Annotated in this window: 54 protein-coding genes (1 of these 54 running past the window's edge); 31 read left to right on the forward strand and 23 right to left on the reverse strand. The window is 54.8% G+C overall.

What is annotated here, in order from left to right; genetic code table 11:
• The first annotated feature begins 21 nt into the window (after positions 1-21).
• The 3 genes from QBD29_RS07060 (at position 22) to QBD29_RS07070 (ending at position 4,537) form a co-directional block, all read left to right on the forward strand.
• The gene (locus tag QBD29_RS07060; RefSeq protein ID WP_280100593.1) at positions 22-1,773 is read left to right on the forward strand and encodes a LytTR family DNA-binding domain-containing protein; all 1,752 of its coding nucleotides are present in this window, start codon (positions 22-24) and stop codon (positions 1,771-1,773) included.
• Positions 1,774-2,080: 307 nt separating this feature from the next.
• A complete protein-coding gene (locus tag QBD29_RS07065) occupies positions 2,081-2,902 on the forward strand; it encodes a calcium-binding protein (RefSeq protein WP_280100594.1) in 822 nt (273 codons plus the stop codon).
• A gap of 213 nt (positions 2,903-3,115) precedes the next feature.
• Entirely contained in the window at positions 3,116-4,537 is a 1,422-nt protein-coding gene (locus tag QBD29_RS07070) for a hypothetical protein (protein ID WP_280100595.1), read from the forward strand.
• 75 nt (positions 4,538-4,612) lie between these two features.
• Here QBD29_RS07070 and QBD29_RS07075 read toward each other — a convergent pair whose 3' ends face one another.
• The 6 genes from QBD29_RS07075 to QBD29_RS07100 form a co-directional block, all read right to left on the reverse strand.
• Complete coding sequence (locus QBD29_RS07075) at positions 4,613-5,653, reverse strand: betaine/proline/choline family ABC transporter ATP-binding protein (protein WP_280100596.1); 1,041 nt, start codon at positions 5,651-5,653, stop codon at positions 4,613-4,615.
• A 10-nt stretch (positions 5,654-5,663) separates the two neighbouring features.
• Complete coding sequence (locus QBD29_RS07080) at positions 5,664-6,692, reverse strand: ABC transporter permease subunit (protein WP_280100597.1); 1,029 nt, start codon at positions 6,690-6,692, stop codon at positions 5,664-5,666.
• Between the two features lie 63 nt (positions 6,693-6,755).
• The gene (locus QBD29_RS07085; RefSeq protein WP_280100598.1) at positions 6,756-7,727 is read right to left on the reverse strand and encodes an ABC transporter substrate-binding protein; all 972 of its coding nucleotides are present in this window, start codon (positions 7,725-7,727) and stop codon (positions 6,756-6,758) included.
• A gap of 391 nt (positions 7,728-8,118) precedes the next feature.
• A complete protein-coding gene (locus QBD29_RS07090) occupies positions 8,119-8,601 on the reverse strand; it encodes a hypothetical protein (protein WP_280100599.1) in 483 nt (160 codons plus the stop codon).
• A gap of 58 nt (positions 8,602-8,659) precedes the next feature.
• A complete protein-coding gene (locus QBD29_RS07095; protein WP_280100600.1) occupies positions 8,660-8,782 on the reverse strand; it encodes an entericidin A/B family lipoprotein in 123 nt (40 codons plus the stop codon).
• 62 nt (positions 8,783-8,844) lie between these two features.
• Entirely contained in the window at positions 8,845-9,975 is a 1,131-nt protein-coding gene (locus tag QBD29_RS07100; RefSeq protein WP_280100601.1) for a CaiB/BaiF CoA-transferase family protein, read from the reverse strand.
• A 64-nt stretch (positions 9,976-10,039) separates the two neighbouring features.
• Here QBD29_RS07100 and QBD29_RS07105 point away from each other — a divergent pair, with 64 nt between their 5' ends.
• Together QBD29_RS07105 and QBD29_RS07110 are read left to right on the forward strand one after the other, a co-directional pair.
• On the forward strand, positions 10,040-11,437 hold the full coding sequence (locus tag QBD29_RS07105) for an amidase family protein (RefSeq protein ID WP_280100602.1): 1,398 nt from the start codon (positions 10,040-10,042) through the stop codon (positions 11,435-11,437).
• 85 nt (positions 11,438-11,522) lie between these two features.
• The gene (locus tag QBD29_RS07110; RefSeq protein ID WP_280100603.1) at positions 11,523-12,551 is read left to right on the forward strand and encodes an NADP-dependent oxidoreductase; all 1,029 of its coding nucleotides are present in this window, start codon (positions 11,523-11,525) and stop codon (positions 12,549-12,551) included.
• A gap of 135 nt (positions 12,552-12,686) precedes the next feature.
• Here the strand turns inward: QBD29_RS07110 and QBD29_RS07115 are convergent, their stop codons facing one another.
• From QBD29_RS07115 to QBD29_RS07125, 3 genes are read right to left on the reverse strand one after another with little or no spacing between them, the layout of a single operon-like run.
• Positions 12,687-13,691 carry an NADP-dependent oxidoreductase gene (locus tag QBD29_RS07115; RefSeq protein WP_280100604.1) on the reverse strand — a complete coding sequence of 335 codons (1,005 nt, stop codon included), beginning with the start codon at positions 13,689-13,691 and terminating at the stop codon, positions 12,687-12,689.
• A gap of 3 nt (positions 13,692-13,694) precedes the next feature.
• A complete protein-coding gene (locus tag QBD29_RS07120) occupies positions 13,695-14,516 on the reverse strand; it encodes an enoyl-CoA hydratase-related protein (RefSeq protein ID WP_280100605.1) in 822 nt (273 codons plus the stop codon).
• Positions 14,517-15,413, reverse strand: coding sequence for a haloalkane dehalogenase (locus QBD29_RS07125; RefSeq protein ID WP_280100606.1), 897 nt, complete (start codon positions 15,411-15,413; stop codon positions 14,517-14,519). It lies immediately after the preceding gene.
• Between the two features lie 108 nt (positions 15,414-15,521).
• On the opposite strand from QBD29_RS07125, the gene QBD29_RS07130 reads away from it, so the two are divergent.
• Positions 15,522-16,175 carry a histidine phosphatase family protein gene (locus tag QBD29_RS07130; protein ID WP_280100607.1) on the forward strand — a complete coding sequence of 218 codons (654 nt, stop codon included), beginning with the start codon at positions 15,522-15,524 and terminating at the stop codon, positions 16,173-16,175.
• 116 nt (positions 16,176-16,291) lie between these two features.
• On the opposite strand, the gene QBD29_RS07135 is transcribed toward QBD29_RS07130, so the two are convergent.
• A complete protein-coding gene (locus QBD29_RS07135; RefSeq protein ID WP_280100608.1) occupies positions 16,292-17,287 on the reverse strand; it encodes an NADPH:quinone oxidoreductase family protein in 996 nt (331 codons plus the stop codon).
• A 130-nt stretch (positions 17,288-17,417) separates the two neighbouring features.
• Between QBD29_RS07135 and QBD29_RS07140 the strand changes: the two genes are divergently transcribed.
• The 9 genes from QBD29_RS07140 (at position 17,418) to QBD29_RS07180 (ending at position 25,944) form a co-directional block, all read left to right on the forward strand.
• The gene (locus QBD29_RS07140; RefSeq protein ID WP_280100609.1) at positions 17,418-18,590 is read left to right on the forward strand and encodes an acyl-CoA dehydrogenase family protein; all 1,173 of its coding nucleotides are present in this window, start codon (positions 17,418-17,420) and stop codon (positions 18,588-18,590) included.
• A gap of 12 nt (positions 18,591-18,602) precedes the next feature.
• Positions 18,603-19,727: an acyl-CoA dehydrogenase family protein gene (locus tag QBD29_RS07145; RefSeq protein ID WP_280100610.1), complete on the forward strand. Its 1,125-nt coding sequence runs from the start codon at positions 18,603-18,605 to the stop codon at positions 19,725-19,727.
• Positions 19,728-19,831: 104 nt separating this feature from the next.
• Entirely contained in the window at positions 19,832-20,755 is a 924-nt protein-coding gene (locus QBD29_RS07150; protein ID WP_280100611.1) for an SDR family NAD(P)-dependent oxidoreductase, read from the forward strand.
• 11 nt (positions 20,756-20,766) lie between these two features.
• Positions 20,767-21,963: an acetyl-CoA C-acyltransferase gene (locus tag QBD29_RS07155; RefSeq protein ID WP_280100612.1), complete on the forward strand. Its 1,197-nt coding sequence runs from the start codon at positions 20,767-20,769 to the stop codon at positions 21,961-21,963.
• An 87-nt stretch (positions 21,964-22,050) separates the two neighbouring features.
• Positions 22,051-23,052, forward strand: coding sequence for a nitronate monooxygenase family protein (locus tag QBD29_RS07160; protein WP_280100613.1), 1,002 nt, complete (start codon positions 22,051-22,053; stop codon positions 23,050-23,052).
• Entirely contained in the window at positions 23,053-23,706 is a 654-nt protein-coding gene (locus tag QBD29_RS07165; protein ID WP_280100614.1) for a histidine phosphatase family protein, read from the forward strand.
• A gap of 9 nt (positions 23,707-23,715) precedes the next feature.
• On the forward strand, positions 23,716-24,747 hold the full coding sequence (locus QBD29_RS07170) for a phosphotransferase family protein (protein WP_280100615.1): 1,032 nt from the start codon (positions 23,716-23,718) through the stop codon (positions 24,745-24,747).
• Between the two features lie 4 nt (positions 24,748-24,751).
• A complete protein-coding gene (locus QBD29_RS07175; protein WP_280100616.1) occupies positions 24,752-25,546 on the forward strand; it encodes an IclR family transcriptional regulator in 795 nt (264 codons plus the stop codon).
• Positions 25,543-25,944 carry a PaaI family thioesterase gene (locus QBD29_RS07180; RefSeq protein ID WP_280100617.1) on the forward strand — a complete coding sequence of 134 codons (402 nt, stop codon included), beginning with the start codon at positions 25,543-25,545 and terminating at the stop codon, positions 25,942-25,944. The genes QBD29_RS07175 and QBD29_RS07180 overlap by 4 nt, the downstream gene beginning before the upstream one ends.
• Before the next feature lie 51 nt (positions 25,945-25,995).
• Here the strand turns inward: QBD29_RS07180 and QBD29_RS07185 are convergent, their stop codons facing one another.
• A complete protein-coding gene (locus QBD29_RS07185) occupies positions 25,996-27,486 on the reverse strand; it encodes a class I adenylate-forming enzyme family protein (RefSeq protein WP_280100618.1) in 1,491 nt (496 codons plus the stop codon).
• Between the two features lie 229 nt (positions 27,487-27,715).
• On the opposite strand from QBD29_RS07185, the gene QBD29_RS07190 reads away from it, so the two are divergent.
• From QBD29_RS07190 to QBD29_RS07210, 5 genes are all read left to right on the forward strand, one after another.
• On the forward strand, positions 27,716-28,960 hold the full coding sequence (locus QBD29_RS07190; RefSeq protein ID WP_280100619.1) for a branched-chain amino acid ABC transporter substrate-binding protein: 1,245 nt from the start codon (positions 27,716-27,718) through the stop codon (positions 28,958-28,960).
• Positions 28,961-29,048: 88 nt separating this feature from the next.
• A complete protein-coding gene (locus QBD29_RS07195) occupies positions 29,049-30,011 on the forward strand; it encodes a branched-chain amino acid ABC transporter permease (protein ID WP_280100620.1) in 963 nt (320 codons plus the stop codon).
• Positions 30,008-31,285, forward strand: coding sequence for a branched-chain amino acid ABC transporter permease (locus tag QBD29_RS07200; protein ID WP_280100621.1), 1,278 nt, complete (start codon positions 30,008-30,010; stop codon positions 31,283-31,285). Before QBD29_RS07195 ends, QBD29_RS07200 begins: the two co-directional genes overlap by 4 nt.
• Positions 31,282-32,043: an ABC transporter ATP-binding protein gene (locus QBD29_RS07205; RefSeq protein WP_280100622.1), complete on the forward strand. Its 762-nt coding sequence runs from the start codon at positions 31,282-31,284 to the stop codon at positions 32,041-32,043. Before QBD29_RS07200 ends, QBD29_RS07205 begins: the two co-directional genes overlap by 4 nt.
• Positions 32,043-32,744: an ABC transporter ATP-binding protein gene (locus tag QBD29_RS07210; protein WP_280100623.1), complete on the forward strand. Its 702-nt coding sequence runs from the start codon at positions 32,043-32,045 to the stop codon at positions 32,742-32,744. Before QBD29_RS07205 ends, QBD29_RS07210 begins: the two co-directional genes overlap by 1 nt.
• Positions 32,745-32,885: 141 nt before the next feature.
• Here the strand turns inward: QBD29_RS07210 and QBD29_RS07215 are convergent, their stop codons facing one another.
• Positions 32,886-33,488, reverse strand: a complete 603-nt coding sequence (locus tag QBD29_RS07215) for a 2-hydroxychromene-2-carboxylate isomerase (RefSeq protein WP_280100624.1) — start codon at positions 33,486-33,488, stop codon at positions 32,886-32,888.
• A gap of 161 nt (positions 33,489-33,649) precedes the next feature.
• Between QBD29_RS07215 and QBD29_RS07220 the strand changes: the two genes are divergently transcribed.
• The 6 genes from QBD29_RS07220 to QBD29_RS07245 are packed head-to-tail and all read left to right on the forward strand — an operon-like array spanning position 33,650 to position 41,113.
• Positions 33,650-35,278, forward strand: a complete 1,629-nt coding sequence (locus tag QBD29_RS07220; protein ID WP_280100625.1) for a long-chain-fatty-acid--CoA ligase — start codon at positions 33,650-33,652, stop codon at positions 35,276-35,278.
• A complete protein-coding gene (locus QBD29_RS07225) occupies positions 35,275-36,033 on the forward strand; it encodes an enoyl-CoA hydratase/isomerase family protein (RefSeq protein ID WP_280100626.1) in 759 nt (252 codons plus the stop codon). The genes QBD29_RS07220 and QBD29_RS07225 overlap by 4 nt, the downstream gene beginning before the upstream one ends.
• 16 nt (positions 36,034-36,049) lie before the next feature.
• Positions 36,050-37,279 (forward strand): serine hydrolase domain-containing protein, encoded by a 1,230-nt coding sequence (locus tag QBD29_RS07230; protein WP_280100627.1) that lies wholly within the window; start codon positions 36,050-36,052, stop codon positions 37,277-37,279.
• Entirely contained in the window at positions 37,279-39,222 is a 1,944-nt protein-coding gene (locus tag QBD29_RS07235; RefSeq protein WP_280100628.1) for an acetoacetate--CoA ligase, read from the forward strand. Before QBD29_RS07230 ends, QBD29_RS07235 begins: the two co-directional genes overlap by 1 nt.
• A complete protein-coding gene (locus tag QBD29_RS07240; protein WP_280100629.1) occupies positions 39,222-40,097 on the forward strand; it encodes an acyl-CoA thioesterase II in 876 nt (291 codons plus the stop codon). Before QBD29_RS07235 ends, QBD29_RS07240 begins: the two co-directional genes overlap by 1 nt.
• Positions 40,094-41,113: an amidohydrolase family protein gene (locus tag QBD29_RS07245; RefSeq protein ID WP_280100630.1), complete on the forward strand. Its 1,020-nt coding sequence runs from the start codon at positions 40,094-40,096 to the stop codon at positions 41,111-41,113. Before QBD29_RS07240 ends, QBD29_RS07245 begins: the two co-directional genes overlap by 4 nt.
• Positions 41,114-41,116: 3 nt before the next feature.
• Here the strand turns inward: QBD29_RS07245 and QBD29_RS07250 are convergent, their stop codons facing one another.
• Genes QBD29_RS07250 through QBD29_RS07275 form a run of 6 tightly spaced genes read right to left on the reverse strand, consistent with a single transcriptional unit; the run spans position 41,117 to position 47,746 of the window.
• Positions 41,117-41,887, reverse strand: a complete 771-nt coding sequence (locus QBD29_RS07250; RefSeq protein WP_280100631.1) for an SDR family oxidoreductase — start codon at positions 41,885-41,887, stop codon at positions 41,117-41,119.
• Position 41,888: 1 nt separating this feature from the next.
• A complete protein-coding gene (locus QBD29_RS07255; RefSeq protein WP_280100632.1) occupies positions 41,889-42,665 on the reverse strand; it encodes an SDR family oxidoreductase in 777 nt (258 codons plus the stop codon).
• 2 nt (positions 42,666-42,667) lie between these two features.
• The gene (locus tag QBD29_RS07260) at positions 42,668-43,969 is read right to left on the reverse strand and encodes an acyl-CoA dehydrogenase family protein (protein WP_280100633.1); all 1,302 of its coding nucleotides are present in this window, start codon (positions 43,967-43,969) and stop codon (positions 42,668-42,670) included.
• A gap of 17 nt (positions 43,970-43,986) precedes the next feature.
• Positions 43,987-44,763, reverse strand: coding sequence for an enoyl-CoA hydratase-related protein (locus tag QBD29_RS07265; protein ID WP_280100634.1), 777 nt, complete (start codon positions 44,761-44,763; stop codon positions 43,987-43,989).
• A complete protein-coding gene (locus QBD29_RS07270) occupies positions 44,763-46,052 on the reverse strand; it encodes a 3-hydroxyacyl-CoA dehydrogenase (RefSeq protein WP_280100635.1) in 1,290 nt (429 codons plus the stop codon). The genes QBD29_RS07265 and QBD29_RS07270 overlap by 1 nt, the downstream gene beginning before the upstream one ends.
• Complete coding sequence (locus QBD29_RS07275) at positions 46,049-47,746, reverse strand: class I adenylate-forming enzyme family protein (RefSeq protein ID WP_280100636.1); 1,698 nt, start codon at positions 47,744-47,746, stop codon at positions 46,049-46,051. The genes QBD29_RS07270 and QBD29_RS07275 overlap by 4 nt, the downstream gene beginning before the upstream one ends.
• Before the next feature lie 326 nt (positions 47,747-48,072).
• Here QBD29_RS07275 and QBD29_RS07280 point away from each other — a divergent pair, with 326 nt between their 5' ends.
• Genes QBD29_RS07280 through QBD29_RS07295 form a run of 4 tightly spaced genes read left to right on the forward strand, consistent with a single transcriptional unit; the run spans position 48,073 to position 51,899 of the window.
• On the forward strand, positions 48,073-48,933 hold the full coding sequence (locus tag QBD29_RS07280; protein WP_280100637.1) for a xanthine dehydrogenase family protein subunit M: 861 nt from the start codon (positions 48,073-48,075) through the stop codon (positions 48,931-48,933).
• Positions 48,930-49,403 carry a 2Fe-2S iron-sulfur cluster-binding protein gene (locus QBD29_RS07285; protein WP_280100638.1) on the forward strand — a complete coding sequence of 158 codons (474 nt, stop codon included), beginning with the start codon at positions 48,930-48,932 and terminating at the stop codon, positions 49,401-49,403. Before QBD29_RS07280 ends, QBD29_RS07285 begins: the two co-directional genes overlap by 4 nt.
• Before the next feature lies 1 nt (position 49,404).
• Entirely contained in the window at positions 49,405-51,651 is a 2,247-nt protein-coding gene (locus tag QBD29_RS07290) for a xanthine dehydrogenase family protein molybdopterin-binding subunit (protein ID WP_280100639.1), read from the forward strand.
• Positions 51,652-51,653: 2 nt separating this feature from the next.
• Entirely contained in the window at positions 51,654-51,899 is a 246-nt protein-coding gene (locus QBD29_RS07295) for a MoaD/ThiS family protein (RefSeq protein ID WP_280100640.1), read from the forward strand.
• On the opposite strand, the gene QBD29_RS07300 is transcribed toward QBD29_RS07295, so the two are convergent.
• The 5 genes from QBD29_RS07300 to xylF form a co-directional block, all read right to left on the reverse strand.
• Positions 51,886-52,776: an alpha/beta hydrolase gene (locus QBD29_RS07300; RefSeq protein ID WP_280100641.1), complete on the reverse strand. Its 891-nt coding sequence runs from the start codon at positions 52,774-52,776 to the stop codon at positions 51,886-51,888. The two genes, QBD29_RS07295 and QBD29_RS07300, sit on opposite strands and share 14 nt — an antisense overlap.
• 24 nt (positions 52,777-52,800) lie before the next feature.
• Complete coding sequence (locus QBD29_RS07305; protein WP_280100642.1) at positions 52,801-53,742, reverse strand: ROK family protein; 942 nt, start codon at positions 53,740-53,742, stop codon at positions 52,801-52,803.
• On the reverse strand, positions 53,726-54,481 hold the full coding sequence (locus QBD29_RS07310) for an ATP-binding cassette domain-containing protein (RefSeq protein ID WP_280100643.1): 756 nt from the start codon (positions 54,479-54,481) through the stop codon (positions 53,726-53,728). The genes QBD29_RS07305 and QBD29_RS07310 overlap by 17 nt, the downstream gene beginning before the upstream one ends.
• The gene (locus tag QBD29_RS07315; RefSeq protein ID WP_280100644.1) at positions 54,481-55,776 is read right to left on the reverse strand and encodes a sugar ABC transporter permease; all 1,296 of its coding nucleotides are present in this window, start codon (positions 55,774-55,776) and stop codon (positions 54,481-54,483) included. Before QBD29_RS07315 ends, QBD29_RS07310 begins: the two co-directional genes overlap by 1 nt.
• 115 nt (positions 55,777-55,891) lie before the next feature.
• Positions 55,892-56,866, reverse strand: a complete 975-nt coding sequence (xylF, locus tag QBD29_RS07320) for a D-xylose ABC transporter substrate-binding protein (RefSeq protein WP_280100937.1) — start codon at positions 56,864-56,866, stop codon at positions 55,892-55,894.
• A gap of 229 nt (positions 56,867-57,095) precedes the next feature.
• On the opposite strand from xylF, the gene QBD29_RS07325 reads away from it, so the two are divergent.
• Positions 57,096-57,415, forward strand: partial view of an ROK family transcriptional regulator gene (locus QBD29_RS07325; RefSeq protein WP_280100645.1) — the 5' portion only. It continues 880 nt past the right edge of the window; the window shows 320 of its 1,200 coding nt (coding positions 1-320); the start codon lies at positions 57,096-57,098; its stop codon lies off the right edge, out of view.

Raw genomic sequence — 57,415 nt, forward strand, 5'->3', positions numbered from 1 at the left:
AAATTGGGGAGCAAAGACATCGTGTTCGGCGAATCAATTGCACAACAATTCGCAATTCAATTTCGACGGTTGTACCTTGAAACGATCAGCTCGGGTGACATTGACGCAAAGACCGCGTGGCGGCTGGCCAACTATGTGAACTTTGCCCTTTGGACATCCCGCGAGGCTGTGACAACAAGCATAATGGTGCTTGGCGTATTCTTTGTTGCTATGCCACTCGGAAGCGAGGTTTTGCCCCTTGCGACACGCCTCATGTACTTTGCCTTCACCGCTGTAACGATGTTCGCTGGCCTGTTTGTTGTGCTGATCCCGTTGCACTTTCTGCGCATTAAAAAGCTCATCAGCAGCAAGGTGTCCCTTGGGTTGGCCGCACTCTTTGGCGTGTTGTTTTCCTCGGCTTGCTTCGTTTTCTGGCGGGATCTGCTGAACTTGAACCTTGGATTTACCTTTACTGAGATCGCATTGCGAATTTCGCCGCTCATCCTTGTGACCTTTGGTGTTGGCTTTGCGATTTCCCCGTACACAAGCAACCGTCTTATGCGGCGTCATAACCTGACCAGCCTAACCAGCCTCATCAATGAAAAGAAACGCGGGCAGTTGATCTCTATTTCCGCACAAGATCACTATGTTGCCATCACAACCTCAACCGGCACAGACCTCACTCGGATGACATTGGCCGCCGCAATTGCCCTTGTGGAACCTGGGATCGGTTTGCAAATACATCGTTCTCATTGGATTGCGATTTCAGCCATCAAAACAGTGAATGAACAAAACCGAACCGTAGAGCTGATCAACGGCGAAATCCTTCCCATTTCGGCACAGCATTTGCCAAACCTCACGCTAGAAATCAGCCGCAAGGATTCCTATTCGCAACAGGAACTGTTGTTCGCACGTGACATCGCCGAAGTGGACATCCTGACGAAAATGCTCAAATCCAACCAGGATGCACGGGCCGATCTCGACAAAATGTTCCTCGAAGTCTTTCAGGGCAAGCCGTTGAACGAAATGCAACGTCTGCGCCAAGCCTTTCAAATCTATCGGGTCAGCATGACCGCGCCCGTTTTCATCTTGATGCAGTTGGCGTTGTTTTGTGGTCTGGCATTCATGGGCACCTACGGTCTTTATGATCTTGCGTGGTATCAACCGCCAATATTCTGGACGTTAGGATACCTGTTATGCTGGATTGTAACGATCCCAACCCATGTCTTGGTATGGTACACGGATCTAAAATACGGCTCCAATGGATGGCTTGGTATTTTTCTGCACACAGTGACCGAAGGCACATTGGCCAGCGCAGTCCTTTATGGTCTGGCTTATGTATTATTCGGTCCCGTGATGGTGCCTTATCTGGTGTTTTTGCTCAGCACCTATGTGTTGCACACCTTCCACGCCCCTGTGCTGCATATCTGCGTGCGCGAACATCAATCCTTTTCCTCTTGGAAAAAGGCACTCAATATCCCGCCCATTCTTCTTCACATGCCCTACGAAACCCGTGGCGAAATCGTGTCGGTCTCGGCAGAAAGCCGTGCAGTGAGCGTTAAGACCACCTCAGGCAAGTCGATTGTGAAGAAAAAATTTGCCGATGCGATCACTCTGCTGGGCGAACGGCAAGGCATTCAAACCCACAGATCACACTGGGTTGCCACTGACTTCATCAAAGCCCGCCGCGTCGATGGCACCTCAAATTACGTGGAACTGACGACTGGAGAACTGGTTCCCTTGGCGGCTGCGAACATCGCTAAGGTGGATGCGCTCCTGCGGTCCGCGGCCTAGCACCCCCTGAAACATCGAAGGCCCGCGATCCGATAATACCAATGCAAGTTTCGCGTTCACTTTCCTTCATTCAAAACAATCTCAGGCACATTATGCGCGTTTGGCGACATTGCTAGCGCAACACGGATAAGGCCCAGCCTACGATAGGTTGTGTGGCACGTCATTCTTTGACACCCACACGGACCTTTGGCCGCGACTAAAAGAAACGGTCCAACCCCAAAGGTTTCAACTGAAGCAGATGCACCCCTAACGGGTGCTTGGACGCTCTACCATTGCACAGAGCGGCACAAATGATGGGACCATAAATATGGCTAACGCAACTTTGACAAATGAACTGATGAACACTCTCACGGGCAACGTCATTACGGGTACAGAAAACAATGACATCATTGATGGCGTAGGAGAGGGCGTATCTTCTGGCGCTGACACGATATCAGGATTGGGTGGACGCGACCTCCTCAACGGGCAAGACGGGGACGATATTATCTATGGCGGCGATGGTGCGGACACGATTTTAGGCGAGCAGGGGAATGATCGTCTTTCAGGCGGCCGTGGCAAAGATGCGATCTATGGTGGTGGCGGCAACGACACGATTTCTGGCGACCGTGGGCACGATGATCTGTTTGGTGGTACAGGCGATGACCTTATCTTTGGCGGGGCAGGGCGCGACACCATGGATGGCGGCGAAGGCAATGACGTTTTAAGCGGCGGGCGCGGACGAGACGTCATCCTCGGCGCTGATGGCGAAGATGTTATTTTCGGCGGCGGCGGCGCGGACACTCTGTATGGCGGAACTGGCGCTGATACAATCGAAGGCGGCGGCGGTGATGATGTCATCTACGGAGGCTTCTCGGATCCCTTTGGCAATCCACAATCCACGCCTGACATCCTAACGGGCGGCGCAGGCGACGACACGTTTGTGTTCTTCCACAATGATGGGAATACGGTCATCACCGATTATTCAGACGGTGACAGCATCGTCTTTGGTGCCGATATTTTCTCGCACGTCTTTTTCTTTGAAGAAACAGACGGTGACACATTCGTTTACTACGACACCCCTGGTTCGCCAACTTACATCCGCGTCGAAGGCGTGACGGGTCTGACCATAGAAGATTTCGTTTTTCTTTGATCTGATTGGCAGGACGTGCAGACAGGGCGCCTTAAGCGCCCTGTCATCGCGGTGACTACTTTAAACTAAACCAAACGAGCATTCAGTCTGGCAGCCCTCACGTAAAACGTGTGTTTTAATGATATGCCGCCCCAATCGTCCATTTTTTAACCTGATAAGAGATTACTGGATTGTTTTTGATTCACTTTCCATCAACGGTCTGTCCATTGCAAAATGGAAAAGGATTCACCGTTGGCTTATACGTTCAATGCCCCCGAAATTTTCGACTCTTTCGCATCCCAAGCCAATTCGATCCTTGGATTGTCTGGCGGACTTGGTTCGTTACATGCGTTTGATTTTCAAAACGTGGGAGGTTTCCCCTATGTCGGGACTGTTCTCAATGCAGGCGCTTTCAACGCGGCAACATACGATTGGATAAGCGGCAGTTTGGCTGAAGGCTGTCGACCTTATGAAATGAGCGGGACGCGCTTTGCACAGATATATTGCAGCGCACTGCAAAACATCGAATGGTCTTTGTCGAATGCAGACTATGCCGCGCTCAACACCGCCCAGACCAATGCCGCGTCAAGTCAGTCTGCTTTGATCTCAACTTGGTACAGTGCCTTCGGCCCCATCAGCACTGGCTCCAACCCCATCGATAAAATTTTACAAATTATCGTTTCTGAATGGGCCAGCGATCCTACCACACTTGAGGCTATTCAACAGGCTCCAAACGTGCACGCAGTGCTTAATCGCATTCCGATGATGGGGGCGCAGATAATGCCACTATTGATCAACTGGCTGAACGCGCTTGGGTCTGCCGTCTCGCTACAAAGCGAACTTACAAAAAACCAAATCGACCTGATAAACGCAATCGATGCGGTGCAAAGTCCGTCCAAAAAGAACAATGCGACTTTGCTCAGCAATCGGGAATACGCTCCGACCTTTCATTTAACGCCGCAAGTTTCCGAAATACGATCAACCCTCGAAAGCTCCAATGAGTCCGTTGCGATAAAAATGCTGGTCAATGGAACAAAAAAAGGGCGTGATCCAAATTTCACACTCTTGGGAGACAGCCAAACACCCATTAATGGAAATCTTCTATCGCTCGATGTGGGCGGGAATGCCGACTATTTCTCAGACGTAATTGCAAACGAAAATGCCGAGATAACTGTGGTCGCTGATTTCTCTGGCGTCAGCCTTGTAAATGTTATGCCTGCTCGCGCAGGTGAGGAAAACGGAGGCTGGTTTTGGCTGGATCCGATTATTCAAGCGGAGCGCAACCATCGCGATGACGTGTCGGGGTTCAAATGGCTGTCCAACATGTATCCTAATCTACTTGGTCCCGATATGTTGCTTGGCTATGCCAGCGGGATCGCAATCGCAAATGCTCCAACCATTTCGATTTCTGTGCGCAGCTCTGACTTTTTGACCATTGCGGAAACGATGCAAAACACGGGCTTTTGCAAAGTTCGCTTTTTGGGCCAAGAGGTAAAAAATGACACAAACGATGAATGTTCTATTCGGGTGCAAACCGATACCTCTTCGCAAACCACAAACATCACACTTCGCCCGCCCAGCGAATTGGGTGAACCAACAAGCGCGGGTTCTTTGGCATGGGTCATGGGAATCCAACCGACCTATCCCGAGCGGTAACACCACGTTCACTTTATAAAAAAAGCCGCGCAGTCCTCCCAAACTGCGCGGCTGTCCTGCACCATGTGCAGGCGCTTACTCTGACTGTGTCGAAGACAAGCGCGGAACCAGCGCTTTGACCAAGTCTTTCATATGCAATTCGCCCACTGGCGTGTCGCCGTCCATCACGCGGTAATGTTGCGTTGTATCCCCACCAGACCGCGCAATCAGCGTTTCCAGATTGTCGCGAATGTCCACATCCCCAGCAAACTTGGTCCCTGTGAGCGGCTCCATCACCGACTTCACTCGCAACACACGGGCACGGTTAATGTCGGACACGAAATCCTCGATATACGGGTCGTTGGGCTCCATCAGGATGCCTTGCGGCTCCCCTTGTTGCACAATCGCACCGTCTTTCAGGATCACGAGGTGATCCGCCAGCTTCAACGCTTCGTCCAAATCATGGGTGATGAACACGATGGTTTTGTGCAGCTCTTCTTGCAACTCCAACAACAGGTTTTGCATGTCAGTCCGGATCAGCGGATCAAGTGCTGAAAACGCCTCATCCATCAGCATAATGTCCGTGTTCGCGGTCAACGCACGGGCAATCCCTACACGTTGCTGCATCCCACCAGACAGTTGCACAGGATAGCGATCCTCATACCCGTTCAATCCAACCCGCGCGAGCCATTTGGTCGCCTCCGCCTCGCGTTCGGCCTTATCCACGCCGCGCACTTCCAGCGGCATCGCCGCGTTGGACAAAACCGTGCGATGGGGCAAAAGCGCGAACTTTTGGAACACCATCGACATCTTTTCCTGACGCAAATCGCGCAAGCCTGACTCAGACAGTTTCATCACGTCTTCGCCATCCACAAGGATCTCCCCTGCAGTCGGGTCAATCAGACGGTTCAAATGGCGGATCAGCGTCGATTTACCCGACCCAGACAACCCCATCACAACCGTGATTTCGCCAGCTTGCATATCCACATTGATGTCTTGCAAACCCAATACATGCGCGTGCTGGGCCAGCAATTCCTCTTTGCCCATACCACCTTTAACGTGGTGCAGGACCTCTTTGTCCTTCGCGCCAAAGATTTTATAGAGACCGCGCAGGCGGACTTTTGGTTCTTGTGCCATGATAAGCCCCTTAGTGTTTGACGCGGGTCATATCGACCCGTGACAGCGCGGCCTTTGACACGCGGTCCAAAATAACAGCCAGCAGAACGATCCCGATGCCCGCAACAATACCGACACCCAGTTCAAGGTTCCGAATACCGCGCAGCACGTTCACACCCAATCCAGGCGCAGACACCAACGATGCAATCACAACCATCGCCAAGGACATCATGATCGTCTGGTTGATCCCCGCCATGATGTTGGGCAACGCCAATGGCAGCTCCACACCAATCAGTTTTTGACGGGAATTCATCCCAAACGCATTGGCGGCCTCAATCACGTCTTGGTCCACAAGGCGAATACCAAGGTCTGTCAAACGGATCACAGGCACAATTGCGTAAAGAATAATCGCAATCCCATAGAGCTTTGATTCCGTGACCGAAAACAAAAAGATCAGCGGGATCAAATACACAAAGGTCGGCAAGGTTTGCAGCAGGTCAAGGATCGGCACGATCGACCTTTGCAATCGGTCAGACTTTGACATGGCAATCCCAATGGGCACCCCGAGCAGGATCGAAATCCCCGTACAGACAAAGATAATCGACAGCGTTTGCATCGCCACGTCATAGTGATCCACCAAACCCAGCAGCATAATGGACGCAAAAACAAAGATCGTCACAGGCTTGGAGCGCGACGCATACCAAGAAATCGCCACCAGAATAGGCACCATGATAAACCACGGCGTTGCCGCGAAAATCCACAAAGCCCCGTCCAACAACCAGCTTAGCGGCTGGGTGATCGGGTCGAGAACTGTTTTCAGGCTCGGCTTTGCGGCCAAGAACCCGTTTTCAATGCCCTTCGTCACATCGCGCGACTGAATAACATTCGAACAGCTTTCGTTTAAATTATCGAGTGATGGGAACGGAAAAAATTCCCCTTTTTGTTCTTTACCAGAACTCTTGGCCAGCAAATCAGCCATGGACATAGGCGCAGAGGATTCACCACCGCCACACCAGTCTTTCAGCCCCAATGCGTTAAAAAGCCCGTCATAAAAGGCCATAAGGTATCCCCCTCATTGAAAAGGCCTCCCCGTCGTTCAGTGCGGGAAGGCCTGTTTTTCGTCTTAGTTGTTCAAAAGCGCGGCAAGTTTGCCTTTTGCTTCGTCGTTGAGCCATGAACCCCAAACATCTGGGTTGTTGCTCAAGAAGTGAACAGCCGCTTCATCGTAAGATGCGTTGTTGTCCAAACGCCATGCCAACACTTCGCCCATTTGCGCGTTTGTGAAGGATACGTTTGACAGCAGTTCAACGATTTCTGGGTTTTCTTTTGCAAAAGTACCAGACACAGCCGTTGCAACTTTCGCCGCTGGATACGCAGAGAATTTTGGCTCCGCACAATCCACATCACCGTTACAGGCGTGCGCTTCTGCGTTGTACTCAGGCACTTCTACGCGCACCATTGGGTATTTCCCCAATACCGCTGTTGGGGCCCAGTAATACCCGAACCAAGGCGCTTTTTCCGCATAAGCAGCCGCGATGGAAGTTTGCAGTGTTTCACCAGAACCATGCTGGAAACGCTCAAGGCCAGAGCCTTCGATGCCAGCCGCTTTCAGGTTGTTGTTGTTGATGATGTCACAAGCCCAACCTGATGGGCAGTCGTGGAATTTACCACCAACGGCCGCTGGGTTCGCCATGATGCCTTCCCATGTGGTCAGCTCTGGATTGGATTCAGCCAAATACTGTGGGATCCACCATGCTTCAACACCGCCATCAGACAGAACATTTGCAACTTCAACCAGTTTCCCTTCGTCAACCAGTGGCTGGTAAGACGGTGTAGAGTTGGCCCAAACTTCGGTTAGAATGTCAGGCTCACCGGTTTCCGCCAAAGATGTCAGCGCAGGAACAGTTGATGACGGAACTTTCTGAACTGTACAGCCGTAGCCTTGTTCCATCAGGAATGTCGCAACCGCTGTGACAACAGCAGAGGACGCCCAATCCATTTCAGTGATCGACACTTCGCCGCAATCTGCATAAGCCGCAGTCGCACCAAATGTCATCGTCGCAGCAACCGCTGCACCCGTTAGAATTTTCTTCATTATTTTCTCCCTATTCACACCCCGCCCGAAAGCGGCGGGGCTGATGCCGAAAAAGAACACAGAATGACTGAGAATAGAAGTGAAAAACGACATGTTTTGTCTGAACGCGACATGGAATAATATTATTCTCAAGTTGAATGGATTTGGATCACGCAAACTCAATTTCGCGTGGAAAATCCACCCATTCGCCAAAATTTGTCCGAAACTTCGTGTGTGTTCATCCAGATCGGGCGCAAGTTGCGACTCAGCTGTATGGTTCGCAGCGGGCAGGGCGCCATGCCCACCGCTTTACTACGTGTCACACCAACCGCATTCCGCCTCAACGGGACAGCCATCATACAAAAGGGCGGCCCAACTGGACCGCCCCCAAAAAATCGTGTTTCAATTGCTCTTAGTTCAAGCGAGAAGCAACATTATCAGCAAAACCGTCAATCATCGCGCGATAAAACACTTCGCTGCTGACCGTGACCAACTCTGAATCCGTACCCTCCGGGTAAAACGCACTCGCCTGCTCCGCAGACACACTCAGAGAGTAGACCTCGTCATTCTGCATCCCTGGCACAAAGATGTTCACATCCCCAGCGAGCTTCGCATCGGCAATGTTCAGTGCTTCTTCAAGGCTGTTGGCCAACGCTACGGTGTCGATGTCGATCATAACACGCGCGCCGTCTTGGTCCAATTGGTCGCCCAATCGTTCAACAATGGCGGCGTTCAAATCCAACGCTACGTTTTTCCAAACCACGGCCCCTTTCAGATTTTCAATGGCGGCGGTGTCTACGGCCACCTGTACTTTTTGAACGTCCTCATCTGCAACCGCGGCTGTCGTCATCAACAATGTTGTGGCTGTCAGGGCGGCTGTAAGTGTACGTTTCATGGTACTCCTCTTTCGGTTGTATTGATATGAGATAGAGATAAAGGGCGAACGCGCTTGATCAGCCGTTCACTGTCTTTTGGATCGCTTCGCCAGTGTTTTCAATGTCTTGGCCAAGGCCGTCGACAGTTTCACAAGCGCCCAAAGCAAGGGCAGCTCCGATCAGAAGAATTGCGCGTTTCATGATACTCCTTTGCTGTAACTTCATTGCTTGAGCCCAATGACCTAGAACGATAGCAAAGAATTTCAAGGAATGCCGAATTCCGCCTTCACAGCTTGGGTATGCTGCCCCAAATCAGGAACCGCATTTTTTGTGCCGTGTTTTGAGCGCACGGGCAGGGCGGCCATCTCCACGTGTGCCCCACCAATCACCCCTTGCGCATTTTTCAAAAACGGATGCTCGGACAAATCTGCCACGTCATTCAGTTTTGCATTGGCAATCCGCGCCGTGTCCAAGGCCGCCACCACATCGCCTTGAGACATTTTGGCAAACACAGCATTTACAATATCATCCAGCACCGCTCGATTTGCATACCGATCAGGGTTCTGTTCAAATCGGCTGTCTGTGGCCAAATCTGGCTGCCCTAATACCTGATCGCAAAATGCCGCGAACTCACGATTGTTCTGGATCGACAGCAACACCTGCTTGCCATCCCCACACGTAAACACCCCATATGGGGCCACAAAACTGTGCTGCAATCCAGATCGTTTCGGAGCGCCGCCCGTATAGCGATGTTGCAACAACGGCATATTCATCCAATCGGCCACCACATCAAACATCGACAGTTTGATATCCATGCCACGCCCCGTAATCCCGCGTTTGATCAAAGCCCGCAACACCGCGGAATAGGCCGTCAGCCCCGTCGACAAATCCGTCACCGACACGCCAACACGGCTCGGCTGCTCTGGTGTGCCCGTGACCGAACACACCCCCGTTTCCCCCTGCACCAGAAAATCATACGCCTTCTTTTGCGCCGCATCCCCGTCCTCGCCATATCCTGACAGTGTTACAGAAATCAGCCCAGCATTTTCAGCCCGCAAATCCTCCCCTGACAGCCCCATCCGCGCCACCGCGCCGGGTGCCAGATTGCTCACAAACACATCTGCTTTGCGCAGCATGGCCCGCATCACACCCAGATCATCCGCGTTCTTCAAATCCAAACACGCGCTTTCTTTGCCACGGTTCAACCACGCGAAAATCGCGCTCTGCCCATCCGCCCCCGCGTCATACCCCCGCGCGAAATCCCCATCTGGCCGCTCCACCTTAATCACGCGCGCCCCTGCATCTGCCAGCAGCAACCCACAATAGGGGGCCGCCACCGCCTGTTCCAAAGATACAACCAACAGGCCGTCCAATTCATCGCCTAATTCTTCCATGCACAAACCCTAGACCAATCCGTTTCACACTGTCACCATGCCTCAAACACAAGGGAGCCCGAAAATGTCCGATCTCTGGAAACTGTCCGCCACCGAAATCGCCACCAAAGTCCGCACTAAGGAAATCTCCGCCACCGAAGTCACGCAATCCCACCTCGATCGCATTGACGCGGTGAACCCTACGCTCAACGCAATTGTCCAGCATATGCCAGAAGAGGCGCTATCCGCCGCCGCCGCCGTAGACGCCAAGATCGCAAAGGGTGAAGATGCAGGCCCCATGGCAGGCGTTCCCGTCACCATCAAAGTCAACATCGACCAAAAGGGCCACGCCACTACCAACGGCCTCAAACTCCTCAAAGACCTGATCGCGACCGAGGATTCCCCCATCGTCTCCAACATGCGCAAGGCGGGCGCGGTCATCGTGGGTCGCACCAATACGCCCGCGTTTTCCCTGCGCTGGTTCACCAAAAACGACCTGCACGGCCAAACCTTGAACCCACACGGGGCAGGGATCACGCCCGGCGGTTCCTCTGGTGGCGCATCCTCTTCCGTTGCCTCTGGTATGGCCCCTGTTGGCCACGGGACAGACATCGGCGGTTCCATCCGCTACCCCGCCTACGCCTCTGGCTTGCATGGATTGCGCCCAACGCTGGGCCGCTTACCCGCCTACAACCCATCGGGCGCAGACCGCCACATCGGCGGACAAATGATGGCTGTCGGCGGCCCGCTCACCCGCACGATGGACGATCTAGACCTGTCTTTCCGCGCCATGGCTGCTGAAGACCTGCGCGACCCATGGTGGACCCCAGCGCCCATTGACCAAGGCAATTTCTCGCGCCGCGCGGCCCTTTGCATTCGCCCCGATGGTATGGACGTTCACCCAGAAATCGAAACAGCCCTGCGCAATGCGGCCGATATCCTCGCCGCCGCAGGCTGGGAAATCGACGAGGTCGAAACCCCACCCCTGCAACCCGCTGCTGACATAAACGCCCAACTCTGGCTCGCCGAAATGCGCATGGGCGTCGATAAACTGGTCGCAAAAGAAAACGAACCCGACAGCAAACACGTGTTCGAAGTCATGCAATCCCTCTCTGCCCCCGTCGACCAAGCAGGCCTGCTAAACGCCTTGCAAGGCCGCATCACCCACCTGCGCGACTGGCAGTTGTTCCTGCAAAAACACTCCGTTCTTTTGTGCCCCATTTCAGCCGAACTCCCCTTCGATCAACAATCCGATGTCGAAAGCGCGGACCGCTTTAAAGAAATCATGCGCGCCCAACTCACCCAACTCGGCCTCCCCGCGCTGGGCCTCCCAGGCCTCGCCGTTGCCACGGGCTCAGCAGCAGGCAAACCCATGGGCGTCCAACTCATCGCCCGCCGCTTCCGCGAAGATATCCTCATCAGCGCTGGGCGAGACATCGAAGCAGCATTTCCCGCCGTTCTACCAATCGACCCAAAGCCCTAAGCTGCTCTGCTACGCTACGTCCAACCTTGGCGGCTCGTCTGTTCCTCGCTAGCCTTTGCTCAACTTAACAAACAGGAGTCCCCACATGTCCGCGAAACACGTTGCCCTCGCATCCCGCCCCAAAAGCTGGCCCACGCTCGACAACTTCAACTTTGAGGATAAAGCCCTCCCAGACATCGGCGCTGGCGAAGTCTCCTTGCGCACCATCTGGCTGTCGCTTGATCCTTACATGCGCGGCCGCATGAACGATGCGAAATCCTACGCCGATCCCGTCCCAATCGGCGGCACCATGGAAGGCGGCGCCATTTCCGAAGTCATGGCCTCCAACAACGAAAAATTTGCCGTCGGCGATATTGTCGTCGCGCGCACAGGCTGGGCCAGCCACGCTGTATCTGATGGCTCTGACATTCGCAAAGTTGACCCAACCATCGCGCCCCTGTCAGCCTACCTTGGCGTGCTCGGAATGCCGGGTATGACCGCGTGGATCGGCCTTAATGAAATCGGCGAAATGAAAGCAGGCGAAACCGTCCTCATTTCTGCGGCTACAGGTGCCGTTGGCGGTCTTGCAGGTCAACTCGCCAAAGCAAAAGGCTGCAAAGTCATTGGCGTTGCAGGGGGTGCCGACAAATGCGCCTACGCGGAAAAGGAACTCGGTTTCGACGTCTGCCTCGATCACAAAGCCCACGCTGACGGCCATTCGTTAGGCAAGGCAATGCGCGAAGCCGCCCCGCAAGGCATTGATCTCTATTTCGAAAATGTCGGCAGCAAAACCACCGAAGCCGCCATCGCCAATATGAACATGTTTGGCCGCATCGCCATTTGCGGCATGATCGCATGGTACAACGGCGACAACGTGGCCGATGCCCAACCACTCCCCGCGGTCTGGTCCTCGATCCTCGTGAAACGCCTGCGCGTGCAGGGCTTCCTCTTCCCCGATCACGAAGCGGTCGCTGGCAAATTCTTCAAAGAAGTGGCCCCAATGGTTGCCAGCGGCCAAGTCAAATTCCGCGAAACGGTGACGGAAGGCTTGGAAAACGCGCCAAAGGCGTTCCTCGAACTGCTTGAAGGCAAGAACTTTGGCAAACAACTCGTCCGCGTTGGCGACGATCCTTAACGTGGGAAGGTGCGCGGTCCCCTGACCACCACCGCTTCTTTCGTTAACAAAACCTGAATGCCGACACGTCCATTTGAACGTGTCGGCATTCATTCTTTATTCACAGTTTTGGACGCTTCTCTTCACGAACCAAGATCAGGACGGATCAGCCCCAACGCGCACCATTCGTTTGCCGCGATTGTCCCCAGAAAGCAGCCCAATCAATGCCTTAGGCGCATTCTCAAGCCCCTCCACAATATCCTCAGGCACTTTAATCGCCCCTGACGCGACCCAGTTTTGTAATGCGCGCAGAGCCTTTTCATCGTCCTTGGCAAAATCCATCACGATAAACCCCTCCATGCGCAGCCGCTTCACCACCACCATACCTGGCAGGTTGCGCGGCCCGTTCGGTGTGCTGGCGTCATACTGGCTCACCGCCCCACAGCACACGATACGGCCCCGTTCATTCATGCGAAACAGAACGGTTTCCAGCACCGCACCGCCTACGTTATCGAAATACACATCAATCCCCGCAGGGCAGGCCCCCTTTAACGTCTTGCTCCACGCTGGATCGCGGTAATCAACACAGGCGTCAAAGCCCAGCTCGTCCACAACCCAGCCACATTTTTCTGGACCACCTGCAATGCCAACCACGTGACAGCCCATCGCCTTGGCAATCTGGCCCACATACACACCAACAGACCCCGCCGCCGCCGAAACAACCACCGTTTCCCCTGGCACGGGTCGCCCCACAGACACCAACCCATGAAACGCCGTCTTCCCCGCAATCCCAAACACCGACATCAGATGCGAAAGCTGGGGCACGCGGGGCATTTTTGCCGCCTTTCGGGCCGAAATCACGGCGTAATCAGCCCAAACGCTTTCAGCGAACACAATGTCCCCCGCAGCCAGCCGTGGTGATTTGCTCTCCATCACTTCACACAAGGCCCCCGTGTGCATCGCATCACCCGCCTCAATCGCCTCGCGATAAGTTGCGCCCTGCATCCACGCGCGGTTCGCTGCATCAATGGACATCAGAATCGTGCGCACCAGAACCTCGCCATCTTGCAGCGCCGGCAATTCCGCTTCCGACATTTCGAAATGATCCCCGAACAGCGCCCCTTTGGGCAGCTCCTTTACGATGACTTGACGTGTGCGCATGTCTTACTTCCCCTTAAACTCAGGCGTTTTTTTCATCATGAACGCCATGGCCGCATTAGCGAAATCTTCAGTGTGCAAGGCGCGCACCATACGATCTCCTTCTTGATCCATGGTGGTTTTCAAATCCGCCACAACCGCCAAATTTAGGTTCTCTTTCATGTACTTATGCGCAATCGGTGCGCCCTTTGCGATCTCCGCCGCCATCTGTTGCGCGGCATCTCGCAAATCGCCCGCGGGCACAACGCGGTTAAAAAGACCAAGGGTCTGCCCTTCTTCTGCCGTGATGCGGCGGTTGGTGTAATATACCTCTTTCGCGCGGCCAGATCCGATCAGATTGGTCAAATACCAACTGCCACCAAAATCCCCTGATGCGCCAATCGCCCCAAAAGCAGGGGCCAAAAACGCGCTGTCCGCAGCAATCCGCAAATCACAGGCGAGTGCCAACGACATGCCAGCCCCCGCCGCAGGGCCTGGCAAGGCCGCAATCGTTGGCTTGGAAAATTCATAAAGCGCCAATGAGGACGCCTCTTGCGCCTCGCGCAGACCTGCGATTTTTTCATCCATGGTCAGTTTTGCGGCAGGGCCGATCTTCTTGCCCATATTCGCAATATCCCCCCCCGAACAAAACCCTTCACCAGCGCCCGTCAGCACCAACACCCGCACATCATCATCCGCGTCCAAATCCTTGAGCATCTGCGCCAGTGCGGGCATCATCTCCGCCCCCATCGCATTGCGCTTTTCAGGGCGGTTCAGCGTCAGCGTTGCCACATGATCCGTCACCGAACACAGCAATTCTTGCGTGCCCGTATCTACATCTCTTGTCATTCAGATATCTCCCCAATGTTTCATCGCAGCGGTCGCAATCGGCCCGCCCCATTCTTGCACAAAATGCCCCGCATCAGCCACTTTCATCGGCTCAGGGCATCCTTTTATGACACTTTTCAACCATTCCATCACAGGTGGCCCCAGCACAGGGTCTTGCATGCCAATGGCCATAAAGCTCTCACCCGCCCAGTCATTCTGATAGAAGTTCAGCGCGGCTTTTGATGTGTTTACACCCTCCATATCAGGGTCCGTCATCACCATATCAGGAAACCGCCGCACGCCCGCCTTATAGGTCACATCAGGAAAAGGCGCACCGTAAGCCGCGGCCTCTGCTTCGCTCAAAATCGGGGTGGATCGCGCCATCAGCGCAGCAATATCCATGTCAGGATTGGCCTTATTATAGGCCCGCCAATCATTAAACCCTTTGCCCGCAGGCGTGCCAATCGCCAGCGCGGTGTTCATAACCAACAGCCGCGAAATTCGATCAGGCATCGCGTGGGGCATGGTTAATCCCAGCACACCACCCCAATCCTGCACCACCAGCGTGATATTTTTCAAATCCAGCGCCTGAACAAACGCAATCATCATGTCACGGTGGAAATGAAACCGATAAACATCATCCGCCATGGGTTTGTCAGACCGTCCAAACCCCAACCAATCAGGGGCAATCACCCGTGCCCCCGATGCAGCAAACTCTGGGATCATTTTTCGATAGAGATAAGACCATGTTGGCTGCCCATGCAGGCACAAAAACACCCGCTCCGCATCTTTGGGCCCCTCATCCACATAATGGACGCGCAGACCTTCATACCCCGCCAAATCGTCGACGTAATGGGGTGCAAAATCCCAATCAGGCAGTTCCCTAAATCGGTCATCGGGGGTGCGAAGCACATCCATATCCTGTCTCCAAATTGACGGCAGCGGGCAACTGTGAAAGCCTAGGGATAGAATTGCAAATCTGTCAATCAAGGGCCTGTCACGACGTGGCGGCATGCTAGGAAACTTATGACGAAAAAATACTATCAACACCGTTTCGAAGTGCCAAAAGGCGCAGTGGACGTGATCTTTATTCGTCACGGGGAAACCATTCCTGCGATCCCGGGTGAATCCTTTCCGCTCAAGGACGGGCAGGGCGATCCTCCTTTACATGAACGGGGCGAAGCTCAGGCCTTGGCCGTGGCGGAACGCCTGAAAGACGAACACTTCGATGCGCTCTACGTCACCTCTCTGCAACGCACCCATCAAACCATGGCCCCTTTGGCGGCCCACAAAGGCATAACACCCATCATCGAACCTGACTTGCGCGAAATCTGGCTTGGCGATTGGGATGGCGGCCTCTACCGCATCAAATCCGCCGAAGGCGCACCAGAATTTCTAAAAGCAAAGGCCGAACACGAATGGGGCCACATTCCAGGGGCTGAAACCACAGCAGAGCTGCACGAACGGGTCGAACGGGGCCTCTGGCGCCTGCTCGAAAACCACGCGGATCAGCGGATCGCCTTTTGCGTCCACGGCGGCGTCATCGGCGCGATTATGTCCATTGCCACAGGATGTAAGCCATTTGGGCTGATCGGCGCGGCGAATGGGTCGATCCACAACGTTGTGTTAACGAAAGATCGGTTCTTTGTGCGGAGTTTCAACGACTGCAACCATTTGTAACAAAGAACGCGCTCAGCTAGTAAGCTCTCACCGCCCCCGACCTGATCGGGGGCCTCTCTCTGGTTCATTAGCAGGTTCCCGATCGAGTCGGGGACGTTTCAAATGACGTAACTAACTCACCCCACCTCAATCACAACCTTCCCCAGAACCTTCCGATCCTCCAGCATCTTCAACGCATCTGCCGCGTCCTCCAAAGGAAATCGTGCGGAAATCTGCGGCTTAATCAGCCCCTTACCCCACCACTCAAACAGCTCCGCCAAATTCGCCTGATGCACATCGGGCTCCATCCGCGTGAATGCGCCCCAGAACACGCCCACCACCTGACAGTTCTTCAACAGCGTCAGGTTCAGCGGCAATTTCGGTATCCCCGCAGGGAAGCCAATCACAAGGAACCGACCTTCCCAAGCCAGTGCGCGCACCGCAGGTTCTGCATAATTGCCACCCACCGCGTCATAAACAACGTTTACACCGCCTGGCCCCGCCACTTCCTTAATCGCGCCCGAAAACGCCTTCTGCGCATCGCGGTCCATTTCGCGGGGATAGATAATCGTCTCATCCGCCCCCAAACCCTTACAAAATGCCGCCTTTTCCTCAGACGACACCGCCGCGATCACTTTCGCGCCCATGGCTTTGCCCAGCTCAATCGCCGCGGCCCCCACGCCACCAGCGGCCCCAAGGATCAGCAAGGTCTCGCCCTCTTTCAACTGCGCACGCTGTTTCAGCGCATAATGCGACGTCCCATAGGTCAGAATGAAACAAGACGCCTGATCATAAGGCATGTCATCAGGGATCGGCACGACACCCGATTTATGCGCCACCACATGCGTGGCAAACCCATTAAACCCCGGTACCGCCAACACACGTTGCCCCACGCTCAAATGCGTCACGCCCTCACCAACGGCCTCAATATCCCCCGCAACTTCGCCCCCTGGCGCAAACGGGCGCGGTGGCTTCATCTGGTACAAATCGCGAATGATCAGTGTGTCAGGAAAATTCACCCCCGCCGCGCGCACACGGATCACCACTTCGCCCTTTTTCGGGTTTGGTGTTTCGGCCTCCGTCATCACGAGCGCATCTGGCCCACCCACGTCTACACTCATCATCGCTCGCATATCTGCACTCCCAATTCTAAAATGACGTTACATCACCACCCACGATTGGGGGGTGCCCGCGTCTTGTCAACGCACAAGTGGAATGTAATTCTGCACAGCGGAACATGACGCTGCGTTTTGGGAGGAACCGATGCCATTTGATACGACCAGCATGGATACATTCCGTGCGGACATCCGCACATGGCTTGCCGAAAACTGCCCCGACGGCGTGCGCGACGGCGACATGACCCAAGATGCAATCTGCTGGGGTGGCAAGAATTTCAAATTCGAATCTGATGACCAAAAGCAGTGGATGGAGGTGTGCGCCGCAAATGGCCTCACATGCCCAACATGGCCCGTTGAATATGGCGGGGGTGGCTTCACCCGCGACCAAGAAAAGGTCTGGCTCGAAGAGTTAGAGGCCATTGACGCCCGCATGCCGCTCCTCTCCTTCGGCATTTGGATGCTCGGCCCTGCGCTCTTGCACTTCGGCTCCCATGAACAAAAACTCCACTACCTCCCACCGATCTGCCGCGGCGAAATCCGCTGGTGCCAAGGCTACTCTGAACCAGGTGCAGGCTCTGATCTGGCAAACGTGCAATCCAAAGGCGAAGACAAAGGCGACCATTGGCTCGTCAACGGCCAAAAGGTCTGGACCTCCTACGCGGATAAGGCGGATTGGATATTCGCGCTCATCCGCACCGATTCCGATGCCCCGAAACACAAAGGCATTTCGTTCCTGCTGTTCGACATGCACGGCGGCGGCGTCACCACACGCCCGATCAAGCTCATCTCTGGCGCTTCGCCCTTTTGCGAAACCTTCTTTGACGATGTGAAAGTCCCCAAAGACCAGATCGTCGGCGAAGAAAACAAAGGCTGGGATGTTGCGAAATATCTCCTGACCCACGAACGCGAAATGATCTCTGGATCTGGCTCTTCACGTGGGGCAGGGCGCTCGCTCGGCAAAGTTTTGTCAGACGCAAACAACGGCGCCATGGACGCCACCCTGCGGGCCGAAGCCATGGCGGTAGATATCGAAGAAATGGCCGTCGAACTCACGATTGAACGCTACAAAGACCAAGCCGCAGGCGGCCAAGGAGTCGGCGATGCCTCTGCCATGCTGAAATACGCCGGCACGGAACTCAACAAACGCAAACACGAGTTGTTCATGTCCGCAGGCGGCTCTACCGCGCTCGAATGGGACGGTGCCACAGGCTCACTGCCCGCCGACTGGCTGCGCACCAAGGCCAACTCAATCGAGGGCGGCACATCCGAAGTCATGCTCTCAATCCTCTCAAAACGCGTTCTTGGGCTACCAGGGTAAGGGACTGAAATCATGGCAAACTTAACCCTCACCGAAGACGAAACCATGCTAGTGGACAGCGCGCGCGGCTTTCTGGACAGCGCATCGCCCGTCGAAAAATTCCGCGAACTGCGCGATGCAGGCAAAGCCTATAACCCCGAAATTTGGAAACAAATGGCTGATCTCGGCTGGACAGGCGTTCTGGTCCCCGAAGATCAGGGCGGCATCGACATGGGGCATACAGCGGCCAACTTGCTCGCCACTGAAATGGGCAAAACCCTTGTGTCTAGTCCCTTCATTTCCACCGCCGTCATGGCCGCCACCGCCCTGCGCCAAGTCTCCGACAATCCCCGCGCAGCCGAGGCATTAAACCAAATCGCAGCAGGCGAAATCACCTACGGCCTTGCCATCGACGAAGGTCCAAAGCATTCGCCTGATTGCACCATGATGGAAGCCAAAAAAGTCGGCAACGGGTTTGAACTCTCAGGCGATAAAACCTTCGTTGTGGACGGTGCAAACGCGGACCGCTTGCTCGTCCTTGCGCGCACTGGCGACGGCGACGCGCTCACCCTGTTCGATATCCCAGCGGATCGCGCAGGCATCACCCGTACCACACAAAACATGATCGATGCACGGGATTCCGCCGCTATCAACTTCGACAAAGTCGAAGCCACAGGCGAAGACATCATCGGCTCCGTCGACAACGCCATGGACGTGCTGAAACCTGCGCTCAACGCGGGTGCGGCAGCCTTATCCGCTGAAATGATCGGCTTGTCCTCTGGCGCCTTCGGCATGACCGTTGGCTACCTGCAAGAACGCAAACAATTCGGCATCGTCATCGGCCAATTTCAGGCGCTGCAACACCGCGCCGCACACCTGTGGTCCGAAATCGAAGTCACGGCCTCCACCATCCTGAACGCTGGCCGCATGCTCGACGAAGACCCAGAAAACGCAGAACTTGCCGTGTCCCTTGCCAAAGCACGGGCCTCGCAAACCGCGAAACTCGCGGTCGTGGAAGGCGTGCAAATGCACGGCGGCATCGGCATGACCGACGCATTCGACATGGGCTTTTTCATGAAACGCGCCCGCGTTGCACAGGAATGGTTGGGTGATTACGGCTATCACGCGGAGAAGATTGCGACGGCCAAAGGATATTAACAAAGGGCAGCGCTAACCTCGGGTGGCGCGAATGCGCCTCCCATGGGGGAGGTCGGCGCAGCCCGGCTTTGCCGGGCAAAAAGACACAGATAAGGACCACATGAATGACCATCGAATTTAACAACCAAGTCGCCATCGTCACAGGTGCAGGCATCGGCCTTGGTCGCGAACATGCGCTGGGCCTCGCCAAGCGCGGCGCAAAGGTCGTTGTCAACGATCTGGGTGCAGCCCAAGACGGGCAGGGCCAATCCACCTCCGCCGCTGACAGTGTGGTTGCTGAAATCATCGCCATGGGTGGCGAAGCCATGGCGCACGGCGCAGATGTTTCGAACGAATCCCAAGTCAAAGACATGGTTCAACAAACCATGGACAAATGGGGCCGTATCGACATCCTGATCAACAACGCAGGCATCCTACGGGACAAGACCTTCGCCAAGATGAGCCTCGATGACTTCAAAAAAGTCGTCGATGTACACCTGATCGGTACGGCCACTGTGACCCACACCGTTTGGCCGATCATGCGCGAACAAGGCTATGGCCGCATCGTTCTAACGGCCTCCAGTTCGGGTCTCTACGGCAACTTCGGCCAATCCAACTATGGCGCGGCCAAAGCCGCCATGATGGGCTTGATGAACGTGCTGCATCTGGAAGGCGCGCGCGACAACATCCGCGTCAACGTCCTCGCCCCCACCGCCACAACCCGCATGACCGAAGAGCTGTTTTCGCCCGAAGTGGGCGAACTCCTCGACCCTGCCACCATCACACCAGGCGTTCTTTACCTCGTGTCCGAAAACGCCCCATCGCGGGTGATCATGGGCGCAGGCGGCGGCTCTTTCGCGCAAACCCGCGTCTATGAGACCAAGGGCATCACCCTTGCAGGCGACGACATTACCCCCGAAAACGTGGCCGCCCAATGGGATCAAATCACTGATCCGGACGGCCAAGAAATCCTCACCCAAGCCTTTGAACAAACAGGTAAATACGCCAAAAACGCTGCCCAATTGGCTGGCGTCAAACTCGAAAAGTAAAGGAATACATCATGCGTGACGCAGTCATCGTTTCAACCGCTCGGACCCCAATCGGCAAAGCCTACCGCGGCGCTTTCAACGCCACACCTGGCCAACAACTCGCGGGCCACGCGGTTGAACACGCCGTAAAACGCGCAGGTATCGAAGGGGCTGAAGTGGACGATCTCATTATGGGTGCCGCGATCCAGCAAGGCTCCACAGGCACCAACGTCGCCCGCCAAGCCGCCATCCGCGCAGGCCTCGGCGTCACGGTTCCGGGCATGTCGCTCGATCGTCAGTGTGCCTCTGGCATGATGGCCATCGCCACGGCGGCCAAGCAAGTGATCACCGACAACATGGATATCGTTGTGGGCGGCGGTGTTGAATCCGTGTCCACCGTGCAAGGCCCCAAAATGTTTGTTGAGGGCGACCCGTGGATGAAAGAAAACCAGCCCGACATGTACATGTCCATGCTCGAAACCGCCGAAACCGTGGCCGCCCGCTACGGCGTCACCCGCGAAGACCAAGACGCCTACGCCGCTCAATCCCAAGAGCGCACGCATCTGGCCCAACAGGCAGGCGCGTTCGACGATGAAATCGTGCCCATGACCTCTGTTATGAAGGTGATGAACAAAGAAACCAAAGAAGTCACAGAACACGAAGTCACTCTTGAAAAAGACGAAGGCAACCGCCCAGGCACCACAGCAGAATCCCTCGCAGGATTGCAGCCTGTGTTCAAAGACGGCCTCGTCATCAAAGAAGGCAAGTTCATCACCGCTGGCAACGCGTCCCAACTGTCTGACGGCGCATCTGCATCTGTCGTGATGGAAGCCAAAGTCGCCGAGAAAAAGGGCTTGCAGCCGCTTGGCCGCTACGTTGGCATGATGGCCGCTGGCTTGAAGCCTGATGAAATGGGCATCGGTCCAATCTACGCCGTGCCAAAACTGCTCAAGGCGCATGGGTTGACTGTGGATGATATCGACCTCTGGGAATTCAACGAAGCCTTCGCCGTTCAGGTGTTGCATTCCGCCCGCACCATCGGCATCCCGAACGAGCTGATGAATGTGAACGGCGGCGCAATTTCCATCGGCCACCCCTACGGCATGTCAGGGGCCCGCATGGTCGGCCACGCCCTGATCGAAGGCAAACGCCGCAACGCCAAATACGTCGTTTGCACCATGTGTGTCGGCGGCGGCATGGGCGCTGCTGGTTTGTTTGAAGTCCTTTAAGGGTTAATTGGCGGGGTGAACCCCGCCCTACCCAAAACCGTAGGGCGGGGTTCACCCCGCCTTTCACTCCTGAAGAAAGACGCCAAAATGACCCGCCCATGGAACGCCACACACCCCGACGCCCACCTGCCCAAAGCCCTCCAAGGCCTGCGCATCCCTGCCGTCGGCTCCCCCTTGTTCATCATCTCGGTCCCCGCACTTGTAATCGCGCAGTGCAAGGCAGGCATCATCGGCTCTTTCCCCGCGCTCAACGCCCGCGAAGGTGAAGGCGAACACCCACTGCTTGACACATGGCTCACCCAGATCAAAGAAGAACTGGACGCTCACAACCAAGCCAACCCGGACACCCCCGCTGCACCCTATGCCGTGAACCAAATCGTTCACCGCTCCAACGGTCGGCTGGAACGGGATATTGAAATCTGTGTAAAACATGAAGTCCCCGTCTGGATCACATCCCTTGGCGCACGGGTCGAAGTCAACGAAGCCGCCCATTCCTGCGGCGGCATCGTCCTGCACGACATCATCAACAATTTCTTCGCCAAAAAGGCGATTGAAAAGGGCGCAGACGGCCTCATCGCTGTGGCCGCAGGGGCAGGGGGCCACGCTGGCCCACAATCCCCCTTCGCCCTCATCCAAGAAATCCGCGAATGGTTTGACGGCCCACTGTTGCTGTCAGGCTCCATCGCCACGGGCAAAGCGGTGCTCGCCGCGCAAGCCATGGGCGCAGACATGGGCTACATCGGCTCCCCTTTCATCGCGACCAAGGAAGCAAACGCAGTTGAGGGGTACAAAGACGCCATCGTTGACGGCTCCGCTTCCGATATTGTCACCTCCAGCCTGTTCACAGGTGTTTCAGGCAACTACCTTCGCCCGTCGATTGAGGCTGCGGGCATGGACCCCGACAATCTACCAAGCGCTGACAGTTCATCCATGAACTTTTCCTCAGGCTCTTCAAAACCCAAAGCATGGAAAGAAATCTGGGGCGCAGGGCAAGGCATCGGCGCGGTCAAATCTGTTGAACCCGCTGGCGCGCTCGTGGATCGTATCGCCTCCGAATACCACGCCGCCTTGGCGAAACTCTCTGCATAAGTGGCTGAACTCCTTGTCATACGCCACGGCCAAGCCTCTTTTGGGGCTGCCAACTATGACAAACTCTCTGACCTCGGCCATGTGCAATCCCAACTGGTGGGCGAGGCCCTCAAAACACGCGGTTGGACCCCTGACCGCGTGGTCATCGGTGGCCAAGTCCGCCACCGCGAAACGCTGGAAGGCATGGGCTACACGGACGGCGAAATCGAGGTGGACGCAGGCTTTAACGAATACGATTTCCACGATCTGCTTCACGCCCGTTATGATGGCAACGTGCCCGACCTCATCCTTGGGGATCGCAAAACCCACTTTCGCTCCTTGCGCGAAACCGTCTTTGAATGGCAGGCAGGCGGCCTGCCAAACGCAAACGAGAGCTGGCTTGATTTCACCACCCGTATCGAATCTGCCCTGACCAAAGCCACCCGCGAAGGCGCTGAGAAAATACTCGTCGTCTCCTCAGGCGGCGTGATTGGCCAAATCACTGCAAATACCGTGGGCGGCCCTGCCAAAATGATGATGACCTTGAATTTGCAGATAAAAAACACGGGCCTAACAAAGTTCATTGTTTCAGGCCCCAAACGGTTCTTACACGAATTCAACGCCACCCCGCATCTGGATGTGCCAGAACACGCGGATAAGCTCACCTACAGTTAGGGGACTAAAATGACCGACGATACCCAAACCCTAGATGCCCCGCGCGTGGCCGCCTACCTCTCGGACAAAATCGAAGGGTTTTCTGGCCCCATCGAGGTCGAAAAATTCCAAGTCGGCCAATCCAACCCCACCTTTTTGTTGCGCACCCCTGCCAAAAACTACGTCCTGCGCCGCAAACCCCCAGGCGTTCTCCTGAAATCCGCCCACGCCGTAGACCGCGAGTTTCGCGTGCAATCTGCACTCGCAGGCACCGACGTCCCCGTCGCGAAAATGCACCACCTGTGCGAAGACGACGATGTGATCGGCTCCATGTTCTACGTCATGGACGCCATTGACGGGCGCAACCACACGCTGCCCACCATGCCCGATGTGGACAACACCCGCCGCGGTGCCGTCATTGACGAAATGAACCGCGTCCTTGCCGCACTGCATGACGTGAACATCGACGATGTGGGGCTGTCCGACTACGGCGCACCTGGCAATTACTACGAACGCCAAATCGGTCGCTGGACCAAACAATACCGCGCGTCTGAAACCGTAGACGTCCCTGCGATGAACGAACTCATGGAACGCCTTGTCGAACAAATGCCCGCAGACGATGGCCAGCGCACTCTCGTACACGGCGATTATCGCATCGACAACATGATGTTCGAACATGACGGCCCGAAATGCCTTGCGGTGCTCGATTGGGAACTTTCCACCACAGGTCACCCCTACGCCGATCTCGCTGCTGTCATCATGCAATGGCAAATGCCCGCCAACAAAGAGGGCCGTGGCTTCGCAGGCATCGACCGCCATGAAATCGGCGTGCCAACCGACGCAGAGTTCATCGCCGCCTATTGTGAACGGCGCGGCATCGGACCGATTGACAACTTCGGCTTCTACCTCGCCTTCAACTTTTTCCGCATGACGGGCATTATCCAAGGCGTGCTAAAACGCGCCCTCGACGGCAACGCCTCCAATCCCGAACGCGGCATCCAGATGGGCCAATACGTGCCTGTCTTTGCCAACGCGGGCCTGCAAGCGCTGAACAAAGGGTAGGGGCATGGGTAACGTTCATCTCGTCCCAGACATCGAAGAAGACAAGGATCGCAATTTTGTCACGGCTCTGGCCCGTGGCCTCGATGTGTTGCGCTGTTTTCGCCCACATGAAGCGCTGCTCAGCAATTCTGAAATCGCCGCGCGCACGGGCCTGCCAAAACCCACTGTATCGCGCCTGCTTCATACACTGTGCAAACTCGATTACCTTACGTGTGACGAGGCCACAGGCAACTATCGCTTGTCCTCTGGTGTCCTCACACTCGGATTTGGTGTCATCGCAGGCATGGAAATCGCGGACCGCGCCAAAGACATTTTGTTAGAGTTACGCGACGGCCCTAACAGTTACATCACCGCTGCCGTGGCTCAGGCCCATATGACAGACGCGGTCTATATCGCCGTAGAACGCTCCCGCGAAGACATCTCGCTCGCCATTACAATCGGCGCACGCTTGCCGCTGTTCTTTTCTGCCATTGGCCGCGCCAATTTGGTGGCCATGTCCGACGCGGACCTAGAAACCGCCTTTGACTACGGCGCCAAACTTCTGCCCGACAGCTTTGCCGCGCAAAAAGCCAGCTATGCCAGCGCCAAAGCAGAATATGCTCAAAAAGGATACTGCTCCTCCTTTGGGGATTGGCGCAAAGACGTTCATGGCATCGCCGTGCCGATCAAAACCCTCGATGGGCGCGTCTTTGCCATCAACGCGGGCGGCCCCGCCATCAACGTAAAACAGAAACAGCTTGAAACGGTCTATGCCCCGCGCTTGATCGCGGCGGCCAAAACGCTCAGTTTACAACCATGACCGACACCAAAGACCTGCTCGAAGACCCTTATGAATATCAAAAACTAATCGGGTTTGATATTGTGGAATGGGAACAAGACCACGCCAAACTGCACCTGCAACTGGCCACCAAACATGGTAACCGCTATGGCATCCCGCATGGGGGCATCCACGCCACTTTGCTTGACACCTGCATGGGGTTCGCAGGCTGCTACACAGGGGATCGCGAAACTCCACAACTGGCCATGACCCTGTCGCTCACCGTGCAATACCTATCCCGCCCCAAAGGCACGCTTTTGATCGCCACAGGCAGAAAAACAGGCGGCGGGCGCAAAACATTCTTTGCCGAAGGGGACATCACTGATGACACAGGCGAGTTGATTGCGAAAGGAACGGGGACCTTTCGTTACAGAAGCTAATTGCTTCTTTCGAGCAAAAATATCCCGGGGTTTGGGGCAGCGCCCCAAGACCTAGCTATCCCGCTCCGCAATCAAATCCGCGAAATGCCCTAATAGTTTATGCTTCAAAATCTTACCCGTTGCCGCCGCAGGATAGGCGTCCACCACAAACACATGGCTTGGCACTTTATACGCCACCAACCTATCCTTCAGCCACGCCTTCAGCGCGTCTTCCCCCACATCGCCCGTCACCTTCACAAATGCCAGTATTTCTTCGTTGCCGGGCACCTGCCGTCCAATCACCGCCACTTGATACACGTTCGGGTGCTTTGACAGCATCGCTTCTATTTCAGGCGGATACACATTGAACCCAGACCGAATAATCAGCTCCTTGCTGCGCCCCACCACATGCAACCCACCGCCTTCATCAAACCGCCCAAGGTCGCCCGTGCGGAAAAAACCATCCTTCGTCATCACTTCGGCGGTTTTGTCTGGCGCACGATAATACCCGCGCATCACATTGTCGCCGCGCACTTGGATTTCGCCAACCCCGTCTTTGTTTGGTTCCCATATCCGCACATCAATCCAGTCATAAGGCACGCCAACCCCCACATCCTCGCGTGGATGATCATTGTGCGTGCTGGAAATCGACGGGGAAGTTTCAGTCATCCCATACCCATTGTTCAGCGGCAGCCCAAACACCTTTTCCACCCGCGCTTTAAGCCCAGGGTCGAGCGGCGCACCCCCCGTCACCAAATTCACCAAACTAGGTGCGTTCAAATCCTCACCCGCTTCGTCCAAATGCTGCATAATCGCCGCAAACATCTGAGGCACAGCAGGGAACCGCGTGGCACCCCCGCGCAACATCGACAGCACCTTTGGCACGTCAAAGCGTGGCACAAACTCCAGCGATGCACCTGCCGTCATGGCGGGCAGAAACACAGAACTCAGCGCGTAAATATGCGTGCCGGGTAATACGCCAACCACACGATCCTCTGGAACCAAACGGTTGAATTGCGCCGAATACCCGGAACAAAACAACAGGTTCTTATGGGTCAGCATCACACCCTTGGGCGCGCTTGTCGTGCCAGTGGTGTACAGCAACACCGCCACTTGATTGTCATCCGCATCTACGGGTTCCACGTCCACATCGCGCACCTTGGTGGCCCAAACCGCACCACTGGCCAGCGCCCCGATCTTTGTTGCCTCCATCCGCGCTGCGTGATCCCGTGCGGGGGCGGATACATCATGCGTAAACACCACACAGCGCGGTGTTGCATGGGCCTCGATTGCCGCTATTTCATCTGCAGATTGGCGTGCATTCACAAGGATCAGCCACGCATTCAACGCACTGGCCGCAAAAACCATGGCCGCAAACAGCACGGAATTTTCTGAAACCAGCACCACGCGATCCCCGCCGCGCACACCGTGATTTTTTAAAATCGCGGCCAGCGCGGACACCTCCAGGCGCAGGTCGCCATAACTCACGCGCGTACCGTCATGGTCAATCAACGCAAGGGCGTCACTGGGTTTGCCATCCAAAATCTGATGCAATCTGTCCATGCTAATCCCTTTGTCTCGGCGTCATATTGATATGCAAAACTGTGAAACAAAATTCCGCACTGCGAAAGGGTGCAAATTTAGGCAAACCGCCAGATCGGGGCATAGCGCGGAATTATGACCCTACGTCACAAAACGCCGCACCCTTGACTTATACCCTCAATATGCAAGTCTTTTCCCATGCTTAAACCGCGACTGCTGTGGTTTAGTTCACATTCTGGGAGGAATACTAATGATCAAAAAGACCAAGCTCGGCATTGCCGTCACACTCGCAGCCACGCTCTCCGCGTCTGTTGCTTTTGCTGAAACGATTAAGATTGCTTTCGTTGACCCACTGTCAGGTCCGTTTGCAACAACAGGGACAAACGGCGCAGCTGAATGGGAATTCGCTGCTGAAGAACTCGTGAACAAAAAAGGTGGTGTTCTGGGCGGCAAAAAATTTGAAGTCGTCACATTCGACAACAAAATGTCCGGTAAAGAATCCCTGATCCAAGTGCAGGTCGCCATCGACCAAGGCATCCGCTACATCGCGCAGGGCAACTCCTCTGGTATCGCAGCGGCGATCACAGATGCGGTTAACAAACACAACCGCCGTAACCCTGATGACCGCGTTCTGTTCCTGAACTATTCTGCGGTTGATCCGGTTCTGACAAACGACAAATGTAACTTCTGGCACTTCCGCTTTGATGCAAACGCAGACATTAAAATGGACGCTTTGACAGATGTCATGGCGGCGCGCGACGACCTGAAAAAGGTTTATCTGATCGGCCAAGACTACTCATTTGGTAAGGCGGTTGCCGCCGCTGCAGAGCGCGACATTGCCAAGAAACGTCCAGACGTTGAAATCGTTGGCAACGAACTTCACCCAATCGGCAAAGTAAAAGACTTCACACCTTACGCACGTAAGATTGTGGCCTCTGGTGCGGATTCCGTTATCACAGGGAACTGGGGCTCCGATATGGTTGGCCTTGGTAAAGCCATCATCGAAGCAGGTTTTGAAGGCCAGATTTACACCTACTACGCCGCATCAAACGGGATCACGCGTACATTTGGTGAAGACGGCAAAGGCCACTTGAACCTCGTACACGAAGGCCAACTTAACCCTGCACCGTCTGATCGTGCATCTGCCTATGTTGACGCTTTCGAAGCAAAATACCCAGACCACGACATTTCACAGGCGCGTATCGCAAACGCTGTTGAAATGTTGGCAAAAGCAATCGAAATCGCAGGCACTGCGGATGATGTTGTTCCTGTTGCCTACGCGCTCGAAGGTATGGAGCATGACAGCATCTGGGGCGGCAAAGTCTTCATGCGCCCAGACGATCACCAAGCCATTCAAAACGTTCACATCGGTGCGCACACGAATGAAAACATTCGTCACCCGCTCGATAACTCTGAATATGGCTTGTTGGACACAACAACAGTTGAAATGGCTGCAATGGACAGCCCGACAACTTGTAAAATGAAACGCCCATAAGCGGCTCATTTCTATCCCGCCGCGGTGCGTCTGCGGCGGGACGTCCTCATCTTTGATAAATTGACACGTTCTACCGAGGGGTATTGGCATGGACCTGATACTTGTGAATCTAATTGATGGGCTGGTCTTTGGCCTTTTGCTCTTCATGCTCTCAAGCGGCTTGACGCTGATCTTCTCAATGATGGGCGTTCTCAACTTCGCCCACGCCAGCTTTTATATGCTGGGCGCTTATTTCGGGTATCAGATTTCCACGGTTCTCGGCATTGGCTTTATCGGTGGCTTGATCGTTGCACCGATTATCGTTGGTGTCGCAGGGGCCGCGATTGAACGCTACGGCCTGCGCCGCGTCCACCAATACGGCCACGTGCCAGAATTGATCTTCACCTTCGGCCTCGCGCTGCTGATCCAAGAGGTGGTGAAACTGTTCTGGGGTCAAAACCAAATCCCATATTTCGAGCCAACCTACCTTGATTTCGCTTTGTTCTCCGTGGGGGACAATGCTATCAAAGCCTACAAAGTGTTCATGATCTTTATCTCTCTGACTATCTTTGGCGGCCTTCTCTACATCCTCACTAAAACCCGCATCGGTATGATCATTCAGGCCGCACTCAGCTATCCTAAAACAGTCGAAGCCTTGGGCCATAACGTGCCCTTCGTCTTCATGGGCGTCTTTGGGGTAGGGACGGCGCTTGCAGGGGTCGCTGGTGTTATTGCTGGTCCCGCCCTTGGCACATTCCCTGGCATGGCCTTCACCCTTGGCTCTATCGTGTTCGTGACAATCGTTGTAGGTGGCCTCGGCTCGCTCTGGGGCGCCCTCGTCGCATCGCTTCTGATCGGCTGGATGACCACATTCGCGGCCAGCTACAACATCAAGATGTCCGACATTCTCGAAGGCATTGGCCTCACCAAACCCGAAGTGATGTCCGACAGCATGTTCCAAGATCTATGGACCCTGACATTGCCGCAAATCGGCCCGATCCTTCCTTACCTCTTGATGGTGCTGATCCTCGTGTTCCGCCCACAAGGTCTGCTCGGAAAGCGTGAATCATGAGCACTGCAAGCACAAACACCCGCACGTACGGCGCAATCACTTTTGGCACGCTGGTGCCATGGATCATTGGTGCAATCGTTCTTCTGGTCCTGCCCATGCTGCTCGGCGGGCGCAGCCAGCTGACAATCATGTCACAAATGTCGATCATGGTGGTCTTCGCGCTCGCGTATAACATGCTCTTGGGGCAGGGCGGTATGCTCTCCTTTGGACATGCGGTGTATACAGGCATGGGCGCATTCCTCTGCCTACACGTGATGAACTCCAGCTTCTTTGGCTCAATTCCACTGCCCGTGCTGCCGCTGATCGGCGGTCTGTTCGGCCTTGGCATCGCCATGATCATCGGCAGTTTCTCCACCCGATCCGCAGGCACGGTCTTTGCCATGATCTCGCTTGGCATTGGTGAACTGATGGCGGCCTGTGTGCTAATCATCGTTGTATTCTTTGGCGGTGAAGAAGGCATCTCTGGCTACCGCGACGAAGGCTTGCCGTTCTTCGGCTTTGAATTCATCAGCCAACTCGAAGTCTTCTACCTCATCGCTTTCTGGCTCTTTGTCTCTGCGGCACTGATGTACTTGTTCTCTCGCACACCTGTGGGCCGTATGGCCAACGCAGTACGCGACAATCCAGAACGGGCACAGTTCTTGGGCTACTCCGCCCGTTGGGTGCGCTTTGTGTCCTTCTCCGCCTCTGGCTTTTTCTGCGGTATCGCGGGCGGCCTCTCGGCGATCCTGTTTGAAATTGCTACTGAAACTGACCTCAACGTTACGGCCTCAGGCACAATCTTGTTGATCGTGTTCTTGGGCGGTGTCGGCTTTTTCTGGGGGCCAATTATCGGCGCAGTTGTGTTTATCCTGCTGCAAACCGTGCTGGGGCTGCAAACCCACCTTTGGGAACTTTATGTCGGCGTGATCTTCGTTGGCATGGTGATGTTCTTTCCAGGGGGCCTTGCGGGCATCATCATGGCGCACGGTGTGGCCATGTCACTTGGCAAGCTGAACCTGCTGATCAGGCCATACCTCACCTGCGTTTTGCCAGCCATCATTGGCGTCCTTGGCCTGTGCGGTTTGATCGAAATGATCTTCCACACCCGTGAAGCGCCGACAGGCGAAACTGAAATGACCCTGTTCTGGACCCCCATCGACACCCACCACATCTGGGCGTGGCTCATCTTTGGTGCCATCGCGGCAGGCGGTATCTTAATCGCCCGCCACCAAGCACCTGTGCTCAAAGAAGCATGGAACCAAGCCAATACAATTGATGGAGAGCCGTCATGACGACACCTGCTCTTGAACTGGACGATCTGCGCAAATCTTTTGGCTCTGCCGAAATTATTCGCGGGCTGAACCTAAAGGTCGAAAAAGGCGAACGCCACGCGATCATCGGGCCGAATGGGGCGGGGAAATCCACCATGTTCAACCTGATCACGGGCCGCTTCCCACAAACATCGGGCCACGTGCGTTTGCACGGCACGGACCTCGCAGGGCTGCAACCGTTTCAGATCAACCGCCTTGGCCTGTCTCGATCTTTCCAGATCACCAACATCTTTCCAAACATGACCGTGTTTGAAAACGTTCGTTGCTCGCTCTTGTGGTCCATGGGATTCAAATATTCCTTCTGGAATATGGTCTCGCGCAACCGCGCCCTCAACGAAGGCGCCGAGGAAATCTTAGAACAAATCAACCTCACCAACCGCCGCGATCTACCAGCGGGGGTCTTGTCCTATGCTGAACAACGGGCGCTTGAAATCGGCATCACCATCGCAGGTGGGGCCGATGTGATTATGCTCGACGAACCAACAGCGGGCATGTCCAACACCGAAACCGATTACATCGTGGACCTGATCCAAAAAGTCACCGAAGACAAAACCCTGATCGTTGTAGAACACGACATGGGCGTGGTCTTTGGCCTCGCGGATCGCATCTCGGTTCTGGTCTATGGGGAAATCATCGCCACGGGCACACCCGAAGCCGTCCGCGCCGATCAAAAAGTCCAAGAAGCCTACCTTGGCGCCGCTCTGGAGGAAGAACACTAATGTTAGAAGTCAAAGACCTCCACGCCTACTACGGCAAGTCCCACATCCTTCAGGGTGTAAACCTCAACGTTCAAGAAGGCGAAATCGTCGCTCTTTTGGGCCGCAACGGGGTAGGGCGCTCCACAACCTGTAAGGCCATCATGGGCGAAGTGCCCCCACAAGGCTCGGTCATGTTCAAAGGGCAAGAACTTGCAGGCAAAAAAGCCTTTGAAATCGCCAACATCGGATTGGGCTACGTCCCCGAAAACCGCGATATCTTTCCAGGGCTCACAACGCGCCAAAACCTGATCCTCGGCCTCAAGCCAGGGCAAAAGGACGAAGATGGCCGCTGGTCCATGCAAAACATGTTCGACATGTTTTCCAACCTCAAAGAACGCGCCGATGTCGAAGCATCCGTTCTCTCTGGCGGGGAACAGCAAATGCTGACCATGTGTCGAACTTTGATCGGTGATCCGGAATTCATCATGATTGATGAGCCCACCGAAGGTCTGTCACCCCAAATGACTCAACGCGTGGCCGAACTGTTGCAAGAAATTGCCAAACGCAAAGTTGCGACCCTTCTGGTGGAACAAAAACTCTCCATCGCTATGGACATCGCCGACCGCGTGTATGTGATGGGCCACGGCCAAGTAGTGTTCGAAGGTACGCCACAAGAGCTCAAAGATCGCGACGACGTGCGCAAAGAATGGCTCGAAGTATAATAACCAGTTAACGGCCTTCGTGGCCGTTAACCTCTTCGTTAAAATTTTTCAGTCCAGATTGGCAACACGTTACCCATACCTAGGGGACCCCTGTTTCTGGGTGGTTTGCTTTTCCGTTTACGCCTTGGTAACGCTTCGCCATTAACCGTGGTTAACGATCCACTCAATCATCTCATCCAAACAGTCTTTGCCAAAAAACGGTTCGTCTTTGTAAAACATCATCGGCGCCCCAAAGGCCCCTCTATCCACTGCCGCTTGCGTGGTGGCAAACAGGGCGTCCTTTGCCTCTGGTGATTGGATGCCCGTCATAATCTCCGCAGCTGGTAGGCCTGCGTTTTCCAACGTCTTTTCAATGACTTCCAGATCGCCCATGTTCAAACCATGCTGCCAAACCGCGTCAAAACACAGATCCACATACTGCATGAAATAGGGTTTATCCTGCGCAAATATAGCACCACGCATCACAGGTGTTGTCATCACAGGGAAATGGGGATTGAACTGAAACGGAATATCGTATTTTTCAATAAACCGCGCCATCACACGGCGCTGATATTCTATCTTGCCTTGAACCCCCTCAAATTGAACCAATGGTGGCGTATTTTTCGTTATCCGAAAAATTCCACCAAGCAAAACAGGCACATAGGCCGCTTTGGCCCCGCTGCGCGCCTCAATCTGATCCATGATCTTATGAACCAAATACACATTCGGACTGGCAAAATCATAGATGAAATCAAAGGTCTTCACGGGGTTTCCTTTCGCCAAATTTACCCAACCCTAAAAACCCGATTGTCGCTCTGTCAAACACTCCGCAGCGTTACTTGGACAATGGTCCAAAAAGCCAAAGAAACCTGCTTACTTCCCCAAAAATTTGCGTAAACTAAACCAAATTTTAACGGAGAGATGCTATGCAAGGCCTCATGATGAATCGCCCGCTTCGGGTGAACGAAATTCTAACTTTCGCGGCAGAGGTTCATGGCGACAGCGAAGTCGTCTCTGTCACAGTCGAAGGCGGCATCCACCGCACCACGTACCGCGATATTGAAAAACGCACGCGTCAGCTCGCAAATGTGCTGAAAAAACTTGGCGTTGATCACGGGGATCGCGTCGCGACATTGGCGTGGAACGGCTATCGCCATCTGGAATTGTACTACGGCATTGCGGGGATCGGTGCGGTGTGCCACACGATTAACCCGCGTCTATCTGCGGAACAAATGATCTACATCGTGAACCATGCCGAAGACAAAGTCATCTTCGTTGATTTGACTTTTATCCCTATTCTCAATGCGTTACAGGCACAATTGCCCAAAGACTTGATTTATGTGGCAATGACAGACCGGGCGCACATGCCTGAAACCGATATCCCCAATCTGCTCTGCTACGAAGACCTGATGGATGCAGAAACCTCCGATTTCGATTGGCCCGAGTTCGATGAAAACACCGCCTGTGGTTTGTGCTACACCTCTGGCACTACGGGCAATCCAAAGGGGGCATTATACTCCCACCGCTCCACTGTTTTGCACGCCATGATGGGCGTCATTTCTCTGCAAACCTGCCTGCGGCCGGGCAAACGCATCCTGCCTGTTGTCCCACTATTCCACGTCAACGCATGGGGCCTACCCTACGCCGCACCGCTATCAGGTGCCTCCCTTATTTTTCCGGGGGCTGCCCTTGATGGCCCAAGCGTGCATAAGTTGATGGAAGACGAGCAGGTCTTTTCCGCATGGGGCGTGCCAACCGTTTGGATGGGTCTGCTCGGCGAAATTAAGGCAAAAGGCGGTAAGCCAAGCGCCTTTGGCGAGGTCATCATCGGTGGTTCTGCCGCACCACGGCCTATGATTGAAGCCTTTGAAAACATGGATGTTTCCGTATGCCACGCATGGGGTATGACCGAAATGAGCCCCATCGGAACCGTGGGCGTTTTGAATCTTGAACAGGAAAAACTGCCCCTTCAAGACCGCATTGATCTTAAGGCAAAACAGGGCCGCCGCGTGTTCGGCGTGGACCTGAAAATTGTCGATGAAGACGGCAATCGCATGCCCCACGATGGGGTGGCCCAAGGCGAATTATTCGTGCGTGGCAACGCCATCGTGTCAGGCTATTTCAAGAACGAAGAGGCCAGCAAATCCTCCGTTGACGCAGAGGGTTGGTTTGGCACAGGCGACGTGGCCAAAATAGAACCGAACGGCATGCTGACCATCACCGACCGCGCCAAGGACCTGATTAAATCAGGGGGTGAATGGATCAGCTCCATCGACGTTGAAAACATGGCCATGGCCCATGAAAACGTGGCCAATTGCGCCGTTATCGCCATCCCCGACAAAAAATGGGACGAACGCCCCTTGCTGATCGTTGTCCCCACCGAGGGCGCGCAGCGGGATGCCGAACCCATATTGGACTTGCTGTCTCAGAACCTAGCAAAATGGCAGGTGCCAGATGAGGTCGTGTTTGTGGATGATTTGCCCCTTACGGCGACGGGCAAAGTGTCAAAACTCACGTTGCGCCAGCGCCACAATGATGGGACCTTAATGGGATGAGCCGTGCAGATTTCACACTCGAAAACCTTGGCGGTGGTATCGCCCGAATAATGCTGCATCGCGCGCCGGTGAACGCGCTCACGCCTTCATTTTTGGACGGTTTGTCAGATGCTTACGACCAGATCGCCAATGATCCAGACGTGCGGGCCGTCATCCTTGCCAGCGGGCAAAAGGTGCTGTCTGGTGGGCTTGATTTAAAGGCAGCGCAAGGGTTCAGTCAGGCAGATGAATGGGACATAGTGCGTGGTCTCAACCAAAGTTTTGCCAAACTTTACGCATTGCCAAAACCCACCATTTGCGCGGTAAACGGTGCGGCGATTGCAGGTGGTTTTTTCTTTGTTCTGGGCAGCGATTATCGCATCGGTGACACCCGCGCCAGTGTCGGATTGGCCGAAGTGCGCGTCGGCGCGACACTCCCCGCTGGGCCCGAAGCGATTGCCAAAGCAGAGCTGCATCCCAATGACCTGCGCAAACTGCTGTTGAACGGGGAACCTTACAACGCGGAACAGGCTTTAGCGGCAGGCATTCTCGATGCTGTGGTAGAACCAGACGCATTGATGGAAACGGCGTTGAAAGCTGCAGAAAAATACGCGGCCTTGCCCCCCAAAACCTACGCCGTGGCAAAATCACAGCTGCGTCGTGATACGGTGCAGGCCATTGAAACGGCAATGAAAAACGGCGCAAACACGCCCGAAGGTGGATGGTTTTCCGATGAAACCAAACCTGCCATGCAGGCCATGGTTGGCCCAGCCTAAAACGGAAAGTAATCTGATGACTCAACGCACGCTTACCTTTGACACGAACCGTTTGAATCGTATTGCCACATGGATGGACAGCTACGTGGCAGATCGAAAGTTTGCGGGGTCATCCGTGTTGATCAACCGAAATGGGCAAGAGGCATATTTCAACGCAACAGGTTTGCGCGATGTCGAAAATAGCCTGCCGTTTGAACGTGATACCGTGGCGCGTATTTATTCCATGACCAAACCGATTACATCCGTTGCGATCATGATGCTGGTGGAACGCGGTTTGTTCCATATTGATGCGCCGCTTTCGGATTTTGTGCCCGAATTTGCGCAGTGCCACGCGTTGATTGACGGAGCCACGGCAATCGATCAAACCGAACCCGCGCCTTGCCCCACAATTCAACAGCTTTTGACCCACACCAGCGGGCTGAGTTATCCGTTTAATCCAGGTGTCTTGCCCAAAGCGATGGAAGAAAAAGACCTTATTTTCAAAGGTCAACAAGGTCCGCTCGCCGATGTGGTGCGCGAACTGGCGAGCCTGCCGCTGGCGTTTCAGCCAGGTACCCGCTGGGAATATTCCGTATCCACGGATGTGCTAGGCCGCGTGGTCGAAGTGGTCAGCGGCCAGCCGCTCGATCTGTTTTTCCAAGACCATATTTTCGATCCCCTTGATATGAATGACACCGCGTTTTCCATTGCGTCTGACAAGCTGGATCGTTTTGCGAGTCTTTACACCCCGCTTGAAGGCAACGCGATGGCGCTGAATTCTGCCAAATCGGGTGGTGAAACCCTGCGGCTTGTGGACAGCGCGGCCAAAACACCCTTTGCCAACACGGAAACCTTTTCAGGGGGTGGTGGATTGGTGGGCACCATCGACGATTACATGCGGTTTTGCGAAATGATCCGCCAAGGTGGCATGTTGGATCAACAACGTCTGTTATCGCCATTAACCGTTGATTTTATGCGTAAAAACCATCTGCCCGGCGACATTGCTGACATGGGGCCAAGCAGTTTTGCCGAACAACCGATGGAAGGCATGGGCTTTGGTTTGGGTGGGTCAGTCGTGCGCAATCCCGGCCGTGTTGGCTGCCCTGCAAGTATCGGAGATTTCAGCTGGGGTGGTATGGCATCGACCTTTTTCTGGATTGATCCCGTGCTCGACATGTCAGTGGTGTTTTTCACTCAACTTTCCCCCAGCAGCAGCTATCCCGCCCGTCCGCAGCTCAAGGCGCTGGTGCATGGAGCATTGGTCTGATGGGGCAGGCGCGCCCCATTGTGTGGCAACCTTCGGCCGAACGCGCAGCACAATCGCGCATGGCAGCTTACATTGATTGGTTGGCGCAAAACCGCGACCTGACTTTCGCGGATTATCCTGCACTGTGGGACTGGAGTGTCACCGAGATAGAGGCGTTTTGGGAAACCATTTGCCAGTTTTTCGATATTCCAATGTCGAAACCTTACACATCGGTTTTAAAGAAACGGGTGATGCCAGGGGCGGACTGGTTTGATGGCGCTGCGTTAAACTACATTGATGCCATTTCGCGGTACGCAGTTGCCCATCCGCAAGACATCGCGCTGATTTCGCAATCTGAAACTTTCGGGCGCAGCGAATTGACTTGGGGTGCATTGCACCAACAAATTTCCAGTGTCGCCAGCCACTTAACGGATATGGGTGTTGAAAAAGGGGATCGGGTGGTGGCGGTTTTGCCCAACACGCCCGCGTCCATAATCGCCTGTTTGGCCACGGCGAGCCTTGGGGCGATTTGGTCGCTTTGCGCGCCTGATATGGGGCACACGGCCATCGTGGATCGGTTTTCGCAGATCGAACCAAAAGTGCTTATCACCCAAGACAGCTATGTTCATGGGGGGAAAACCGTCGATCGCTCGGACGTGATCAAAGTGGTCGCTGACAGCCTGCCGACCGTAACCCATCACATCGAGATTTCGGCGAAAGCTGGAATAACTTGGGCTGAGTTGCTGCACAGGGATGTTCCGCTTACCCCGTTACAAGTGCCATTCAGTCATCCTCTTTGGGTGGTTTATTCTTCGGGGACAACAGGCAATCCAAAACCGATTGTTCACGGCCACGGCGGCGTTTTATTAGAGGCCGCAAAACAATCATTGCACCAAGACCTAAAGGCGGGCGAACGCTTTTGCTGGCTCACATCATCGGGCTGGATCATGTGGAATGTGCAACTTGCAGCGTTGGCGCAGGGCATGACCGTGTGTATGTTCGACGGAGCGCCCAACCACCCAGATTGGTCCGCTGTGTGGGATTTTGCGTCCAAGGAACGGCTGAATTATTTTGGTGCAGGGGCGGCGTTTTTCGCCAGTTGCGGCAAAGAGGGTATCACACCGGCGAAGGATTGCGATCTGTCAGCGCTGCATTCGCTTGGCTCGACGGGATCGCCATTAAGCGAAGATGCCTATGATTGGATTTACAGCGCGGTAAAGCCCGACATCTGGCTTGCGCCAATTTCTGGGGGAACCGATTTTGCAGGCGCATTCGTGTGCGGCAATCCCATGTTGCCCGTGCGCAAAGGCGAAATGCAAGCCCGTGCCTTGGGTAATGCCGTGCGGGCCTTTGATGTGGACGGAAATGAGGTGATTGGTGAGGTCGGCGAATTGGTTTGCACCGAACCTTTGCCGTCCATGCCCTTGTTTTTCTGGGGGGATACGGACGGATCACGGCTGCATGACAGCTATTTTGATACCTATCCAAATGTGTGGCGGCATGGAGATTGGATCGAAATTACCTCTGAGGGCGGGTCGGTGATTTATGGGCGATCCGATGCCACGATCAACCGCAAAGGCCTGCGGCTCGGCTCCAGTGAAATTTATCAGGCGGTGGAGGGACTGGACGTTGTTCTCGACAGTCTGGTGATTGATCTGGAGTTTCTGGGCCGTGACAGTTTTATGCCCTTGTTTGTGGTTTTGCGCGATGGTCATAGGTTGGATGACACGCTAAAAGCGCAGATCAACGCGGCCATCAAAAGAGATGTTTCAGCGCGGTTTCAACCGAATGAAATTATCCAAGTGGCTGAAATTCCACGCACTTTGTCGGGGAAAAAGCTTGAGGTGCCTGTGAAAAAACTTCTTCTAGGGGGGGATCCTGCCAAAGTGGTTAATCGCGACAGCATGGCCAACCCAGACAGTTTCGACACCTTCATCGCCTATGCGGCAGAAAGACAAACCTGATGTCCGACGAATTGGCAGAACTGCTCAATATCCTTGAAATTGAACAGCTAGAAGTAGACCTGTTTCGTGGCATTGGCGGGGGCGGGGAAACCACCGTTCGCATTTTTGGGGGGCAGGTGATCGCGCAGGCGCTGGCGGCCGCGTATAAAACCGTAGACGCGCGTTTGTGCCATTCGCTCCATGCCTATTTCATTCGGGCTGGTGATCCGTCCATTCCAGTTATTTACCAAGTGGACCGCGCCCGTGATGGGGGCAGTTTCACCACCCGCCGCGTGGTGGCCGTGCAGCACGGGAAGCAAATCCTCAACATGTCTGCATCGTTTCACGTGGATGAAGACGGCTGGGGTCATCAACACACGATGCCAGATGTGAAAGGCCCAGATGGCCTGCAATCCCGCGCCGAACAACGCGAGGAAAACAAAGATCGCATTCCCGAAAAATACCGCAAAGATTTCTTGCGCAAGCGCCCCATCGAAATCCGCGAAGTGGCTCCGCAAGATTGGTTCAACCCCGTAAAAGCCAGCGATGAAAACAATTTATGGTTCCGCGTACCAGGGGCAGGTGGAGCGGATGCAAAGATGCAGCATTGCTTGCTCGCTTACGCATCTGACATGAACCTACTCGGTTCGTCTTTGCGACCCCACGGCGCATCTTTTTTTAAAGGGCAGGTGATGACAGCCAGCCTCGATCACGCCATGTGGTTCCATAAACCCGTGAACTTTGACGACTGGCATTTGTATTCTATGGACAGCCCGTTCACAGGCGGTGCGCGAGGATTTAATCGTGGTACGATTTACACGCAAAGTGGTGAATTGGTGGCGAGCGTTGCGCAAGAAGGGCTCGTTCGGCCTATCAACAAAGACAAAAAATCATGAAATCTTGGATCGCAGAGGCCGCCAGTCGCGATGATTGGTTGGCGTTAACAATAGAAGAGCCCATCGCGCCTGACATGGAAATTGTCGATCCGCATCATCATTTATGGAACCGTGATGGCACAGCGTACGAAGTGAACGGGCTATGGTCTGACACGGGGGCAGGCCATAAAGTTGTGCAAACCGTGTTCATCGAATGCGGATCGTTTTATTACAAAGACGTGGAAGAGGGTTTCGCACCTGTTGGCGAAACCGCCTATGTTGCGGGGCAGGCGGCACTGGCGGCGCGAAGCCCAGAAAAAGCACAGATCGCGGGTATTGTGGCCCATGCAGATTTGCGGCGTGAAAACCTATCCGAGGTCTTGGATGCTCATGCGGCCGTGGGCGGTGCGCTGTTCAAAGGTATTCGCCACGCGCTGGCCTGGGATGATGATCCTTCGGCGTTTAAAATTCAATCCCGTGGGGTTGGCGGCCTTGCACACGATCCTGACTTTCGCCGTGGATTGCGCCTGTTGGGGGAACGTGGCCTGACCTATGACACATGGCATTACCACCATCAAAACAAAGACTTCATCGCACTGGCAAAAGCGGTGCCAGAAACAACACTTGTGCTCGATCATTTTGGAACGCCGCTTGGTGTTGGGCAGTTTGAGGGTAAGCGGGACGAGATTTTCGCCGCTTGGAAAGATGATGTGGCAGCGCTTGCAGACTGCCCAAATGTGGTGGCCAAACTGGGGGGAATGGCGATGCCCGACAATGGCTATGGCTGGCATGAATGGGATCGGCCTATCGGGTCGGAAGAATTTGTAGAAGCACAAGCCCCTTGGTATCACCACATGATCGCGTGTTTTGGCGCGGATCGCTGCATGTTCGAAAGCAACTTTCCTGTGGATCGTGCGTCGATCAGCTATGGCGTGCTGTGGAATGGGCTCAAAAAAATTGCGGCGGATTACCCGCCGCAAGATCAAATGATGATGTTTTCAGGCACGTCCCGAAGGGTTTACGGCCTGCCGTCCTAGGGTTTACTCGAACCCACCGTATTTGCGGTTCAATTTGCGCATACCGCCGATCCAACGGTCATAATTCGACGCTTTGATCTGCATGTAATCCAGCACTTCAGGGTGGGGCAGAACAAGGAACGTTTCATCCCGAATGGTCTGAACACAGGCCTCGGCCACGGGTTCGGGTTCCATCATCCCGTCAATGGCCGCCACGTGGTCTTCGTGGCCTTTGGTCATTTCCGTGCGCACCGCTTGGGGGCAGAGAACCGAAACTTTGATCCCGTCATCGCCATGTGTCATGGCGAGCCATTCCGCCAGACCGACAGCCGCATGTTTTGTAACGCCGTAAGGGGCCGAGCCCACTTGATTGAGCAGGCCCGCAGCGGACGAGGTGTTAAGCAGATAGCCTCCACCGCGCTCCTTCATGCGTGGGATCAAGTGACGGGCGGCATACACATGGGACATGACGTTCACATCCCAAATGGTTTGCCATTCGTCATTGGTGCAGTCTACACCGCCTGCCACGGAAATACCGGCGTTGGAACAGAACAGATCAATAGGGCCTTGTTCTGCTTCGGTTTTTTCGATCAAGGCTTTTATCTCATCTTCTTTGCCAACGTTGAGTTGATGTGCAATGCCGCCCATTTCTGCGGCTGTTTCTGCGGCCCCGTCGCCGTTCATATCCGCGCAGACCACGCATTTCGCACCCTCAGCTGCAAAACGAATGGCCATGGCTTTGCCAATACCGCTGGCCGCCCCTGTGACGACGATGATTTTGTCCTTCAGTTCCATATCAGCCTCCTGACCACATGGCTGAGCCACCGCACACTGTATGGGCTTGCCCAGTGATGTAACGGCTGGCGTCAGACCCGAGGAACACGGCAATGCCTTTCAGATCATCGGGCTCACCGAAACGACCAAGCGGAATGCGGGCCTCTTGCTTGGCGGCCTTGGGATTGTCCCAAAGCGCCTTCGCAAAGTCGGTTTTGATCACGGCGGGGTTGATGCCGTTCACGCGAATGCCTTGCGGCCCATATTCCATTGCCAGATTGCGGATCACACCCATCAACGCCAGTTTGGACACGCAATAAGTGCCGATGGCATCGGATGCATGGAACGCCCCCACAGAGGAGGTAAACATCATGGAACCGCCGCCTTGCTCCACCATTTGGCCATGCACTTCACGGGCCAGCCACAGTTGCGACTGCACATTGGCGGACATGATTTTTTCATAAGCATCATCAGGGATGTCGTGGGTTGGGCCATAGTGGACATTCACTCCTGCGTTGCCCACCAGCACGTTAATAGCGCCAACACGATCTTTGGTTTGTGCAACAAGATCAGCCAATTGCGCCTTTTCGCCGATGTTGGATGCAATGCCGATGGCGCAATCGCGCCCTGCGGCTTCGTTGATTTGGGCTGCCGCTTCGTCCAACTCGTTTTGTTTGCGCGACGAGATCACGACATTCGCACCGTGTTCCGCCAATGCGGTTGCCATGGACAGGCCCATCCCTTTGGATGCGCCTGTGACAAGGGCAGTTTTGCCCGAAAGATCAAAAAGTGCTGACATGATTACGGCCCCGCAAACTTGCCGCCCTGCGCAGTGGGGGCGCGGCGTTCGTTAGAGTTTTGGAATGTTTGCACTTCGGCACGGGCCACAACGTGGTGGTGAACCTCATCTGGACCATCGGCAAAGCGCAAAGTGCGCTGTCCAGCGTACATGTCGGACAGGGGGAACCATTGGGAAATACCCGCCGCACCATGCACCTGCATGGATTGGTCGATGATCTGGCAGACCTTTTCGGGCACCATTGCTTTGACCGCAGACACCCAGATGCGGGCCTCTTTGTTGCCCAGAACATCCATTGCACGTGCGGCCTTTAGGACCATCAGGCGCATGGCCTCGATTTCGATGCGGGCACGGGACACAGTTTCCATGTTTTTGCCCAGATCAATGATCTTTTTGCCAAAGGCCACACGGTTGATCGAGCGATCAAGCATCATATCAAGGGCGCGTTCGGCCTGACCGATAGAGCGCATGCAGTGGTGGATACGGCCTGGGCCAAGGCGCACTTGGCTGATTTCAAAGCCGCGCCCTTCGCCGAGCAGCATGTTGGATTCTGGAACGCGCACGTTGGTGAACCGGATGTGCATATGGCCGTGGGGCGCATCATCATGCCCAAACACGTGCATCGGGCCGAGGATTTCAACACCAGGTGTGTCGATGGGCACAAGGATCTGGCTTTGCTGTTTGAAGGTTTCTGCCTCAGGTGAGGTTTTCACCATTGTAATCATAATCTTACAACGGGGATCACCGGCGCCAGAGATATAGAATTTCTCGCCATTGATGACCCATTCGCCGTTTTCCAGCACGGCAGAAGTGGAGATATTTTTTGCATCAGAAGAGGCCACATTCGGCTCAGTCATCGCATAGGCGGAACGAATTTCGCCAGCGAGCAAAGGTTTCAACCACTTCTCTTTCTGCTCTGGCGTGCCGATGCGTTCCAGCACTTCCATATTGCCCGTATCGGGGGCAGAACAGTTCATGGTTTCAGAGGCCAGTGGGTTCTTGCCCAGTTCGGCGGCGATATAGGCATAATCAAGGTTCGACAGCCCTTCGCCCGTTTCCGCGTCTGGCAGGAAGAAGTTCCAGAGACCGCTTTCCCGTGCTTTTACTTTGGCGGTTTCAAGCAGTTCCAATTGACCCGGCGCATAAGACCATCGGTCTGCTCGGCCTTCCCCAAGTTTGTAAAACTCCTCGGTGATTGGATCGACGTTGTCACGAATGTGCGCGATCACCGCATCCAGCAGCGGTTGCGCTTTTTCGGACATGGCGAGCTGATTAAGTTCAGCGTTGTGAATTCCCATAGACATGGTGGTGTTTCCTTTTGTTATTTGTTGACCCAGTTGGGTTTGCGTTTCTCGACAAAGGCGCTGACGCCTTCTTTGAAGTCTTCGGTTTTCATCAAATCCGCGATCACCTCGCGGGAATATTCGTTGCTGGCTTTCATGCCTTCAGTCACGTTCAATGCGTTCAAAACACGTTTGGTTGCTTTTACAGATGACGGTGACACAGACGCGATCTCTTGCGCCTTTGCCATGGCGGCATCCATCAGCTCCGCGTGGGGCACCACTTGGTTCACCATGCCAAGAGCGAGCGCCTCAGCCGTATCCACTTTGCGGCCTGTGTACATGATTTCTTGCGCCGCCAACCGCCCGATATAGCGGGACAGGCGTTGCACGCCTGATGCAGCGGCAAAAAAGCCGACTTTGACTTCGGGCAAGGCGAATGTTGCCTGATCTGATGCGATGATAATGTCGCAGGATAGGGCGGTTTCAAAGCCGCCACCCATTGCAAACCCATTGACCGCCGCAATGATCGGTTTTTCCAGATCAAAACGAGAGGACAGGCCAGCAAAGCCTTTGGTCGTTGTGGCCTGTGCGCCCCCTTGGGCGGTCCATTTCAGATCATTGCCTGCGGTGAAAGCTTTGTCGCCTGCACCCGTCAGAACGGCGACCCACTGGTCTTCGCTGGACGCAAATTTATCCCAACAATCGGACATTTCATCGTGCATGGGGCCGTGGACGGCGTTGTAGACCTCTGGTCGGTTCATGGTGACTTTCAGGACATTGCCGACCTGTTCGGTGGTGATAAATTCATACGCCATTATGCGCCTCCGTTCGTTTTTAATCCGCCAGTGTCGATTTCTGTGAACTTGCCGCCCGTCGCGGCCAATTCACGGAGCAATTGGGCCGGTTCGCAGGATGGATCCTCTTGCGCCAGCTCTTCCATTTTTGCCAAGACCGCTGCCGCACCCACGGTGTCACCGTAAAACATCGGCCCGCCTTTGTCCGCAGGCCAACCGTAGCCGTTAATCCAAACCACATCTATGTCACTTGGGCGTTGGGCCTTGTTTTCTTCGAGGATTTTCACCGCCTCATTAATCATTGGGTAGATGCAAGCCTCAACAATATCTTCAGCAGGCATAGAGGTGGGTTCAGCCCCCGTAATATCGCGAATGACCTTGGCGGCCACGTCAGACGGCGTGTGGTTGCGGTTCTCGTCATAGTCATAGAACCCCGCTTTCGTCTTTTGCCCGCGACGATCCATTTCGCACAGTGCATCGCGGATCGGGTTGGCGGTTTTCGCACCTTTGGACCAGCCGATATCGAGGCCAGCGAGGTCGGACATTTGAAACGGCCCCATGCGAAAGCCAAAAGCGTTTAGCGCAGCATCTACGTCCCACGGCATGACACCTTGGTTCAGAAGGCGGTTGGCCTGACCTTGGCGGGCAAACAAAATGCGGTTGCCCACAAAGCCTGGGCAAACGCCTACAAGCGTAGCCACTTTGCCGATGGTTTTGGCGAGCGTCATGCACGTGGCGACAACATCATCCGCCGTGTGATCTGCGCGAACAATTTCAAGCAATTTCATCACGTTGGCAGGAGAAAAGAAATGCAGCCCAATCACATCTTCGGGGCGGTTTGTAACGCTGGCGATTTCGTCAATATCCAGTGCCGATGTATTGGTGGCGAGGATCGCCCCTTGTTTCATCACACGGTCGAGCGTTGTAAAAATCTCTTTCTTTACATCCATGTTTTCGAACACGGCTTCGATCACCAAATCACAATCGGAAAGGTCTTCGATGTTGAGCGTGCCAACAAACCGTGACATGCGTTCATCGACTTCTTCCATCGGGAAACGGCCTCGTTTGGCGGAGCGTTCATAGTTGCCACGCACCACACCAAGCCCGCGATCAAGCGCTTCTTGCTGGGTCTCCACAATCTTTACCGTCATGCCTGCGTTGACGAAATTCATCGAAATCCCGCCGCCCATTGTGCCTGCACCAATGACGCCCACAGTTTTGATGGGGCGGTGAGGTGTGTTTTCGGGCAGGTTCGGAACCTTCCACGCGAGGGTCCCTGCGGTTTCAAGATAGGATGCGACGTCTGTCATGTTTTATCCTTTGCTAAGCAGTTGTGTTGCAGCACACGGCGGTCGATTTTGTCGGTTGCGCCGCGTGGAAGCGGGGTATCCAGAAACCAGAAATGGTCTGGAATTTTGAAATGTGCGATGTGGTCTTTGAGAAATGATCGCAGCGTTTCAGCGTCTGCTATTTCCCCAGTGTTTAGCGTGATGCCAACGCCCACGGTTTCGCCAAGACGTTCATCAGGCACGGAAAAGGCGCCCGCTTCCAGAACCGCAGGGTGTTTGTGTAACGCGCCTTCCACATCCAGACAGGCGATGTTTTCGCCGCCTCGAATGATGATGTTTTTCTTGCGATCCACGATGGTGACGTAGCCATCCGCGTCGATTGTCGCAAGGTCGCCCGTGCGCAACCAACCGTCTTGAAACACCTCGGCCGTGGCATCGGGTTTGTTCAAATAACAGCGCATGTTTGCGGGGCTTTTAACGGTTAATTCACCGATGTCCCCCATCGGAGCTTCGGTCCCGTTGTCATCCAAAATTTTAAGGTCTTGGACGGGGGGCAGCAGTCGCCCCGCCGCGGCAGGCTTGTCCACATAATCAGGCCCTGCAATACCAAGGCCAACTGCGTTGGTTTCGGTCATGCCCCAACCAGAAGCCACAGTCGCTTTTGGAAACGCGTTTTGCAACTGCCCCACCTGTGCGGCGGGGCGTTTTGCGCCACCTGCGCCGACATATTGCAACCCGTTCAAAGAACGGCCCATGCGTTTCGCGGCCTGCATCAGATCGGCGGATTGTGTCGGGACACCCAAGAAACGGGTGATGTTTTCCCGTTCAATGGTGTCCACTGCCTCCGCTGCGTCCCATTTGTGCAGCAGCACCAGTTTGGAGCCCAGCGGCAGGCTTAACAACAACATCGGGTGGGTGGCTGTGACGTGGAACAAAGGGGTGACGATTAAAATGGCTTGTGGACCAGGATCGGGGGCGGGGGGATCGTTTGGATCGGCCATTAAGCCTGGCAAAAGCATCGACATGGCCCAAGTGTAGACTGCAGAGATGGCACCGCGATGGGTTTGCACCACACCTTTGGGATGACCTGTCGTGCCCGAGGAATACATCACGGCCATATCATCGTCAGTGTGGATGTCGGCGTCGGGCCAATCCGTATCAGGCGCATTCGCCAGATAATCACCGTAGCTGCCCCCAGAGGTCGGCGCATCGCGCAGTCCTACCATACGGGGCGCTTTGCCACCGAGGGCCGCAATGCGTTCAAATCTGGGACCGTCCGCAAAGACGAGCATCGCGGCGCTGTCAGTCAGGGCGTATTCTAGCTCTTCACTTGTCCACCACGCATTGAGAAACACCACCACCGCGCCAAGGCTGGTGATTGCCATCATCAAAATTGGCAGTTCAGGGTAGTTGCGCATGGCCAGCGCCACACGGTCGCCTTGTTGAACGCCAAGCTCTGCCTGCAACAAATGGGCCATTTTTCGAACATCTGCGCAAAACGCATCATAACTCCAACGCTCATCGCGATAGACAAGGTATTCGTTTTGCCCGTCTCCATGTGCTGGACGCGAGGCTTGAAGCAGCGCACGCAAATGGGATGGAGCATTTTTGAAAGTGCGGTAGTTCACCCCACGAATGTTGGCTGTGGTCAGTTCAAACCGTGGATCGGTTGACGTTAAGTGCGCAGACGCTTCGGCCAGTGTCATACCTGTCATGGCATGATCCCGTACGCGGACGATGTACACATCTTTATCGTCATGGGTCCTCCGTAAGCGGAGCCCCAGCAGATCGGTTGCCCCACTTCAACAGGTCATAACATGACAGGCCGCATTGCAAGTCCCTTGCTGAAATGTCGCAGCGTAACGAACTAATCGCAAAGGGGCTACGCACAGGATTCCGCGCATTTGCCATATTCTCGTCGTTTTCATGCTTGCGGCCCGTGGCGAGTGAAGGCAGTGTCAATTCAAACGGGTTGGTCGCATTTTGGTGGGATCGGCCCAAAGCTGTTTTGGGGCCGTCTGGCCCAATTTTTGGAGGAACAATGCAGTATCATACACCCAGCAGTTTTGATGATGCGGTTGCGATTGCAAAAGATGCGGAAGGCGTGACACGCTTTCTGGCAGGGGGCACAGATGTGCTCGTGCAATTGCGGGCGGATATCGTCACGCCAGATGTTTTGATTGATGTGAAAAAGATCGACGGTGTGTCCGAAATCGCCCGCGAAGGCGATGGTTGGCGCATTGGCGTGGCCGTCACGGGCGCGGAAATGACTGAGCACGACACGCTGGGGCGCGAATGGCCAGGTGTGGTTGAAGCGATGGATTTGGTCGGCTCTACTCAAATCCAAGGCCGTGCCACGCTGACGGGGAACCTGTGCAACGGTTCACCGGCGGCTGACAGTGTTCCTGCGATGGTGGCTGCGGGTGCTTCTGTGTCTGTCACAGGGCCGAATGGGTCCCGCACTGTTGCAGTGGAAGACATTCCAACGGCCCCTGGCAAGACCAGCCTTGAAAAAGGTGAATTGATCACGGCGGTGCATTTGCCCGCGCGTGGGTCCAATGCGGGGGATGCGTATTTGCGGTTTATTCCACGCACCGAGATGGACATTGCCGTTGTTGGATGTGGCGTTAGCCTGCGGTTGGACGGCAAAAAGATCGTCGAGGCGCGTGTGGCGCTGGGCGCAGTGGCTCCCACGGTTCTGTTAGTGGAGGAGGCGGCAAATGCCATCATCGGCACAGAGCTGGATGACGCTGCACTTGAGGCACTGGCTGCAGCGGCATCTGCTGCGTGCAACCCGATTACCGATAAACGCGGAACCGTTGAGTTCCGTACACAGGTGGCAGGCGTGCTCGCACGTCGCGCCGCAAAAATTGCATACGACCACGCGGAGGCTGCATCATGATCCACGTAAATACTAAAGTTAATGGCGACGAGGTGGAGTTTCTGTGTGATCCACGGGAAACCTTGCTCGATGCGTTGCGCGATCAGTTGAACCTGACAGGCGCGAAAGAGGGCTGTGGCACGGGCGATTGTGGAGCGTGTTCCGTCACGCTTGATGGCCGTTTGGTCTGTTCCTGCCTTGTGCTGGGTGCAGAAGCCGAAGGCAAAGAAATCGGAACAGTAGAGGGCATTGCCAATGGCGAAGAATTGCACCCTTTGCAGGAGAAGTTCATTGAACATGCGGCGTTGCAGTGCGGAATTTGCACACCAGGCATATTGGTGGCGACGAAATCCCTGCTGGAAAAGCACCCCGATCCAACCGAAACACAAGTTCGGTATTGGCTGGCAGGCAACCTCTGCCGCTGTACAGGCTATGACAAAATCATCCGCGCGGTTATGGAAACTGCCGCTGACCTGAGAAAGGCGTCTTAAAATGGCTTTTGATGATGTAAAAACTGAGAATTTCAAAGTTGTCGGCACACGGGTGAAACGCCCAGACGGCATGGACAAAGTAACAGGCAAAGCAAAGTTTGGTGCCGATGTTGTGGCGCCGGGCATGTTGCATGCGGCCATCGTTCGCTCGCCCCACGCCCATGCGCGGATTGTAAAGATCGACACGTCCAAGGCAGAGGCGCTGAAAGGTGTAAAATCTGTCGTGACGCGTGCGGATTTTGCCGAAGGTCTGACAGGCGGCACGCTCGACGTTTTGGAAAACGTTATGGCGGGTGAGAAGGCGCTATATGATGGGCATGCGGTTGCCGCCGTTGCTGCTACGTCTGCGCTGATTGCACGCGATGCGGTGAAACTGGTGGAGGTGGAATACGAGGTTTTGCCCCATGTCACTGATGTGGACAAAGCCATGGCGGCAGATGCGCCGGTGATCCGTGCAGGTGTTGCTGATAAATCTGTTCCTGCGGGCATGCACGAAAACGTTGTGCGCTATCACGAAAGTGGGCACGGCGATGTTGAGGCAGGATTTGCCGAAGCGGATTTGGTGATCGAAGACAGCTTCAAAACCGAAGCCACGCATCAGGGGTATATTGAACCCCACGCCTGTTTGGCGTCCATGGGCGATGGCAATGGCGATTTGTGGTGCTGTACCCAAGGGCATTGGAACGTGCAGAAACTCTGCGCGGCGATGTTGGGGTTGGAGCAATCCCAACTGCGTGTGACTGCGTCTGAAATCGGTGGCGGATTTGGCGGTAAAACGGCGGTGTTTATCGAACCCGTTGCGCTGGCGCTGTCGCGCAAAACCAACCGTCCTGTGAAGCTGGTGATGAGCCGCTCTGAGGTGTTCCGTGCGACTGGCCCAACATCGTCAACGTCTATGGACGTAAAGATCGGCATGAAGAAAGACGGCACGATCACCGCCGCCGAAGGTACGTTCCGTTTGCAAGGGGGCGCGTTCCCTGGTGCGCCGATGGAATTCACCGCGATGTGTGCATTTGCGCCTTACAATATCGCGAATGTGAAGCAGATCGGCTATGACGTGCTGGCGAACCGTCCAAAACAGGCGGCGTATCGTGCGCCTGGATCTCCAATGGCGGCCTTCGCGGTTGAGAGCGTTGTGAACGAGCTGTGTGATAAGCTGGGTCTTGATCGTTTGGAGGTCCGTCTGAAAAACGCATCGAAACAAGGCACTAAGGCGAGTTTTGGCCCCACATGGGATCGTATTGGTCTGGTGGAAACGCTGGAAGCAGCGCAAGCACATCCGCACTATGCGGCTCCGTTGAAAGAAGGCCAAGGCCGCGGTATTTCCTGCGGATTCTGGTTCAACCACGGTGGCGAAACATCGGTCACGCTGGCCTTGTCCGAAGACGGCACGGTGCAGCTTTCTGTTGGGACACCCGATATCGGTGGATCGCGCGCATCTATGGCGCAGATGGCCGCTGAAGAATTGGGTATTCCGTACGAGAACATCCGCACGACAATCGCAGATACGGCGACGCTTGGGTATAACGAAGTGTCCCATGGCTCACGTGTGACCTATGCGTCAGGTCTTGCCACGATTAAGGCCGCCCGCGATGCTGTGAAAAAGCTGAAGGGGCGTGCGGCTGCCAAATGGGGCATCGACGAAGATGCGGTTGTTTGGGAAGACGGCTGTGCCAAACCTGCTGGCCCGAACGCAGGGGAATTCGATCCACTGCCAATTGAAAAGCTGACAGCGAAAATGGGCAGCACGGGCGGACCAATCGTTGGCCACTTTGAAGCCACGCCAGAAGGGGCGGGTGTTTCGTTCGCAACGCACATCGTTGATGCGGAAGTGGATAAGGAAACGGGCCAAACCAAGGTCGTGCGCTACACCGTGATCCAAGACGCGGGTAAGGCGATCAATCCTGCCTATGTAGAAGGTCAGTTCCAAGGTGGCGCAGCCCAAGGTATTGGCTGGGCGTTGAACGAGGAGTACATTTACGGTGAAGACGGGCGTTTGCAGAACTCGGTTTTCCTTGATTACCGAATTCCTGTGGCGTCTGATTTGCCGATGATCGACACGGTGATTGTGGAAGTTCCAAACCCCGGCCATCCTTATGGTGTGCGCGGTGTTGGGGAAACATCCATTTGCCCACCATTGGCAGCGATTGCCAATGCGGTGTCCAACGCGGCTGGGGTTCAGTTGAAAGAGCTGCCCATGTCGCCACCACGTATTCTGGCCGCGCTCGCGGAACAGGCGAAGGGCTAACTGTGGTTGCAGTGAACCTCTGGTCCGGCTTGCGCGCCTTTGCTGATGGCAAAGACGTGGTTGAGGTGGATGCTAAAAACGTTGGCGAGGTCCTAGAGGGCCTCGTCAAAGCCCATCCAGGACTGGAACATGTGATCGAAGCAGGGGTTTCTGTCGCTGTGGATGGCAAAGTTATCGCAAGCGGCCTGACCAATGAGGTAAAGCCTGACAGCGAAGTTTATTTGATGCAGCAACTTAAGGGCGGTTAAGGAACAGTTTAATTTGATCCGCCACCCATTCGGGGTGCTGATGAATGATCCAGTGATCGGCATCTTCGCGCTCCACCACCGTTAGATCATCGCAATAGTCTTTCAGTCCATCGCGGGTTTCTGGTTTGAGCGCAGTATCCCCGAGTCCCCAGAGCAAAAGATGCGGCATGCGGATGCGCAGCGCTTCAGCGTCCCATTGAGGCAGTTGATCGGCGGGGATCGGTTCGCCCGGTTTGGCCACCTTTAACGGCGTTGCGCGATACCAGTTGACCATGCCTCGTACCCCAGCCGCGTCGCTCCACGCGGCGCGGTAACCTGCTTGTTTTTCCGCCGTGAGCCAATCCATATTCATATGTTTGCTGAACATGCCGAACATGCGCTCAAAATCATTGGCGGCGAGCGCGTTTTCTGAACCATCTTTGCGCAGCCATTCGACATATTGGCTGGCTTCTGCCTGCGGACCCCCTGACGCCAAGCCCTCTTGAAATGGGGCAGGGTGAACGCCATTGGCAATGACCAGTTTTTCCATTTTGTTGGGCGCGCGCATGGCACAAGCATAAGCGACCGATGCGCCCCAGTCGTGGCCGAGCAATGCAGCGGCTTTGCCATTCCCAAACATATCAATCATGGCCAATACATCAGCCGCGAGGTGTTTGGTGGCATAATCCGCCACAGCGCCACCGCGCCACGATCCGCCATATCCGCGTTGATCGGGGGCAACGCAGTAATACTCATCGGCCAAATGGGGCAGCACATCCGCCCAAGCGCCGCAGTATTCGGGAAAGCCGTGCAGGAATAACAGCAAGGGCGCAGATGAGTCGCCCGCTGTGATCGCATGAAATGGTTTGTCGTTGATTTGAAAGTTTATGTGCTGCATCGCGGTTCCCGAGTTTGGGACAGCTTAGGCCGCCGATTTTGCGATTTCCAGACATCCAAGCAATGCCGCAGCGTCATCGGTGATCAGAGATACAGGGATGGAATTTACTGTCGGGGCCATTGTGTGATCTTTGCCCAAGCCCTTGATAAGTGCATCATGAGCAGGGGTTTCAAACATCCCACGAACCACGCTGCCCGCCAAATAGACCCCATGCCGCGGTAGGTAGTGAAGGGATAATTCATAGATTAGTTCTGCCAACAGCGCGCCATAAACGCGGCTCGTGTTTTGGGCAGGATGACCGTCGGTTTTCGCAGCGTTGGAAATGGCGATCCCGTCCAAGTCTTCGCCTGTGGCCAGTTTGTGGAGTTTTTGCAAGCCACGCCCTGACAAGTAGTCCTCTATCGTGTCGGCAGGATTGCAGGTGTGCCCAAAGGCATCCTGTAAGATTTGGGCCATTGGCAAGGTGAGGGCGGAATGGCCGATCTCTGCCGCAACGGAGGTTGTTCCGATCAGGGCAGACGCATTTACACCTGTTCCCAGTCCAATCACCAAAGACTGGTCGCCGTTTTGCGGGGAAGCGGCCTTCCATATCTGAGTATGGGGCTCAGACAGGGCAGGAATTGTTCGGGCCAAAGCACCCATATCATTGACCAAAGACACATGTTCACAACCGATCATTTTGGCAAGCAATCGCGCGTCAAAAGACCAGCAATGATTGGTCAATTTGGCGGTTGGGCCGCTTACAGGTCCAGCAACGGCGATGCAGGCTGCGGTGATCTTTACGCCCTGATGATCTGCGAGAAATCGGTTCAATGCGGTTTTGAAATCGTCGATTTCTGCATTTCGATACCGCGTTAGGGTCGCAGTTGAAATGCCATCCCCATTGCCCAGTGCAATGCGCGTGTTGGTGCCGCCGATATCAGCGACAAGATAGACCGCGCCTGACATATTAGCTGGCCTGTGCATCGGGTGTTTTCTTGCCCAGAATAATCATGGAAAGGATTTCGTCTTCGGTCACATCTTCGACTCGTTCTGTGCCGATCATTTGGCCGTTTTTCATCACTGAAACACGATCACAGAGTTCCATCATTTCGCGGGTGTCATGGCTGATCAAGAAAATCCCAAGGCCCTGTTTTTTCAACTCGCCAATCAGTTCGGCAACCATGGCTGTTTCATGAACCCCAAGGGCGGCAGTTGGTTCGTCCATGATCAGGATTTTCGCGTTGAAATACACCGCACGGGCGATGGCGACCGATTGGCGTTGCCCGCCTGACAAAGCGGACACAGGTTCTTTGAGCTTTTTAAAGTTGGGATTCAGCCGTGCCATAATCTTGCGCGTTTCGGCTTCCATCTGGCTGTCATCGACAAACCCAAGCGGAGTGGTGAGTTCGCGCCCCAAAAACAGGTTGCTGGCCGCATCCAGATTGTCGGCAAGGGCCAGTGTTTGATAAATGGTTTCGATGTTGTGATCGCGGGCGTCTTTGGGGCTGTTGATCGTGGCTTTCTTGCCGCTGATCCAGATTTCACCGCTGTCCATCTTGTAAGCACCTGACAGCATTTTGATCAGTGTGGATTTTCCTGCACCATTGTGCCCGAGTAGGCCAACCACTTCGCCTGGGTAAAGATCAATGCTGACGTGATCGACTGCACGCACCCCGCCAAAGGCGATGGAGACATCTTTCATTTGAACCAGAGGTGTCGTCATTATTTCACTCCTGCGCGTTTGCGGTACTGAATATCGACCCAGACCGCGAAGATCAGAACGCCGCCCACAACGATGTTTTGCAAAGGTGCGTCAACACCCACCATAGCCATGCCAGATTGTAAGGATTGCATGATCAACGCCCCGAGGATCGCGCCATAGATGGTGCCGACACCGCCAGCGAGAGCTGTGCCGCCAATGACGGCGGCGGCGATTACGCGCAATTCGTCCAGCGTGCCAAGGTCGTTGGAATGGTTTGCCAAACGGCTGGACGCGACCACAGCAGAGAGAGCACATAACGCCCCCATCAGGGCAAAAATTTTGACCGTCAACATGCGTGTGTTGATGCCTGACAATTCGGCCGCGTCAGGGTTGCCGCCTGCGGCAAAGATATAGCGCCCAAAACGGGTGCGCCGTGCGATGATGGTCATGCCAATGGCAATGGCGATCAGCAGGAACACGGAAATCGGAACGCCGTAGGCATCCGTGAACCCTTCGGGCATGACTTCGCCTCGGGCCTCAAACAGGCGTTCAAGACGGCGAGTTGGAATTTGGTAAGAATTCATGATCCACACAAACCCAAGGATGGCAGCGGAAATGATTGCGGCCATTGTGGCCTCGGCCCAAGCGGGCTTTACGATAAAGCCATGGCGCAGTTTTGCCGCGCGGCCGCGGTAAAGCATAAACACGGACACGGCGACGGCAAGCAGGCCAAACGCCCAAGATAAGGACACGCCAAGGGTGCCGTTGATGCCGCCAAACGTCATAAAGGTTTTATCAAGGGGGCCAATGGTTTGACCGCCTGTCTGATACCAGCCCACATTGCGCCAGATCAGAAAACCGCCGAGTGTTACAATGAACGCTGGGATACCTTGGTAGCCGATCAGCCAGCCGTTTGCCGCTCCGATGGCCGTTCCGATCAATAGGCCAACGCCAATGGTGATCCAAGGAATAGCCCAATGGCCGAGGTCAAAGCCGAGTGTTGAGGGAAGGATATGAACCTGCGTCATAGCCATAGCGGCAGAACAAGTGGCAAGGATTGCCCCCACGGACAGGTCGATGTGGCGGGTGACAATCACAAACACCATACCTGTTGCCATGATGGCGACGGAGACTGTTTGAATTGTCAGGTTAAAGATGTTGCGTGGTGTGAGAAACCGACCTTCTGTCAGGACGTTGAACACAATGCAGACAAGGACAAAGGCGCCGATCATTCCCAAAAGACGTGTGTCCAATTCCAATGCTTGAAACAAAGATCGCTTTGCTGGGGTCGGGTTTTGTGCAGTTTGATCAGACATTGATACACTCCATGAATGTCTGGGTGACGGTATCACGCACAGAAGGATTGCTCGAATAAAAAGTGAAAGGGGGCGGGGGCTCTGGCCCAAGAATGCTTGGGCCAGAGAGATGTGTTTAGTTACAAGGTGCTGGGCCGTTGGACACGCCTTGACACAGTTTGTCTTTGGCGATCCAGCCTGCATCCACAACTGCAGAGAGGTTGTCTTTGGTCACAGGAACAGGAGCCAAGAACACGGCTGTCATTTCTGTGCCTGCTGGGGATGTCCAAGACTGTGCATTTGCAACATCTGCCATTGCTGTGCCACCAGCCAGGGCAACTGCGATTTCGCCAGCTGCTTTGCCAAGTTCACGTGCGTCTTTCCAAACGGACACTGTTTGTGTGCCCAAAGCAACGCGGTTCAATGCAGCGTGGTCGCCATCTTGGCCTGACACAGGAATGCCTTCCATGCCTTGCGCGGTCAGGGCAGCAACAACACCACCAGCTGTACCGTCGTTAGAGGCGACAACAGCGTCCACGTTGTTGTCTTGCGCGGTCAGGATTTGTTCCATGTTGCGCTGCGCGTTTGCTGGCAACCAACCATCGGTATAGGCTTCGGCAACGATTTTGATATCGCCCGCATCAATCGCGGCTTGGATAACTTCTTGTTGGCCACCGCGCAGGAAGTCTGCGTTTGGATCCGTGGGGGAGCCTTTGATCATCACGTAGTTGCCTTTTGGCTGAGCGGCCAGAACAGCACGGGCCTGCATGCGGCCAACTTCGACGTTGTCAAAGGTCAGGTAGAAGGCACGCGGGTCTTCGATCAGGCGGTCGTAGCCAACAACTGGAATACCTTCGTCAGATGCTGCTTGAACCGCTGGGCCAATCGCGGCGCTGTCTTGTGCCAGAATGATAATGGCGTCGACGCCTTGAGCGATCAGGCTTTCAACGTCTGACAGCTGTTTAGAAGCAGAAGATTGCGCATCTGCGGAAACGTATTTCGCGCCAGCAGCTTCCAAAGCGCCTTTGATGGCAGCTTCGTCGGTTTTCCAGCGTTCTTCCTGAAAGTTGGACCAGCTTACGCCAACGGTGAGTTCTTGCGCATAGGACATTGTCCCGAATGCGACGGTTGCGACAGCCGCAAGTGCAGCGGTAAATTTTTTCATGGTGTCCTCCCAATGTGACTTTGATGTGCGCGATTCTAGGTTGAACGGCACCCACGGATAAAGTGTTAGCAGTTTTAATTTGAAAATCAAATTAAATAAGATAAATATGCTAACAGCTTTGTTTTGAACGTAATTTCGCCTTTTCAATTGGGAAAGCCGCAGTAGGATGAAAGCTATGGCAGGACAACAACGCACATATGGTCGACGCACACTGCTGGCTGCGATTCGAAAAAGCAGCCCGATCGCACGTATTGATCTGGCCGAGGCCACAGGCATTAGCCGCGCAACCGTTACCACCGTCACAGCCGAGCTGATGCGTGCGGGATTGATTGCAGAGGTTGCCCAAGAAAGCGATAATTCTGGGCGGGGACGACCGCGGGTTGATTTGAAGATTGACGGAACCGCGCATCTGATTGCAGGGATCAAAGTTGCTAACCGCGCGTTGTCGCTTGTGTTGATAGATTTTGAAGGCAACGAACAGGCTGCAGTTGAATT

Source organism: Amylibacter sp. IMCC11727, assembly GCF_029854195.1.
In the GTDB taxonomy this organism is placed as follows: Bacteria; Pseudomonadota; Alphaproteobacteria; order Rhodobacterales; family Rhodobacteraceae; genus Amylibacter.

Bases quoted from the DNA above. Each gene is read 5' to 3' on its own strand.
- QBD29_RS07205 (WP_280100622.1), top strand. From the start codon at position 31,282: ATGACGACACCTGCTCTTGAACTGGACGATCTGCGCAAATCTTTTGGC.
- QBD29_RS07145 (WP_280100610.1), top strand. From the start codon at position 18,603: ATGGCAAACTTAACCCTCACCGAAGACGAAACCATGCTAGTGGACAGC.
- QBD29_RS07190 (WP_280100619.1), top strand. From the start codon at position 27,716: ATGATCAAAAAGACCAAGCTCGGCATTGCCGTCACACTCGCAGCCACG.
- QBD29_RS07085 (WP_280100598.1), bottom strand. From the start codon at position 7,727: ATGAAGAAAATTCTAACGGGTGCAGCGGTTGCTGCGACGATGACATTT.
- QBD29_RS07140 (WP_280100609.1), top strand. From the start codon at position 17,418: ATGCCATTTGATACGACCAGCATGGATACATTCCGTGCGGACATCCGC.
- QBD29_RS07250 (WP_280100631.1), bottom strand. From the start codon at position 41,887: ATGGAACTGAAGGACAAAATCATCGTCGTCACAGGGGCGGCCAGCGGT.
- QBD29_RS07270 (WP_280100635.1), bottom strand. From the start codon at position 46,052: ATGACAGACGTCGCATCCTATCTTGAAACCGCAGGGACCCTCGCGTGG.
- QBD29_RS07075 (WP_280100596.1), bottom strand. From the start codon at position 5,653: ATGGCACAAGAACCAAAAGTCCGCCTGCGCGGTCTCTATAAAATCTTT.
- QBD29_RS07105 (WP_280100602.1), top strand. From the start codon at position 10,040: ATGTCCGATCTCTGGAAACTGTCCGCCACCGAAATCGCCACCAAAGTC.
- QBD29_RS07235 (WP_280100628.1), top strand. From the start codon at position 37,279: ATGGGGCAGGCGCGCCCCATTGTGTGGCAACCTTCGGCCGAACGCGCA.
- QBD29_RS07230 (WP_280100627.1), top strand. From the start codon at position 36,050: ATGACTCAACGCACGCTTACCTTTGACACGAACCGTTTGAATCGTATT.
- QBD29_RS07280 (WP_280100637.1), top strand. From the start codon at position 48,073: ATGCAGTATCATACACCCAGCAGTTTTGATGATGCGGTTGCGATTGCA.
- QBD29_RS07275 (WP_280100636.1), bottom strand. From the start codon at position 47,746: ATGACAGGTATGACACTGGCCGAAGCGTCTGCGCACTTAACGTCAACC.
- QBD29_RS07255 (WP_280100632.1), bottom strand. From the start codon at position 42,665: ATGTCAGCACTTTTTGATCTTTCGGGCAAAACTGCCCTTGTCACAGGC.
- QBD29_RS07100 (WP_280100601.1), bottom strand. From the start codon at position 9,975: ATGGAAGAATTAGGCGATGAATTGGACGGCCTGTTGGTTGTATCTTTG.
- QBD29_RS07080 (WP_280100597.1), bottom strand. From the start codon at position 6,692: ATGGCCTTTTATGACGGGCTTTTTAACGCATTGGGGCTGAAAGACTGG.
- xylF (WP_280100937.1), bottom strand. From the start codon at position 56,866: ATGTCCTATGCGCAAGAACTCACCGTTGGCGTAAGCTGGTCCAACTTT.
- QBD29_RS07310 (WP_280100643.1), bottom strand. From the start codon at position 54,481: ATGACGACACCTCTGGTTCAAATGAAAGATGTCTCCATCGCCTTTGGC.
- QBD29_RS07175 (WP_280100616.1), top strand. From the start codon at position 24,752: ATGGGTAACGTTCATCTCGTCCCAGACATCGAAGAAGACAAGGATCGC.
- QBD29_RS07220 (WP_280100625.1), top strand. From the start codon at position 33,650: ATGCAAGGCCTCATGATGAATCGCCCGCTTCGGGTGAACGAAATTCTA.
- QBD29_RS07200 (WP_280100621.1), top strand. From the start codon at position 30,008: ATGAGCACTGCAAGCACAAACACCCGCACGTACGGCGCAATCACTTTT.
- QBD29_RS07195 (WP_280100620.1), top strand. From the start codon at position 29,049: ATGGACCTGATACTTGTGAATCTAATTGATGGGCTGGTCTTTGGCCTT.
- QBD29_RS07285 (WP_280100638.1), top strand. From the start codon at position 48,930: ATGATCCACGTAAATACTAAAGTTAATGGCGACGAGGTGGAGTTTCTG.
- QBD29_RS07135 (WP_280100608.1), bottom strand. From the start codon at position 17,287: ATGCGAGCGATGATGAGTGTAGACGTGGGTGGGCCAGATGCGCTCGTG.
- QBD29_RS07210 (WP_280100623.1), top strand. From the start codon at position 32,043: ATGTTAGAAGTCAAAGACCTCCACGCCTACTACGGCAAGTCCCACATC.
- QBD29_RS07095 (WP_280100600.1), bottom strand. From the start codon at position 8,782: ATGAAACGCGCAATTCTTCTGATCGGAGCTGCCCTTGCTTTGGGCGCT.
- QBD29_RS07245 (WP_280100630.1), top strand. From the start codon at position 40,094: ATGAAATCTTGGATCGCAGAGGCCGCCAGTCGCGATGATTGGTTGGCG.
- QBD29_RS07265 (WP_280100634.1), bottom strand. From the start codon at position 44,763: ATGGCGTATGAATTTATCACCACCGAACAGGTCGGCAATGTCCTGAAA.
- QBD29_RS07315 (WP_280100644.1), bottom strand. From the start codon at position 55,776: ATGTCTGATCAAACTGCACAAAACCCGACCCCAGCAAAGCGATCTTTG.
- QBD29_RS07160 (WP_280100613.1), top strand. From the start codon at position 22,051: ATGACCCGCCCATGGAACGCCACACACCCCGACGCCCACCTGCCCAAA.
- QBD29_RS07300 (WP_280100641.1), bottom strand. From the start codon at position 52,776: ATGCAGCACATAAACTTTCAAATCAACGACAAACCATTTCATGCGATC.
- QBD29_RS07120 (WP_280100605.1), bottom strand. From the start codon at position 14,516: ATGACAAGAGATGTAGATACGGGCACGCAAGAATTGCTGTGTTCGGTG.
- QBD29_RS07150 (WP_280100611.1), top strand. From the start codon at position 19,832: ATGACCATCGAATTTAACAACCAAGTCGCCATCGTCACAGGTGCAGGC.
- QBD29_RS07130 (WP_280100607.1), top strand. From the start codon at position 15,522: ATGACGAAAAAATACTATCAACACCGTTTCGAAGTGCCAAAAGGCGCA.
- QBD29_RS07260 (WP_280100633.1), bottom strand. From the start codon at position 43,969: ATGTCTATGGGAATTCACAACGCTGAACTTAATCAGCTCGCCATGTCC.
- QBD29_RS07240 (WP_280100629.1), top strand. From the start codon at position 39,222: ATGTCCGACGAATTGGCAGAACTGCTCAATATCCTTGAAATTGAACAG.
- QBD29_RS07090 (WP_280100599.1), bottom strand. From the start codon at position 8,601: ATGAAACGTACACTTACAGCCGCCCTGACAGCCACAACATTGTTGATG.
- QBD29_RS07180 (WP_280100617.1), top strand. From the start codon at position 25,543: ATGACCGACACCAAAGACCTGCTCGAAGACCCTTATGAATATCAAAAA.
- QBD29_RS07115 (WP_280100604.1), bottom strand. From the start codon at position 13,691: ATGCGCACACGTCAAGTCATCGTAAAGGAGCTGCCCAAAGGGGCGCTG.
- QBD29_RS07305 (WP_280100642.1), bottom strand. From the start codon at position 53,742: ATGCACAGGCCAGCTAATATGTCAGGCGCGGTCTATCTTGTCGCTGAT.
- QBD29_RS07070 (WP_280100595.1), top strand. From the start codon at position 3,116: ATGGAAAAGGATTCACCGTTGGCTTATACGTTCAATGCCCCCGAAATT.
- QBD29_RS07155 (WP_280100612.1), top strand. From the start codon at position 20,767: ATGCGTGACGCAGTCATCGTTTCAACCGCTCGGACCCCAATCGGCAAA.
- QBD29_RS07065 (WP_280100594.1), top strand. From the start codon at position 2,081: ATGGCTAACGCAACTTTGACAAATGAACTGATGAACACTCTCACGGGC.
- QBD29_RS07170 (WP_280100615.1), top strand. From the start codon at position 23,716: ATGACCGACGATACCCAAACCCTAGATGCCCCGCGCGTGGCCGCCTAC.
- QBD29_RS07125 (WP_280100606.1), bottom strand. From the start codon at position 15,413: ATGGATGTGCTTCGCACCCCCGATGACCGATTTAGGGAACTGCCTGAT.
- QBD29_RS07225 (WP_280100626.1), top strand. From the start codon at position 35,275: ATGAGCCGTGCAGATTTCACACTCGAAAACCTTGGCGGTGGTATCGCC.
- QBD29_RS07110 (WP_280100603.1), top strand. From the start codon at position 11,523: ATGTCCGCGAAACACGTTGCCCTCGCATCCCGCCCCAAAAGCTGGCCC.
- QBD29_RS07185 (WP_280100618.1), bottom strand. From the start codon at position 27,486: ATGGACAGATTGCATCAGATTTTGGATGGCAAACCCAGTGACGCCCTT.
- QBD29_RS07290 (WP_280100639.1), top strand. From the start codon at position 49,405: ATGGCTTTTGATGATGTAAAAACTGAGAATTTCAAAGTTGTCGGCACA.